The 55044-nt window shown below is 59.7% G+C and carries 57 protein-coding genes and 2 pseudogenes (2 of these 59 cut by a window edge); 38 read left to right on the forward strand and 21 right to left on the reverse strand.

The genetic code is table 11. The features are described 5' to 3' along the window. From edd to ACM6IQ_RS00800, 11 genes are all read left to right on the forward strand, one after another. A protein-coding gene (gene edd, locus ACM6IQ_RS00750; RefSeq protein ID WP_017340438.1) for a phosphogluconate dehydratase crosses the window boundary here: on the forward strand, nt 1–1044 show its 3' portion. 783 nt of this gene lie to the left of the window's left edge; the window shows 1044 of its 1827 coding nt (coding positions 784–1827); the start codon falls outside the window, past its left edge; it ends in the stop codon at nt 1042–1044. After that, complete coding sequence (locus tag ACM6IQ_RS00755) at nt 1041–2000, forward strand: glucokinase (RefSeq protein ID WP_414877886.1); 960 nt, start codon at nt 1041–1043, stop codon at nt 1998–2000. Before edd ends, ACM6IQ_RS00755 begins: the two co-directional genes overlap by 4 nt. A gap of 213 nt (nt 2001–2213) precedes the next feature. After that, nucleotides 2214–2945 (forward strand): response regulator, encoded by a 732-nt coding sequence (locus ACM6IQ_RS00760; protein ID WP_007903365.1) that lies wholly within the window; start codon nt 2214–2216, stop codon nt 2943–2945. Next, a complete protein-coding gene (locus ACM6IQ_RS00765) occupies nt 2935–4404 on the forward strand; it encodes an ATP-binding protein (RefSeq protein WP_017340436.1) in 1470 nt (489 codons plus the stop codon). Before ACM6IQ_RS00760 ends, ACM6IQ_RS00765 begins: the two co-directional genes overlap by 11 nt. A 159-nt stretch (nt 4405–4563) precedes the next feature. Beyond that, entirely contained in the window at nt 4564–5823 is a 1260-nt protein-coding gene (locus ACM6IQ_RS00770; RefSeq protein ID WP_414877887.1) for an AGE family epimerase/isomerase, read from the forward strand. A 117-nt stretch (nt 5824–5940) separates the two neighbouring features. After that, nucleotides 5941–7242 (forward strand): ABC transporter substrate-binding protein, encoded by a 1302-nt coding sequence (locus tag ACM6IQ_RS00775; protein WP_017340434.1) that lies wholly within the window; start codon nt 5941–5943, stop codon nt 7240–7242. A 141-nt stretch (nt 7243–7383) separates the two neighbouring features. Continuing rightward, nucleotides 7384–8292, forward strand: a complete 909-nt coding sequence (locus ACM6IQ_RS00780; protein ID WP_017340433.1) for a carbohydrate ABC transporter permease — start codon at nt 7384–7386, stop codon at nt 8290–8292. Beyond that, complete coding sequence (locus tag ACM6IQ_RS00785) at nt 8285–9130, forward strand: carbohydrate ABC transporter permease (protein WP_017340432.1); 846 nt, start codon at nt 8285–8287, stop codon at nt 9128–9130. Before ACM6IQ_RS00780 ends, ACM6IQ_RS00785 begins: the two co-directional genes overlap by 8 nt. A gap of 2 nt (nt 9131–9132) precedes the next feature. Beyond that, a complete protein-coding gene (locus ACM6IQ_RS00790; protein WP_017340431.1) occupies nt 9133–10293 on the forward strand; it encodes an ABC transporter ATP-binding protein in 1161 nt (386 codons plus the stop codon). A gap of 219 nt (nt 10294–10512) precedes the next feature. Beyond that, nucleotides 10513–11859, forward strand: a complete 1347-nt coding sequence (locus ACM6IQ_RS00795; protein WP_414877888.1) for a carbohydrate porin — start codon at nt 10513–10515, stop codon at nt 11857–11859. A 114-nt stretch (nt 11860–11973) separates the two neighbouring features. Next, nucleotides 11974–12828, forward strand: coding sequence for a D-hexose-6-phosphate mutarotase (locus ACM6IQ_RS00800; RefSeq protein WP_017340429.1), 855 nt, complete (start codon nt 11974–11976; stop codon nt 12826–12828). A gap of 153 nt (nt 12829–12981) precedes the next feature. Here ACM6IQ_RS00800 and ACM6IQ_RS00805 read toward each other — a convergent pair whose 3' ends face one another. Then, nucleotides 12982–13842: a MurR/RpiR family transcriptional regulator gene (locus tag ACM6IQ_RS00805; protein ID WP_172825977.1), complete on the reverse strand. Its 861-nt coding sequence runs from the start codon at nt 13840–13842 to the stop codon at nt 12982–12984. 226 nt (nt 13843–14068) lie between these two features. Between ACM6IQ_RS00805 and zwf the strand changes: the two genes are divergently transcribed. From zwf to ACM6IQ_RS00825, 4 genes are all read left to right on the forward strand, one after another. Beyond that, a complete protein-coding gene (gene zwf / locus ACM6IQ_RS00810) occupies nt 14069–15538 on the forward strand; it encodes a glucose-6-phosphate dehydrogenase (RefSeq protein WP_017340427.1) in 1470 nt (489 codons plus the stop codon). Continuing rightward, a complete protein-coding gene (pgl, locus tag ACM6IQ_RS00815) occupies nt 15525–16238 on the forward strand; it encodes a 6-phosphogluconolactonase (RefSeq protein WP_017340426.1) in 714 nt (237 codons plus the stop codon). Before zwf ends, pgl begins: the two co-directional genes overlap by 14 nt. A 17-nt stretch (nt 16239–16255) precedes the next feature. After that, a complete protein-coding gene (locus ACM6IQ_RS00820) occupies nt 16256–16921 on the forward strand; it encodes a bifunctional 4-hydroxy-2-oxoglutarate aldolase/2-dehydro-3-deoxy-phosphogluconate aldolase (RefSeq protein WP_017340425.1) in 666 nt (221 codons plus the stop codon). Nucleotides 16922–17116: 195 nt separating this feature from the next. Further along, entirely contained in the window at nt 17117–17842 is a 726-nt protein-coding gene (locus ACM6IQ_RS00825) for an intradiol ring-cleavage dioxygenase (protein WP_017340424.1), read from the forward strand. A gap of 2 nt (nt 17843–17844) precedes the next feature. On the opposite strand, the gene ACM6IQ_RS00830 is transcribed toward ACM6IQ_RS00825, so the two are convergent. Further along, complete coding sequence (locus tag ACM6IQ_RS00830) at nt 17845–19026, reverse strand: aminotransferase class V-fold PLP-dependent enzyme (protein ID WP_017340423.1); 1182 nt, start codon at nt 19024–19026, stop codon at nt 17845–17847. Nucleotides 19027–19035: 9 nt separating this feature from the next. Beyond that, nucleotides 19036–19272 (reverse strand): DUF3820 family protein, encoded by a 237-nt coding sequence (locus ACM6IQ_RS00835; protein ID WP_017340422.1) that lies wholly within the window; start codon nt 19270–19272, stop codon nt 19036–19038. A gap of 203 nt (nt 19273–19475) precedes the next feature. Here ACM6IQ_RS00835 and ACM6IQ_RS00840 point away from each other — a divergent pair, with 203 nt between their 5' ends. From ACM6IQ_RS00840 to ACM6IQ_RS00855, 4 genes are all read left to right on the forward strand, one after another. Next, nucleotides 19476–19943, forward strand: a complete 468-nt coding sequence (locus tag ACM6IQ_RS00840) for a ferritin-like domain-containing protein (RefSeq protein WP_414877889.1) — start codon at nt 19476–19478, stop codon at nt 19941–19943. A 156-nt stretch (nt 19944–20099) separates the two neighbouring features. Then, on the forward strand, nt 20100–22088 hold the full coding sequence (locus ACM6IQ_RS00845; protein ID WP_414877890.1) for an FUSC family protein: 1989 nt from the start codon (nt 20100–20102) through the stop codon (nt 22086–22088). Continuing rightward, nucleotides 22075–22281: a DUF1656 domain-containing protein gene (locus tag ACM6IQ_RS00850; RefSeq protein WP_017340419.1), complete on the forward strand. Its 207-nt coding sequence runs from the start codon at nt 22075–22077 to the stop codon at nt 22279–22281. The genes ACM6IQ_RS00845 and ACM6IQ_RS00850 overlap by 14 nt, the downstream gene beginning before the upstream one ends. A gap of 10 nt (nt 22282–22291) precedes the next feature. Further along, a complete protein-coding gene (locus ACM6IQ_RS00855) occupies nt 22292–23155 on the forward strand; it encodes an HlyD family secretion protein (protein WP_017340418.1) in 864 nt (287 codons plus the stop codon). A gap of 153 nt (nt 23156–23308) precedes the next feature. Here ACM6IQ_RS00855 and ACM6IQ_RS00860 read toward each other — a convergent pair whose 3' ends face one another. Both ACM6IQ_RS00860 and ACM6IQ_RS00865 read right to left on the reverse strand, forming a co-directional pair. Then, the gene (locus ACM6IQ_RS00860; protein ID WP_008151121.1) at nt 23309–23779 is read right to left on the reverse strand and encodes a MaoC family dehydratase; all 471 of its coding nucleotides are present in this window, start codon (nt 23777–23779) and stop codon (nt 23309–23311) included. Between the two features lie 40 nt (nt 23780–23819). Then, a complete protein-coding gene (locus ACM6IQ_RS00865) occupies nt 23820–24764 on the reverse strand; it encodes a lysophospholipase (RefSeq protein ID WP_414877891.1) in 945 nt (314 codons plus the stop codon). A 227-nt stretch (nt 24765–24991) separates the two neighbouring features. Between ACM6IQ_RS00865 and fadD2 the strand changes: the two genes are divergently transcribed. Next, complete coding sequence (gene fadD2, locus ACM6IQ_RS00870) at nt 24992–26680, forward strand: long-chain-fatty-acid--CoA ligase FadD2 (RefSeq protein WP_414877892.1); 1689 nt, start codon at nt 24992–24994, stop codon at nt 26678–26680. 359 nt (nt 26681–27039) lie between these two features. Next, complete coding sequence (fadD1, locus tag ACM6IQ_RS00875) at nt 27040–28740, forward strand: long-chain-fatty-acid--CoA ligase FadD1 (protein ID WP_017340415.1); 1701 nt, start codon at nt 27040–27042, stop codon at nt 28738–28740. Nucleotides 28741–28949: 209 nt separating this feature from the next. Here the strand turns inward: fadD1 and ACM6IQ_RS00880 are convergent, their stop codons facing one another. Beyond that, nucleotides 28950–29327 (reverse strand): hypothetical protein, encoded by a 378-nt coding sequence (locus ACM6IQ_RS00880; RefSeq protein WP_017340414.1) that lies wholly within the window; start codon nt 29325–29327, stop codon nt 28950–28952. 200 nt (nt 29328–29527) lie between these two features. On the opposite strand from ACM6IQ_RS00880, the gene ACM6IQ_RS00885 reads away from it, so the two are divergent. From ACM6IQ_RS00885 to def, 3 genes are all read left to right on the forward strand, one after another. Further along, on the forward strand, nt 29528–29719 hold the full coding sequence (locus ACM6IQ_RS00885) for a CsbD family protein (RefSeq protein ID WP_017340413.1): 192 nt from the start codon (nt 29528–29530) through the stop codon (nt 29717–29719). Between the two features lie 171 nt (nt 29720–29890). Then, a complete protein-coding gene (locus tag ACM6IQ_RS00890) occupies nt 29891–30847 on the forward strand; it encodes a YihY/virulence factor BrkB family protein (RefSeq protein ID WP_414877893.1) in 957 nt (318 codons plus the stop codon). Continuing rightward, entirely contained in the window at nt 30844–31383 is a 540-nt protein-coding gene (gene def / locus ACM6IQ_RS00895) for a peptide deformylase (RefSeq protein WP_017340411.1), read from the forward strand. The genes ACM6IQ_RS00890 and def overlap by 4 nt, the downstream gene beginning before the upstream one ends. Nucleotides 31384–31418: 35 nt before the next feature. Here def and ACM6IQ_RS00900 read toward each other — a convergent pair whose 3' ends face one another. Both ACM6IQ_RS00900 and gstA read right to left on the reverse strand, forming a co-directional pair. After that, a complete protein-coding gene (locus ACM6IQ_RS00900; protein ID WP_414877894.1) occupies nt 31419–31835 on the reverse strand; it encodes a GNAT family N-acetyltransferase in 417 nt (138 codons plus the stop codon). 359 nt (nt 31836–32194) lie between these two features. Continuing rightward, nucleotides 32195–32797, reverse strand: coding sequence for a glutathione transferase GstA (gene gstA / locus ACM6IQ_RS00905; protein WP_414877895.1), 603 nt, complete (start codon nt 32795–32797; stop codon nt 32195–32197). A 99-nt stretch (nt 32798–32896) separates the two neighbouring features. Here gstA and ACM6IQ_RS00910 point away from each other — a divergent pair, with 99 nt between their 5' ends. The 4 genes and pseudogenes from ACM6IQ_RS00910 to ACM6IQ_RS00925 all read left to right on the forward strand — a co-directional run. Beyond that, the gene (locus ACM6IQ_RS00910; protein WP_017340408.1) at nt 32897–33769 is read left to right on the forward strand and encodes a LysR family transcriptional regulator; all 873 of its coding nucleotides are present in this window, start codon (nt 32897–32899) and stop codon (nt 33767–33769) included. Between the two features lie 118 nt (nt 33770–33887). Then, a complete protein-coding gene (locus ACM6IQ_RS00915) occupies nt 33888–34538 on the forward strand; it encodes a peptidase inhibitor family I36 protein (protein ID WP_017340407.1) in 651 nt (216 codons plus the stop codon). A 405-nt stretch (nt 34539–34943) separates the two neighbouring features. Further along, a pseudogene (locus ACM6IQ_RS00920) lies at nt 34944–35720 on the forward strand (PAS domain-containing protein); the annotation flags it as partial. A gap of 114 nt (nt 35721–35834) precedes the next feature. Further along, nucleotides 35835–36263 (forward strand): annotated as a pseudogene (locus ACM6IQ_RS00925) (methyl-accepting chemotaxis protein); the annotation flags it as partial. A 231-nt stretch (nt 36264–36494) separates the two neighbouring features. On the opposite strand, the gene ACM6IQ_RS00930 reads toward ACM6IQ_RS00925, so the two are convergent. The 5 genes from ACM6IQ_RS00930 to ACM6IQ_RS00950 all read right to left on the reverse strand — a co-directional run bounded on the left by ACM6IQ_RS00930 (nt 36495) and on the right by ACM6IQ_RS00950 (nt 39888). After that, the gene (locus tag ACM6IQ_RS00930; protein ID WP_017340405.1) at nt 36495–37043 is read right to left on the reverse strand and encodes a hypothetical protein; all 549 of its coding nucleotides are present in this window, start codon (nt 37041–37043) and stop codon (nt 36495–36497) included. A gap of 178 nt (nt 37044–37221) precedes the next feature. Beyond that, the gene (locus ACM6IQ_RS00935; RefSeq protein WP_414877896.1) at nt 37222–37854 is read right to left on the reverse strand and encodes a glutathione S-transferase family protein; all 633 of its coding nucleotides are present in this window, start codon (nt 37852–37854) and stop codon (nt 37222–37224) included. Between the two features lie 169 nt (nt 37855–38023). After that, nucleotides 38024–38512, reverse strand: a complete 489-nt coding sequence (locus ACM6IQ_RS00940) for a hypothetical protein (protein WP_017340403.1) — start codon at nt 38510–38512, stop codon at nt 38024–38026. Between the two features lie 120 nt (nt 38513–38632). Then, nucleotides 38633–39664 carry a LacI family DNA-binding transcriptional regulator gene (locus ACM6IQ_RS00945; RefSeq protein ID WP_414877897.1) on the reverse strand — a complete coding sequence of 344 codons (1032 nt, stop codon included), beginning with the start codon at nt 39662–39664 and terminating at the stop codon, nt 38633–38635. Continuing rightward, nucleotides 39661–39888, reverse strand: coding sequence for a hypothetical protein (locus ACM6IQ_RS00950; protein WP_139273093.1), 228 nt, complete (start codon nt 39886–39888; stop codon nt 39661–39663). The genes ACM6IQ_RS00945 and ACM6IQ_RS00950 overlap by 4 nt, the downstream gene beginning before the upstream one ends. On the opposite strand from ACM6IQ_RS00950, the gene ACM6IQ_RS00955 reads away from it, so the two are divergent. Together ACM6IQ_RS00955 and ACM6IQ_RS00960 are read left to right on the forward strand one after the other, a co-directional pair. Then, complete coding sequence (locus tag ACM6IQ_RS00955) at nt 39880–40413, forward strand: gluconokinase (RefSeq protein ID WP_017340401.1); 534 nt, start codon at nt 39880–39882, stop codon at nt 40411–40413. The genes ACM6IQ_RS00950 and ACM6IQ_RS00955 overlap by 9 nt on opposite strands. Nucleotides 40414–40494: 81 nt before the next feature. Next, the gene (locus tag ACM6IQ_RS00960) at nt 40495–41847 is read left to right on the forward strand and encodes a GntP family permease (RefSeq protein ID WP_017340400.1); all 1353 of its coding nucleotides are present in this window, start codon (nt 40495–40497) and stop codon (nt 41845–41847) included. Nucleotides 41848–41973: 126 nt separating this feature from the next. Here ACM6IQ_RS00960 and alaC read toward each other — a convergent pair whose 3' ends face one another. Continuing rightward, nucleotides 41974–43185 carry an alanine transaminase gene (gene alaC, locus ACM6IQ_RS00965; protein WP_017340399.1) on the reverse strand — a complete coding sequence of 404 codons (1212 nt, stop codon included), beginning with the start codon at nt 43183–43185 and terminating at the stop codon, nt 41974–41976. A gap of 139 nt (nt 43186–43324) precedes the next feature. Here alaC and ACM6IQ_RS00970 point away from each other — a divergent pair, with 139 nt between their 5' ends. The 3 genes from ACM6IQ_RS00970 (at nt 43325) to ACM6IQ_RS00980 (ending at nt 45126) form a co-directional block, all read left to right on the forward strand. Further along, on the forward strand, nt 43325–43987 hold the full coding sequence (locus ACM6IQ_RS00970) for a LysE family translocator (RefSeq protein ID WP_414877898.1): 663 nt from the start codon (nt 43325–43327) through the stop codon (nt 43985–43987). A 67-nt stretch (nt 43988–44054) separates the two neighbouring features. Further along, nucleotides 44055–44540, forward strand: a complete 486-nt coding sequence (locus tag ACM6IQ_RS00975) for a GyrI-like domain-containing protein (protein WP_414877899.1) — start codon at nt 44055–44057, stop codon at nt 44538–44540. Nucleotides 44541–44637: 97 nt separating this feature from the next. Beyond that, nucleotides 44638–45126, forward strand: coding sequence for a GNAT family N-acetyltransferase (locus ACM6IQ_RS00980; RefSeq protein ID WP_017340396.1), 489 nt, complete (start codon nt 44638–44640; stop codon nt 45124–45126). A gap of 42 nt (nt 45127–45168) precedes the next feature. Here ACM6IQ_RS00980 and ACM6IQ_RS00985 read toward each other — a convergent pair whose 3' ends face one another. Beyond that, the gene (locus tag ACM6IQ_RS00985; RefSeq protein WP_414877900.1) at nt 45169–45774 is read right to left on the reverse strand and encodes a pyridoxamine 5'-phosphate oxidase family protein; all 606 of its coding nucleotides are present in this window, start codon (nt 45772–45774) and stop codon (nt 45169–45171) included. 7 nt (nt 45775–45781) lie between these two features. Continuing rightward, a complete protein-coding gene (locus ACM6IQ_RS00990) occupies nt 45782–46267 on the reverse strand; it encodes a GNAT family N-acetyltransferase (protein ID WP_017340394.1) in 486 nt (161 codons plus the stop codon). Between the two features lie 141 nt (nt 46268–46408). On the opposite strand from ACM6IQ_RS00990, the gene ACM6IQ_RS00995 reads away from it, so the two are divergent. From ACM6IQ_RS00995 to ACM6IQ_RS01005, 3 genes are all read left to right on the forward strand, one after another. Continuing rightward, the gene (locus ACM6IQ_RS00995; protein WP_414877901.1) at nt 46409–46834 is read left to right on the forward strand and encodes a YybH family protein; all 426 of its coding nucleotides are present in this window, start codon (nt 46409–46411) and stop codon (nt 46832–46834) included. 66 nt (nt 46835–46900) lie between these two features. After that, nucleotides 46901–47245 (forward strand): YciI family protein, encoded by a 345-nt coding sequence (locus ACM6IQ_RS01000; RefSeq protein ID WP_017340392.1) that lies wholly within the window; start codon nt 46901–46903, stop codon nt 47243–47245. Between the two features lie 48 nt (nt 47246–47293). Then, nucleotides 47294–48529 (forward strand): RNA polymerase sigma factor, encoded by a 1236-nt coding sequence (locus ACM6IQ_RS01005; RefSeq protein WP_414877902.1) that lies wholly within the window; start codon nt 47294–47296, stop codon nt 48527–48529. A 48-nt stretch (nt 48530–48577) separates the two neighbouring features. Here ACM6IQ_RS01005 and ACM6IQ_RS01010 read toward each other — a convergent pair whose 3' ends face one another. Next, nucleotides 48578–49432 carry a LysR family transcriptional regulator gene (locus tag ACM6IQ_RS01010; protein WP_017340390.1) on the reverse strand — a complete coding sequence of 285 codons (855 nt, stop codon included), beginning with the start codon at nt 49430–49432 and terminating at the stop codon, nt 48578–48580. Between the two features lie 89 nt (nt 49433–49521). Here ACM6IQ_RS01010 and ACM6IQ_RS01015 point away from each other — a divergent pair, with 89 nt between their 5' ends. Then, nucleotides 49522–49959: a multidrug/biocide efflux PACE transporter gene (locus tag ACM6IQ_RS01015; protein WP_414877903.1), complete on the forward strand. Its 438-nt coding sequence runs from the start codon at nt 49522–49524 to the stop codon at nt 49957–49959. A 42-nt stretch (nt 49960–50001) separates the two neighbouring features. Here ACM6IQ_RS01015 and ACM6IQ_RS01020 read toward each other — a convergent pair whose 3' ends face one another. Further along, entirely contained in the window at nt 50002–50760 is a 759-nt protein-coding gene (locus ACM6IQ_RS01020; RefSeq protein ID WP_414877904.1) for an SDR family NAD(P)-dependent oxidoreductase, read from the reverse strand. Between the two features lie 121 nt (nt 50761–50881). On the opposite strand from ACM6IQ_RS01020, the gene ACM6IQ_RS01025 reads away from it, so the two are divergent. Beyond that, complete coding sequence (locus ACM6IQ_RS01025) at nt 50882–51778, forward strand: LysR family transcriptional regulator (RefSeq protein WP_414877905.1); 897 nt, start codon at nt 50882–50884, stop codon at nt 51776–51778. 31 nt (nt 51779–51809) lie between these two features. On the opposite strand, the gene ACM6IQ_RS01030 is transcribed toward ACM6IQ_RS01025, so the two are convergent. The 3 genes from ACM6IQ_RS01030 to ACM6IQ_RS01040 form a co-directional block, all read right to left on the reverse strand. Beyond that, nucleotides 51810–52532, reverse strand: coding sequence for a TylF/MycF/NovP-related O-methyltransferase (locus ACM6IQ_RS01030; protein WP_046031989.1), 723 nt, complete (start codon nt 52530–52532; stop codon nt 51810–51812). Then, nucleotides 52529–53395, reverse strand: a complete 867-nt coding sequence (locus tag ACM6IQ_RS01035; RefSeq protein ID WP_414877906.1) for a hypothetical protein — start codon at nt 53393–53395, stop codon at nt 52529–52531. Before ACM6IQ_RS01035 ends, ACM6IQ_RS01030 begins: the two co-directional genes overlap by 4 nt. Before the next feature lie 174 nt (nt 53396–53569). Beyond that, nucleotides 53570–55044: the 3' portion of an inorganic phosphate transporter gene (locus ACM6IQ_RS01040; RefSeq protein ID WP_414877907.1), read on the reverse strand. The gene runs 139 nt beyond the window's last position; only the last 1475 of its 1614 coding nucleotides appear in the window; the start codon falls outside the window, past its right edge; its stop codon occupies nt 53570–53572.

The following is a 55044-nucleotide window of genomic DNA, read 5'->3' on the forward strand; positions in this document are numbered from 1 at the left end:
GCGCATCAAGTGACGCGCCTGACCAAGCAGAATGGCAACTTCATGCCGATCGGCGAAATCGTCGATGAGCGTTCACTGGTCAACTCCATCGTGGCACTGAACGCCACTGGCGGTTCGACCAACCACACCTTGCACATGCCGGCCATCGCCATGGCCGCCGGTATTCAATTGACCTGGCAGGACATGGCCGACCTCTCCGAAGTCGTGCCGACCCTGAGCCACGTCTACCCGAATGGCAAAGCCGACATCAACCACTTCCAGGCCGCGGGCGGCATGTCGTTCCTGATCCGCGAGCTGCTGGACGCCGGTCTGCTCCACGAAAACGTCAACACGGTCCTGGGCCATGGCCTGAGCCGCTACACCCAGGAACCGTTCCTCGATAACGGTGAGTTGGTCTGGCGCGAAGGCGTGACCGAAAGCCTCGACGAAACCATCCTGCGTCCAGTCGCTCGAGCGTTCTCGCCTGAGGGCGGTTTGCGGGTGATGGAAGGCAACCTCGGTCGCGGCGTGATGAAAGTCTCGGCGGTGGCACTGGAAAACCAGATCGTCGAAGCACCGGCAATGGTGTTCCAGGATCAGCAGGACCTGGCCGATGCGTTCAAGGCCGGTTTGCTGGAGAAAGATTTTGTCGCGGTGATGCGCTTCCAGGGCCCGCGCTCCAACGGCATGCCGGAACTGCACAAGATGACGCCGTTCCTTGGCGTGCTGCAGGATCGCGGCTTCAAAGTCGCGCTGGTCACCGACGGGCGCATGTCCGGTGCGTCGGGGAAAATCCCGGCGGCGATACACGTCAGCCCTGAAGCTCATGTGGGCGGTGCTTTGGCGCGGGTGCAAGAGGGCGATATCATTCGCGTCGATGGCGTCAAAGGCACCCTGGAGCTTAAGGTGGACGCCGACGAATTCGCGGCGCGCGAACCTGCCAAGGGCCTGTTGGGCAACAACATTGGCAGCGGTCGTGAGCTGTTTGGTTTCATGCGCATGGCCTTCAGCTCCGCAGAGCAGGGCGCCAGCGCCTTTACTTCTGCCCTGGAGACGCTTAATTGAAACTGGCTTTGGTCGGTGACATCGGTGGGACCAACGCACGATTCGCGTTGTGGAAAAACCAGCAACTGGAATCGGTCCAGGTGCTGGCGACGGCCGATCACGCCAGCCCGGAAGAGGCGATTGCGATCTACCTGGGCGGGCTCGGTCTGGCGCCGGGTTCGATCGGTTCGGTGTGCCTGTCGGTGGCGGGACCGGTGAGCGGTGATGAATTCAAGTTCACCAACAATCACTGGCGCCTCAGCCGCAAGGCGTTTTGCCAGACCTTGCAGGTCGATCGACTGCTGCTGGTCAATGACTTCTCGGCGATGGCGCTGGGCATGACCCGTTTGCAACCGGGCGAATTCCGCGTGGTGTGCGAAGGCACGCCGGAACCGTTGCGGCCGGCGGTGGTGATTGGTCCCGGCACGGGCCTGGGCGTTGGCACCTTGCTCGACCTGGGCGAGGGCCGCTTTGCTGCGTTACCGGGCGAGGGGGGGCACGTCGATTTGCCGTTGAGCAGCCTGCGTGAAACGCAATTGTGGCAGCACATCTTCAATGAGATTGGGCATGTCAGCGCTGAAACGGCGTTGAGCGGCGGCGGCTTGCCGCGCGTCTATCGGGCGATTTGTGCGGTGGACGGGCACACGCCTGTGCTCGAAACGCCGGAAGCGATTACCGCTGCCGGTCTGGCGGGTGATCCGATTGCGCTGGAAGTGCTGGAGCAGTTCTGCTGCTGGCTCGGTCGAGTGGCCGGCAACAACGTACTGACCACGGGTGCACGAGGCGGTGTTTACATCGTTGGTGGGGTGATTCCACGGTTTGCCGATTTTTTCATTGAAAGTGGTTTTGCCCGGTGCTTTGCTGACAAAGGCTGCATGAGCCATTACTTCAAGGGGATTCCGGTGTGGCTGGTGACAGCGCCGTATTCCGGGCTGGTGGGCGCGGGTGTGGCGCTGGAACAATCCAGCCTCGCCTGAAAAAAATAACGTGTGGCAAGGGAGCTCGCTCCCGCAGGGGTGCGCAGCAGCCGCAAAACCTGACACCAGGAGTCGTCAGTCAGGCTGTAATCATCAGGTTTGGGAGCGCTTCGCGCTCCAGCGGGAGCAAGCTCCCTCGCCACAAATGCTTACTCGTTTTCAAATCTTCATCAGGCATAATCCGCCCAATTCCAATAACAAGGACGCCGCCCCGTGAGCTCAGTCAACAAGTCGATTTTGTTGGTCGATGACGATCAAGAGATACGCGAGTTGCTGGACACCTACCTGACCCGCGCGGGTTTTCAGGTGCGCACCACGCCCGACGGCGCCGGTTTCCGCCAGGCGCTGAACGAGGCGCCGAGCGATCTGGTGATCCTCGACGTGATGCTGCCCGACGAAGACGGCTTCAGCCTCTGCCGCTGGATCCGCCAGCACCCGCGGCAGGCGCAGGTGCCAATCATCATGCTCACCGCCAGCTCCGACGAAGCCGACCGCGTCATCGGCCTGGAACTGGGCGCCGACGACTACCTCGGCAAGCCCTTCAGCCCCCGTGAATTGCAGGCGCGCATCAAAGCCTTGTTACGTCGTGCGCAGTTCGGTCAGGAGCGTTCCGGCAGTGAAGTACTGGCGTTCGATGACTGGCGGCTGGACATGGTCAGCCATCGGCTGTTCCACATCGATGGCGAGGAAGTGATTCTGTCCGGCGCCGATTTCGCCCTGCTGAAACTGTTCCTCGATCACCCCCAGGAAATCCTCGACCGCGACACCATCGGCAACGCCACCCGTGGCCGCGACCTGATGCCGTTGGACCGGATCGTCGACATGGCGGTCAGCCGTTTGCGCCAGCGCCTGCGCGATACCGAAAAACCGCCGCGGCTGATCCGCACGGTGCGTGGTAGCGGCTACCAACTGGCAGCCAATGTGGTTGCCAGCAATGGTCACTGAGTTTTTCCGCAAGCTTGCGGCCAAGGTGCCCGTGCCACGTTCGCTGCTCGGGCGGATGTTGTTGCTGACGTTGCTGGCGGTGCTGTTCGCCCAGGCGTTGTCGAGTGTGATCTGGGTTTCGCAACTGCGCGCTACGCAGCTCGAAGGCCTGGTCACCAGCGCCCGCAGCCTCGCCCATTCGATGACCGCCAGTGTCAGTTATTTCCGCTCGTTGCCGGTTGCCTTCAGGCCGCTGGTGCTAGACCAGTTACGCAGCATGGGCGGCACCCGTTTTGTCGTGACCCTCAACGACAAACCCTTGGGCATGGATGTGCTGCCGGTCACCCCGCGCAAAGAAGCGGTGCTCAAGGCGGTGGATCAGGTGTTGCGCGATTCCCTCGGCCACGACACGGATATCTCGGTGACCTTCGTCAGCCCCGAGGATCTGCGGATCTTCAATAGCGGCCTGAAACTCGATGAGCTGCCGCGTTCCTGGGCGCATTACGCACTGACCCTGGAGCCAGTGAACCCGCCGGTGCTGGTCACGCAAATCCAGATGGCGCCGGGGGAATGGCTGTACATCGCTTCGCTGCTGCCCGAGCCGTACACCAGCCTTGAGGAGCAAGGTCTGCCAGCGCAACAAGTCTGGTTCATCGTCCTCACGAGCGGTTTCTTGCTGTTGTTCATCGGCCTGCTGGTGCATTGGCAAAGTCGTCCGCTCAAACGCCTGGCGCGGGCAGCGCGAGACATGTCCCTCGGTGCCGAGGTCGAACCGGTGCCCGAGGGCGGCGGCAGTGAAGTGGTTGAAGTGGGCCGCGCTTTCAATGCCATGCGCGAGCGCATCAGTCGTTACTTGACTGAACGCAGCCAGTTGTTCAGCGCAATCTCACATGATTTGCGCACACCGATTACCCGCTTGCGGCTAAGGGTTGAATTGCTTGAAGACGAAAAGCTGCAAGCCAAGTTCGGGCGCGATCTGGATGAGCTGGAACTGCTGGTCAAAGGCGCGTTGCAATGCGTGAAAGACACCGACATCCACGAAAACATCGAACCGGTAGACCTCAACCATGTGCTCGATTGCCTGGTGGAGCCGTACCTGGCGCCCAACGGCAATGGTCGCGTGACCCAGCAGGGGCGGGCACTGGCGGCGTATCCGGGCAAGCCGCTGGCGCTCAAGCGTTGTATCGGCAACCTGATCGACAATGCCCTGAAGTACGGACAGAACGCGCACTTGCATATCGATGACGACGAGAACGCATTTGTCCTGCATGTCGATGACGAAGGTCCGGGTGTGCCGGAGCAGCGTCTGGAGCAGGTGTTCGAGCCGCACTTTCGCCTGGCCGGGCAGCAGCAGGGTTATGGGTTGGGGTTGGGGATTGCGCGCAACATTGCCCATAGCCATGGTGGGGAAGTCAGCCTGCAGAATTTGCGTGAAGGTGGATTGCGGGTGACCTTGCAGTTGCCGCGCTCAGTCGATTGACACCGACCCTGTGGCGAGGGAGCTTGCTCCCTCGCCACAGGTGATCACTCGCTGCAGTGAATGTCACCACCCGGTGACATAACTCGCCCCCTTCGTTACAAGCCCGTCCCCGCCCGTTGTTTAGACTGCCCGCAGTCATAACAACAAAAAAGGCACCCCATGGACACCTTCCAACCCGCCTTCAGCAGTTGGCTGAACGCACCGGCCCATCAGCAATGGCTCGCTACCGAAGGCCTGCGCCTGCTGGCGTTTGCCAAGGCCTCGAAGCTCCCCGAAGGCTTCGGCAATCTCGATGAAAAAGGCCGCCTCCCGGCCAACGCCCACGCCGAAACCATGAACACCGCGCGCATGACCCACAGCTTTGCCATGGCGCATATCCAGGGCCTGCCGGGTTTCGCCGAGCTGGTGGATCACGGCGTCCAGGCACTCAGCGGCCCGTTGAAGGATGCCGAACACGGTGGCTGGTTCGCCGCCCCTGAACACCGCGACGGCAACACGGGCAAAGCGGCTTACCTGCACGCGTTCGTCGCCCTCGCTGCCAGTTCTGCGGTAGTCGCGCAACGCCCCGGCGCGCAAGCCTTGCTCGATGACGCGATCAACATCATCGACACGCATTTCTGGAGCGAGAAGGAGGGCGCGATGCGTGAATCCTTCAACCGCGACTGGAGTGAAGAAGAACGCTACCGCGGTGCCAACAGCAACATGCACGCCACCGAAGCCTTCCTCGCACTGGCCGATGTCACTGAAGACAACCGCTGGTTGTGCCGCGCGCAACGGATCGTCGAGCGCGTGATCCATGGTCACGCCGCCGCCAACGATTACCTGGTGGTCGAGCATTTCGACCACGACTGGCAGCCGCTGCGCGAGTACAACCATGACAACCCGGCCGACGGTTTTCGTCCTTACGGCACCACGCCGGGCCACGGTTTCGAATGGGCGCGGCTATTGCTGCACCTCGAAGCGGCGCGGGTGCAGGCGGGGATGCTGACGCCGGGCTGGCTCGCCACCGACGCGCAAAAACTCTTCGAACACAACTGCCGTCACGGCTGGGAAATCGATGGTCTGCCGGGGATTGTCTACACCCTCGACTGGGACAACCGCGCAGTGGTTCGCCATCGCCTGCACTGGACCCATTGCGAAGCCAGCGCCGCCGCCAGCGCGTTGCTCAAACGCACGGGCGAGGCGCACTACGAAACCTGGTACCGACTGTTCTGGGACTTTTGTGACAGTCATTTCATCGATCGATGCGATGGCAGTTGGCACCATGAACTCGATCCGCAGAACCGTCCGAGTGCGGATATATGGGCCGGTAAACCCGATCTCTATCACGCCTGGCAAGCCGTGCTGATTCCGCGCCTGCCACTGGCGCCGAGCATGGCCAGTGCCTTGGCGAGGTTGTCCCAGAGCGGTTCTATGTAACCATGCGGTGACATTCACGCGTCCCTTCGTTACCTGCGAGGGGATGACTCCTGTTTAAAATCCTATGCAGCGCAAGCACCAGACTTGCATGCATAACAACAAGAAAGGTAATTCTAGATGAATGCGATTTCTCGCCTCGCTACTGTCATTTCTCTTGCCTCATTGCTTCCAATCTCTGCATTCCCCCTCAGTGCACTTGCCGCCGATTCCAAGGGTTCGGTAGAAGTCGTTCACTGGTGGACCTCCGGCGGCGAAAAGGCTGCGGTCGATGTGCTCAAGGCCCAAGTCGAAAAAGACGGCTTCACCTGGAAGGACGGCGCTGTTGCCGGTGGTGGCGGTGCGACGGCCATGACCGTGCTCAAAAGCCGCGCCGTTGCCGGTAACCCGCCGGGCGTAGCGCAGATCAAAGGTCCGGACATCCAGGAATGGGCGTCCACCGGCTTGCTCGATACCGACGTCTTGAAAGACACCGCTAAATCCGAGAAGTGGGACAGCCTGCTCGACAAGAAAGTCTCCGATACCGTGAAATACGAGGGTGACTACGTGGCCGTGCCGGTGAACATTCACCGGGTCAACTGGCTGTGGATCAACCCGGAAGTCTTCAAGAAAGCCGGGATCGAAAAAGCCCCGACCACCCTTGAAGAGTTCTACGCCGCTGGCGACAAACTCAAGAAAGCGGGCTTCATCGCCCTTGCCCACGGCGGCCAGCCTTGGCAGGACAGCACCGTGTTCGAAGCGGTGGTGCTTTCGGTCATGGGCGTCGACGGCTACAAGAAAGCCCTGGTGGACCTGGACAACGCTGCGCTGACCGGCCCTGACATGGTCAAGGCGCTGACCGAGCTGAAGAAAGTCGCGACCTACATGGACGTCGATGGCAAAGGCCAGGACTGGAACCTGGAAGCGGCCAAGGTCATCAACGGCAAGGCCGGCATGCAGATCATGGGTGACTGGGCCAAGAGCGAGTGGACAGCGGCCAAGAAAGTCGCCGGCAAGGACTACGAGTGCGTAGCTTTCCCGGGCACCGAAAAAGCGTTCACCTACAACATCGACTCCCTGGCCGTGTTCAAGCAGAAAGACCAGGGTACTGCTGCCGCTCAGCAGGACATTGCGAAAATCGTGCTGGGTGAAAACTTCCAGAAAGTCTTCAGCATCAACAAGGGCTCGATCCCGGTTCGAAACGACATGCTGAGCGACATGGGCAAGTACGGTTTCGACGCCTGCGCCCAGACCGCGGCCAAGGACTTCCTGGCAGACGCCAAGTCCGGCGGCCTGCAGCCGAGCATGGCGCACAACATGGCGACCACGCTGGCGGTACAGGGTGCGTTCTTTGATGTCGTGACCAACTTCATCAACGACCCGAAAGCCGATCCGGCCACGGCCGCCAAGCAACTGGGCACGGCCATCAAGGCTGCCAAGTAATGCTTGGCCTGTAGGCGCGAGCCTGCTCGCGATAGCGGAGTGTCAGGTACTCAATGTGCGACTGACACAGCGCAATCGCCAGCAGGCTGGCTCCCACAGGGAATGCGCTTGTAATCCTTTCTCTACATACTGGATTTTCCCATGAGTTCTGTTGCTGTGTTCAGCAAGGCCTCGCCGTTCGATGCATTGCAGCGCTGGCTCCCCAAACTGGTGCTGGCGCCCAGCATGTTCATCGTTCTTGTGGGCTTTTATGGCTACATCCTGTGGACGTTCGTGCTGTCGTTCACCAGTTCGACCTTTCTGCCGACTTACAAGTGGGCGGGTCTGGCGCAGTACCAGCGGCTGTTCGACAACGACCGTTGGTGGGTGGCGAGCAAGAACCTCGCGGTGTTCGGCGGCATGTTCATCGGCATCACCCTGGTGATCGGTGTGCTGCTGGCGGTGTTTCTTGACCAGCGTATTCGCCGCGAAGGCTTCATTCGCACCATCTACCTGTACCCGATGGCGCTCTCGATGATCGTCACCGGCACGGCCTGGAAGTGGCTGCTCAACCCGGGCATGGGCCTGGACAAATTGTTGCGTGACTGGGGCTGGGAAGGCTTTCGCCTGGACTGGCTGATCGATCCCGATCGCGTGGTGTATTGCCTGGTGATCGCTGCGGTATGGCAAGCCTCGGGCTTCATCATGGCGATGTTCCTCGCCGGCCTGCGTGGGGTTGATCAATCGATCATCCGTGCCGCCCAGATCGATGGTGCGAGCATGCCGCGCATCTACCTCAAAGTGGTGTTGCCGAGCCTGCGTCCGGTGTTCTTCAGCGCCGTGATGATCCTCGCTCACATCGCGATCAAGAGTTTCGACCTGGTGGCGGCGATGACGGCCGGTGGCCCGGGTTACTCCTCCGACCTGCCTGCGATGTTCATGTACTCCTTCACGTTCAGTCGCGGCCAGATGGGCATGGGCTCGGCCAGTGCGATTCTGATGCTCGGTGCGATTCTCGCAATCATCGTGCCTTACCTGTACTCCGAGCTGAGGACCAAGCGTCATGACTAGTTTCGCTGCCAAACCTTCCATCAGCCTGAGTCGCATCGCGATCTACGGCGTGCTGATCCTGGCGGTATTGCTTTACCTGATACCGCTGGTGGTCATGCTGTTGACCAGTTTCAAGACACCGGAAGACATCAACACCGGCAACCTGCTGAGCTGGCCGACCGTGGTCAGCGGCATTGGCTGGGTCAAGGCCTGGGGCACCGTCGACGGGTATTTCTGGAACTCGATCAAGATCACCGTCCCGGCGGTGCTGATCTCCACCGCCATCGGCGCGCTGAACGGCTATGTGCTGTCGATGTGGCGCTTTCGCGGTTCGCAGTTGTTCTTCGGCCTGCTGCTGTTCGGTTGCTTCCTGCCGTTCCAGACCGTCCTGCTGCCGGCCTCGTTCACGCTCGGCAAAATGGGCCTGGCCAGCACCACCACGGGCCTGGTGTTCGTGCACGTGGTCTACGGGCTGGCGTTCACCACGCTGTTTTTCCGCAACTACTACGTCAGCGTTCCCGATGCGCTGGTGAAGGCCGCACGGCTGGATGGCGCGGGTTTCTTCACCATCTTCCGGCTGATCATCCTGCCGATGTCCACCCCGATCATCATGGTCTGCCTGATCTGGCAGTTCACCCAGATCTGGAACGACTTCCTGTTCGGCGTGGTGTTCTCCAGCGGTGATTCGCAACCGATCACGGTGGCGCTGAACAACTTGGTCAACACCAGTACCGGGGCCAAGGAATACAACGTTGATATGGCGGCGGCGATGATCGCCGGGCTGCCGACCCTGCTGGTCTATGTGGTCGCAGGCAAGTATTTCGTGCGCGGTCTCACGGCCGGCGCAGTCAAGGGGTAATCATGGCAACGCTCGAACTTCGCAACGTAAACAAGACTTATGGCCCCGGCCTGCCGGACACCCTCAAGAACATCGAACTGTCGATCAAGGACGGTGAGTTCCTGATCCTGGTCGGTCCTTCGGGCTGCGGCAAATCGACCCTGATGAATTGCATCGCCGGCCTTGAAACCATCACCGGCGGCGCGATCATGATCGGTGATCAGGACGTCAGCGGCATGAGCCCCAAAGACCGTGACATCGCCATGGTGTTCCAGTCCTACGCGCTGTACCCGACCATGAGCGTTCGCGAGAACATCGCCTTCGGCTTGAAAATCCGCAAAATGCCTGCCGCCGACATCGAAGCGGAAGTGGCGCGGGTCGCCAAGCTGTTGCAGATCGAACACTTGCTCAATCGCAAGCCGGGCCAGCTCTCCGGTGGCCAGCAACAGCGCGTGGCGATGGGCCGTGCGTTGGCGCGGCGGCCGAAGATTTACCTGTTCGACGAACCGCTGTCCAACCTCGACGCCAAGCTGCGCGTCGAAATGCGCACCGAAATGAAACTGATGCACCAGCGCCTGAAAACCACCACGGTCTACGTGACCCACGACCAGATCGAAGCGATGACGCTGGGCGATAAAGTGGCGGTGATGAAGGACGGGATCATCCAGCAGTTCGGCACGCCGAAAGACATCTACAACAACCCGGCCAACCTGTTCGTGGCGAGCTTCATCGGTTCGCCGCCGATGAACTTCATCCCCCTGCGTTTGCAGCGCAAGGACGGTCGTCTGGTGGCGCTGCTCGACAGCGGTCAGGCGCGTTGCGAATTGCCATTGGGCATGCAGGACGCAGGGCTCGAAGACCGCGAAGTGATCCTCGGCATGCGTCCGGAACAGATCGTGCTGGCGGGTAGCGAGCCGAACGGTTTGCCGACCATTCGCGCCGAAGTCCAGGTCACCGAACCGACCGGTCCCGACACACTGGTTTTCGTCAATCTCAACGACACCAAAGTCTGCTGCCGCCTGGCGCCGGACGTTGCACCGGCCGTGGGCGAGACCCTGACCCTGCAATTCGATCCATCGAAAGTGCTGCTGTTCGATGCCAAGACCGGGGAGCGCCTGGGGGTGGCCGGTCTGCCAAAGACCGAAGTGCACAGCGCCAACGTGACTCAATTCAAAGGCCGCTGAAGATCAAATGTGGGAATGGGGTTGTGTGGGAGCTGGCCTGCCAGCGATGGCATCAAATCGGTTCGACATTAAACCGAGTCGTTTGCATCGCCGGCAGGCCAGCTCCTACAAAAGCCCGGTCTCACAGGGGCATATGCGGTGAGCGGCCTGTCGCTCTTCGCAACTGATGTAACCGCGTTAGATAAAAACAGTTAATAACAATAAAACGAGGATGTAGGGATGAAGAAGAACAAAAACGCTCAGCTTATCTGCCAGTTGTCGGCGATTGCGGCAATGATGCTGGCTGGCAGTGTGCACGCGGCTGACGCGTTCAGCGCCGATTCCGAATGGATGACCGGCGATTGGGGTGGTGAGCGGACCAAGCTGATCGAGCAGGGCATCGACATCAAGATGGACTACGTCGGTGAAGTGGGCAGCAACCTCCACGGCGGCTACAACAACGACAAGACGGCGCGTTACGCCGACCAGTTCGGCCTGGGCGTGGCGCTCGACCTGCAAAAGCTGTGGGGCTGGGATAACACCCAGGCGAAGATCCAGCTGACCAACCGTAATGGTGAAAACATCTCCAATGACCGTGTTGGCGACCCGCGTGCCGGCACCTTGAGTTCCTCCCAGGAAGTCTACGGTCGCGGCCATATGGTTCGTTTGACCCAGTTGTGGATCAAGCACCAGTTCCTCGACGGCAAACTGGACGTCAAGGCCGGTTACTTCGGCGAAGGCGAAGACTTCAACACCTTCCCTTGCGAGTTCCAGAACCTGGCATTCTGCGGTTCCCAGGTGGGTAACTGGGCGACCAACATCTGGTACAACTGGCCCGTCAGCCAGGCCGCAATCCGCGTAAAGTACAACATCTCGCCCGAGTTCTATGCGCAGATCGGCGCGTACAACCAGAACCCGTCGCAACTGGAACACGGCAACGGCTTCAAGCTTAGCGGCAGTGGTACCAAGGGCACCGTGTTGCCGGTCGAACTGGTCTGGTTGCCTAACCCGAACAACCTGCCGGGCGAATACCGTGTCGGTTACTACAAAAGCACGGCCAGCGCCGATGACGTTCGTGAAGACGACAACGGCAATGATGCGGCCACCAGCGGCAACGCTTACCGCAGCCACAGCAGCAAGTCCGGCTACTGGTTCGTGGCGCAGCAACAGCTGACCGACCACAACGGTGACAAAAGCCGTGGTCTGACCGTATCGGCCAACGCCACGTTCCACGACAAGGACACCAACGTCGTCGACAACTATCAGTCGTTGATGTTTGTGTACAAGGGCCCGTTCGATGCACGTCCGAAAGATGACGTCGGTATCGGTTTCGCCCGTATCCATGTCAACGATGACGTGAAGAAAAACGCCGAGCTGGTCAACGCCGACAATGGTGTCACCCAGTACGAAGATCCGCGGTTTGCGCCACTGCGTGACACTGAATACAACTACGAGATCAACTACGGCTTCCACGTTACCAACTGGCTGACCGTGCGTCCCAACCTGCAATACATCACTCACCCGGGCGGTGTGGATGAAGTCGACAACGCGCTGGTGGCCGGCCTGAAAATTCAGTCGGTGTTCTAACGCTGTTGCGATAAGCTCCTCTCTATGTGCGCATTTTTGCGGACAGCCCAGGCTGTCCGCTTTTTTTTGGGGGCGGCGCACCCCGGTGACAGATGATTTTCAGGACAGTGGCACATGCATGAGCATCCGCTACAACGCTTCTTCAAATCCTTGCGTGAACGTCCGATGTTTGCGTGGGAGCGCTATCAGATGCGCGATGTGCTGGTGATCGATCATCCGCTGTGTCAGGCGGTGTTCAGTCGGCAGGGCGCGCAATTGCTGCACTTCCAGCCCAAAGGGCAGAAACCGTGGCTCTGGTGCGCGGCGAAGTGGCCCCACGTGGGTGCGATTCGTGGCGGCGTGCCGGTGTGTTGGCCATGGTACGGACGGCATCCGAGTGAAAACGCATGGCCATCCCATGGCTGGGCGCGGTTGCTCGACTGGAAACTGCTCGACAGCAGCCATGACGACGACGGCGTGCACCTGCACTGGCAACTGCAGTTGTGTGACTGGCAAGTAGACCTGCATGCCCACCTTGGCGAACGCATGGCGTTGCGCCTGAGTACCGAGCATCAGGACAGCCTGCCGTGCCAATTGAGTCAGGCGTTGCATGCTTACTGGCGTATTGGCGATGTTGGCGAGATAGCGCTGTCTGGGCTCGACGGTGCGCAAGGTTATGACCAGTTGAACCGCCAGGCTTGCCAGCAGGAAGGCGAGTTGCGGGTGGAGGGTGGCTGTCAACGCGTGTTCCAGCATGACGGCGAATTGCAGCTCAGGGATCACGCCTGGCAGCGGGAATTGTGCATTGATACCGGGGAGGATGCGGACACGGTGGTCTGGCATCCCGGTTCGCGTCCGCTATTGGGCGTAAGTTGGAACGAGATTTCCGAGTTTGTCTGTGTGGAGGCGGCGAGCGGTGGGACCGATAGCCTGAGCCTGGCGCCGGGGCAGAAGGCTCATTTGAGTTTGCAGGCGCGGGTGGGAGTTTAGTTCAGGTGCGGCAGTGTCTGGACTACCGCCATCGCGAGCAGGCTCGCTCCCACAGGGGATTGGTTTTGAACACAAATGCTGTGTTCACCGAAGATCCAATGTGGGAGCGAGCCTGCTCGCGATGAGGCCGAACCGGTCAGTAGAGATTTCGGATCAGTTGAACTCATCCCCCACCGGATACCTGCTCGCATTCAAACTCTCTTTGATCTTGCGCAAATGCGGCTGGAAATCCACCCCGCGACGCAACGTCATGCCGGTGGCGAGCACATCCAGCACCGTCAACTGAATGATCCGCGATGTCATCGGCATATAAATGTCGGTGTCTTCCGGCAGCGGGATGTTCAGGCTCAGCGTACTGGCCTTGGCCAACGGCGAACCTTCGGCTGTCAGCCCAAGCACCGAAGCGCCGTTTTCCCGGGCGATACGCGCCACTTCCACCAGCTCGCGAGTACGGCCGGTGTAGGAAATGATCACGAACAACTCGCCGGTGTGGGCCACCGACGCAATCATGCGCTGCATCAGCACATCCGCATGGGCGGTGACGGCGAGGTTGAAGCGGAAGAATTTGTGCTGCGCGTCCAGCGCCACCGGGGCTGATGCGCCGAGGCCGAAGAAGTGGATCTGCCGGGCCTGAATCAACAGGTCGACAGCGCGGCTTATCAGATTCGGGTCCAGGGCCTGCAAGGCACTGTCCAGCGACGCGATGGCGCTGCCGAAAATCTTCTTGGTATAGGCTTCCGGATTATCGTCGGCCTCGACCGCACGGCTGACATACGCCGCGCCGCTGGCCAGGCTCTGGGCCAGCTGAAGTTTGAGTTCCGGGTAGCCGCTGACGCCGAACGAACGGCAGAAGCGGTTCACCGTCGGCTCGCTGACCTTGGAGGCCTGGGCGAGGGCGGCGATGCTGAACCGGGTGGCCTGCTCTGGGTTGAGCAGGATCACTTCGGCGACTTTGCGTTCGGCCTTGTTCAGGTCTTCAAGGCGATTCTGGATCTGTTCCAGCAGATTTCGCACGCGGTCCATATGATTTCCTAGGTTCTGCAATGCAAATAAGGGCTCGGCTATGCAAATTGGGCCTTTGATGCGACCCCAAGCGGTGGCCTATCCTACTGATGGCTCCGACCGACCACCACTCGGAATCTGTATTTTGCGAAAATGTTGTGGTTATTACTACATTTTTGCTTGAGCGATGCCTTGAAAAAAGGTATTTGTAGCTTAACTTGATAAAAGAACAAACATCATGCCTTCGATTACGGTTGAACCGTGCACCTTTGCCTTGTTCGGCGCGCTTGGCGATCTGGCCTTGCGCAAGCTGTTTCCTGCCCTCTATCAACTCGATGGCGCAGGCCTGTTGCACGAGGACACGCGCATCATCGCGCTGGCCCGTGAGCCGGGCAGCGAGCAGGAGCATCTGGCGTTCATCGCTTCCGAGCTGCGCCGCTACGTCGGCGCCAAAGAGCTGGACGAAGCGGTGGTCGAACGTTTTCTGGCCCGCCTGACCTATCTGCACGTCGATTTCCTCAAGTCCGAAGACTATGTGGCCCTGGCCGAAATGGCCGGCAGCGCCCAGCGAGTGATCGCCTACTTCGCCACGCCGGCCGCTGTTTACGGCGCGATCTGCGAAAACCTGGCGAAGGTCGGTCTGGCCGAGAACACCCGTGTGGTGCTGGAAAAACCCATCGGTTCCGATCTGGAATCCTCGCGCAAGGTCAACGACGCCGTGGCGCAGTTCTTTCCGGAGAACCGCACCTACCGCATCGACCACTACCTGGGCAAAGAGACCGTTCAAAACCTCATCGCCCTGCGTTTTGCCAACAGCCTGTTCGAAACCCAGTGGAACCAGAATTACATCTCCCACGTGGAAATCACCGTGGCTGAAAAGGTCGGGATCGAAGGCCGCTGGGGCTACTTCGACAAGGCCGGTCAGCTGCGGGACATGATCCAGAATCACCTGTTGCAACTGCTTTGCCTGATCGCCATGGACCCTCCGGCCGACCTGTCCGCCGACAGCATCCGCGACGAGAAAGTCAAAGTGCTCAAGGCGCTGGCGCCCATCAGCCCGGAAGGCCTGACCACCCAAGTGGTGCGCGGCCAGTACATCGCCGGTTACAGCGAAGGCAAACCGGTTCCCGGCTACCTGGAAGAGCCGAATTCCAACACCCAGAGCGACACCGAAACTTTCGTCGCCCTGCGTGCCGACATCCGCAACTGGCGTTGGGCTGGGGTGCCGTTTTACCTGCGCACCGGCAAGCGCATGCCGCAGAAACTGTCGCAGATCGTCATCCACTTCAAGGAACCGTCGCACTACATCTTCGCCCCCGAGCAGCGCCTGCAAATCAGCAACAAACTGATTATCCGCCTGCAACCGGACGAAGGCATTTCCTTGCGTGTGATGACCAAAGAACAAGGCCTGGACAAGGGCATGCAGCTGCGCAGCGGTCCGTTGCAGCTGAATTTTTCCGACACCTGGCGCAGCGCACGGATTCCCGATGCCTACGAGCGGTTGTTGCTGGAAGTGATGCGCGGCAATCAGAACCTGTTTGTCCGTAAAGATGAAATCGAAGCCGCGTGGAAGTGGTGTGACCAGTTGATCGCCGGGTGGAAGAAATCCGGTGATGCGCCCAAGCCGTACGCGGCCGGGTCCTGGGGACCGATGAGCTCCATTGCTCTGATCACGCGGGACGGGAGGTCGTGGTATGGCGATATCTAATTTGAAACTGCCTCAGGGCGTCAGCGCCCATGAGTTCAAGAGCCCGGTGTTGCTGGCCGATGGTTTGGCGCTGAAGGTGGCCAAGCAACTGAGTGACGCTATCGACGCTCGCGGGACCGCGACGCTGGTGGTGTCCGGTGGACGCAGCCCGGTGGCGTTTTTCCAGAACCTGGCGAAACAGAAACTGGATTGGTCCAAGGTCGTCGTGACCCTGGCTGATGAGCGTTGGGTGCCGGTGGAACACGCCGACAGCAACGCCGGTCTGCTCAAGCGCTACCTGTTGCAAGGTCTGGCGGCCAAGGCTCAGTTCCTGAGTCTGTACAGCGCCAGCGCCAACCTTGAACAAGCGGCCGAGCAAGCCGACCGTTTGCTCGCCGAGTTGCCTGCCATCGACGTGCTGGTACTGGGCATGGGCGACGACGGCCACACCGCGTCGTTGTTCCCGAACAGTCCGAACCTGGCCGACGCCTTGAAAGTCGACGGCACACGTCGTTGCTACCCGATGCTGGCGCCGACCGTGCCGCATCAGCGCCTGACCATGAGTCGCGCGCTGCTGGCTTCGGCCAAACACACCGTTCTATCGATTTCCGGTCAGTCCAAGCTGACCACCCTGAGTGCCGCATTGGCCGGTGACGATGTCGCCGCCATGCCGATTCGCGCGTTTCTGCAACCTACGTTAGAGATTTACTGGTGCCCATGAGCCAAGGAACAGCCGCTATGACAACCCCATCCCCGACCGTTTCCATGGCGGACAAAGTTGCCCTGATCGACAGCCTCTGCGCCAAGGCGCGGATCCTGCCGGTAATCACCATTGCTCGCGAACAGGACGTGCTGCCGCTGGCCGACGCCCTCGCGGCTGGTGGCCTGACAGCCCTGGAAGTGACCTTGCGTTCGCAGTTCGGCCTCAAGGCCATCCAGATCCTGCGCGAGCAGCGTCCGGAACTGGTGACCGGCGCCGGCACCGTGCTCGATCGCCACATGCTGGCCGCCGCAGAAGCCGCCGGGTCGCAGTTCATCGTCACGCCGGGCATCACCCGTGACTTGCTCGAAGCCAGCGTCGACAGCCCGATCCCGCTGTTGCCGGGCATCAGCAATGCCTCGGGCATCATGGAAGGCTACGGTCTGGGCTATCGCCGCTTCAAACTGTTCCCGGCGGAAGTCAGCGGCGGCGTCGCGGCGATCAAAGCCCTGGGCGGCCCGTTCGGCGAAGTGAAATTCTGCCCGACCGGCGGCGTCAGCCCGGCCAACATCAAGAGCTACATGGCGTTGAAAAACGTGATGTGCGTGGGCGGTAGCTGGATGCTTGATCCGGAGTGGATCAAGAACGGTGACTGGGCCCGCATTCAGGAATGCACCGCCGAGGCCTTGGCGCTGCTGGACTGATCTGCTTTTACCTGACACTTCGTTGTGTGTTCTACGGCTTTAACGGTGCGCTTGGTCGGTGCACCGTTTTTTTTTGCCCAATGAAAACCACTGAACCTGTGGCATTCGAGACAGGACATCACGCGATACATAGTTACCGCATCTCGCCGCTCATCCGGCGTTAACCTGCGTTCATCTTATGGAAGAGAGAGCGTCATGGACGACAACACCTCAGTGACATCCGCACAACCGGCTTGCCTGCTGTCACCCGAACAGATCGCCGGCCCGTATTTTCGAAACCCTAAACTGATCAGGCGAAACATCAGCGAAGGCATGGACGGCGTTCCTCTGGTGCTGAAACTGACGATCGTCGATGCGATGACCTGCCAGCCGGTCACCGGCGCCATCGTCGATATCTGGCATTGCAATGCGCGTGGTGCGTATTCGGGCTGGAGCAGGATCGACCCGGACAAGGAAGTCGACAACGGCGATATCGGCGCGATCCCGCGTACCGATGACGATACCTACCTGCGCGGCGGGCAGTTCACGGATCAGAAAGGCATCGTGCGCTTTACCACGATCTATCCGGGTTTCTATGCCGGACGCGCGTTGCACATCCACGTCGCAGTCCGAGTCACCGCAGGCAACAACTATCTCGAAGAACGGCATGTCGCCTGGGTCGGCCAGCTGTACTTCCCTGAAGCGGCTTCGCGTTCGGTGCTCAACACCCGGCAATACAGTGGCCGAAGCGTCGCGCCACTGACCAACGATCAGGATGTTCTCTATGAAACCATGGGCGGCGAAGCCTCGACCCTGACCGTTCACACCCTCAGTCGAGACTCGAAAGAAGACGGGTTTTTCGGCCAAATGACCATTGGCATCGACACGTTCGCGGCGTCATCGCAGATCAAACCGGAGGACTTCGACAAATACACGGTCTGACGTCAGCGCAGTTCGTGCAGTGCCTGGGTCAACACGTCCATATGCGCAGCGGTGGTGGTCAGCCCCGGTGTGATGCGGATGCACGGGCCACTCGCTGCACCGCTGCGCGTCACGGTGAACAGGTTGTAGTCCTTGAGCAGCCGCTCGGCCATTGCCTGCTGATCGGCGTGCCGGGTAAAGCGCATCGCCGTGATGCCGCAATACAGTCGAGGGTCGTCCGGGGTCATGACGTCGATGCCCGCCAGATCGCGTACCGCATTGACCCAGCGGTTGCGCAGGTAATTGAGCCGTGCACCCTTGGCGGCCGAACCGCCCATGGCCCGATGCTCCTCGAACACCAGCGGCAGGGTCAGCAACGCCGGGATGTTGGGGGTGCTGTATGGCGTGCGGGCGCGAACGTCAGTGACCGGGAAATGCATCTCGCCCATGTCCGGGTCGATGTCGGCCAGGCGCTCGGGAGCGATATACATGAAGCCCAGGGTCAGCGGCGCACCGATCCACTTGTGCAGGTTGAAACCGGCGAATGCGACGCCCAGGTCATCGAGTTTGAATTCGATCTGGCCCAGTGCATGAGCGCCATCGAGGATCACGTCGATCCCGTGTTCCCTGGCGGCAGCGACAATCGCCTTCACCGGCATCACCAGCCCGGTGCGGTGAGTGACGTGGGTCAGCGCCATCAGCTTGAGCTTCGGATAACGCGCGAATGCATCGCGATAAGTGGCCAGCAAACTGTCGAAACTGGCGGGGTGCGCGTGATCGATCTCGATGACTTCAACACCGCGATGCCGCGCGAGCCAGCGCATGGCGCCTTTGACCGTGTCGTACTCCAGATCGCAGATCAGCACCTGATCGCCCGGCTGCAGTCGGTTGTAATTGCGGATCAGCGATTGCAGACCGTCCGACGCGTTGCGGGTGAGGGCAACGGATTCTGCGGCCACGCCAATCAGGTCGGCGAGCTGGGCCAGGATCGCAAGGTTTTCGTCCCGTTCGAAGCGCTGGCGTACATGGACCGAGTTGCTGCGGTTGATGAGTTCGATGTTGCGTTGGTATTCCTCAATCACCGTGCGCGACATGCGTCCGAAATAGCCGTTCTCGAGGTTTATCGGGCCGGGTTCGACGGCATAGCGGTCGGCAAAGGTCTGCCAAAACATTTCATCACGGGCGCGGCGGGTGTTATCGGGCATGGGGATGGCTCAATGGCGAGGGGCAGGTTTGCCGTGTTTGGCGCGCAGCGGTTCAAGCAACTCCGACAGGCCGTTGTGATCGATTTCCTGCATCAAGGCCAGCAGTCCGCCCAGTTCGCCATGGGGGAAACCTTCCCGGGCGAACCAGTTCAGGTATTGGCCGGGCAGGTCGGCAATGATGCGGCCCTTGTACTTGCCGAAGGGCATTTGACGGGTAATCAGCAGTTCGAGTTTTTCAGGGTTCATCAATCAGTCGTCTTGAATCGGTCAGGCTGGAAAATACAGGCATTCTGCATGCAGGCCAATTGACAGATCATGCAAATAACGCGGATACAGATTTCTGGGTAAAATTTAAGTTATTGAAATGTAAGCAATAAATTATCAATTCAAAGCTGGCATGCAGGGTGCAATAGCTATTGCATCTTTCATCAACCCGCGAGGAATTGAAAATGACCGACATGAATAAAGAAGCGATCTCTGTACTCAATGACCTGATTGAAACCTGCAAAGACGGTCAGGAAGGGTTCAAGACTTGCGCTGAAGACATCAAGCACCCAGAACTGAAAACGCTGTTCATCCAGCGCTCCGCCGACTGCGCTACGGCCGCTTCGGAGCTGCAAGCGGCTGTGCGTTCGATGGGTGGCGATCCGGAAACTTCCACCAGCGTCAGCGGTGATCTGCACCGTCGCTGGGTCGACGTGAAAGCCATGTTCACCGGCAAGGATGAAGAAGCTGTGCTGAACGAAGCCGAACGCGGTGAAGACCATGCGCTGAAGGCTTACAAAGAAGCCATCGAAAAAATCAACAAGCACAACCTGGTGGGCATTCGTGATCTGGTTGAACGTCAGTACCACGGCGTGCAACGCAATCACGATCAGGTGAAAGCCCTGCGTAACCAGGCTCGCGCACGCTCGTAAGCGCGCAAAGCCTGTCAGAAACGCCAGCCAGTCTGGCGTTTTTTTGTGCCCGGCTTTTAGCGCTGGACGATAGATAGATAGCCAGCTAATAATTTGATTTCAAGTCACTTCGGTGAACCCGACTATCGTTAAATCGTCCTTTGAAGAGTGCTTTACGTGCCTATCACTTTGCAGGCTTTGTTTGCGCCCGACCGCCGTGCCCTGCAGTTCGCGATCAAGACCCTGCTCGGCGGCGGCCTCGCGTTGTGGCTGGCATTGCGCTGGGGGCTGGAGCAACCGGCCTGGGCGTTGATGACGGCGTTCATCGTCGCCCAGCCGCTGTCCGGGATGGTGGTGCAGAAGGGCTTGGCGCGGCTGTTGGGGACGCTGATCGGAACGATCATGTCGGTGGTGTTCATGAGCCTGTTCGCACAGACGCCGTGGTTGTTTCTTCTGGCATTGGCGTTGTGGCTCGGGCTGTGTACGGCGAGTTCGACCTTGCTGCGCAGTGCCTGGTCCTATTCGTTCGTGCTGGCCGGTTACACGGTCGCAATCATCGCCTTGCCCGCCATTACTCACCCGCTGACGGTGTTCGATCAAGCGGTGGCGCGCTGCACGGAAATCTGTCTGGGCATTCTCTGCGCCACCGCCGCCAGTGCCTTGCTGTGGCCAATGCGGGTTGAACGGCAACTGGCGGATCAGGCGCGAGCCGCGTGGCAGAGTGGCATGAATGCCGCGCGCGCGACGTTGGCCGGCGACGGTCAGGCGCGCAAGGGCCTGCTGGAAATCCTCGGTCGAATTGTTGCGGTGGATGCCCAGCGCGAGCACGCCTGGTTCGAAGGCGGACTCGGCCGGCAACGTGCGCGGGCCATCAGCGGACTGAGCCAGAAACTGTTGATGCTGCTGCGCATCGCCCGTTCAGTACGGCGTCAGTGGAAGCAGTTGGAACCGCAGGAAGCCGTACAGTTGGAGCCATGGATGACCGAGGTTCAGGAAGCGCTCGCCAGCCCGGATACAGCGACGTTGCAAGCCTTGCGACCGCGTTTGCTCGATGCCTCCCATGATCCACGGATCAGCTCTGCGCAGAGTTATTGCCTGGTCCGTTTCACATTGTTGATGGATACCGCGATGGCGGCCAACGCGGCGTTGAAGGCGGTGGAGGAGGGCAAGGAAACCGTGGAACCGCCGCGCACCCTGACGCCGCACCGCGACCTGTCATTGGCGCTGGTCTTCGGGGCGCGCAGTGCCTTGGCGTTTCTGGTGGTGTCGTGTTTCTGGCTGGCGACGGCCTGGCCCGCCGCCTCGGGCGCATTGGTGCTGACCTGCGTGGTGTGCAGCCTGTTCGCCAGTCGCGAGAACGGCGCGCAGATCGGCATGAGTTTCATGCGCGGGATTTTTCTGGCGATCCCGGCGGCGTTTATTGTCGGGCAGATTCTGCTGCCGCAATGGAGTGGTTTTGCGTTGCTTTGCATGGGCATGGGCGTGCCGTTGTTTCTGGGCGCGCTGGGCATGGCCAAGCCGCAGATCGGCGCCACGGCCACTTCGTTTTGCCTGCATTTCATCGTGCTGGTGTCACCGCTCAACGCGATGAAGTTCGACGTCGCGACGTTCTTCAACAGCGCTCAAGCCATGGTGGTCGGCGTCGGCGCGGCAGTGTTGGCGTTTCACTTGCTGATTCTGCGCAACCCGGCCTGGCACGGGCGACGTCTGCTGGCAGCAACCCTCGACGATCTCGTGCGCTTGACCCGGCGCAATTTGCCTGGCGCTGAAAGCTGGTTCGGCGGGCGCATGGCCGACCGTTTGCTGCAACTGGCGCGGCACTATCCGGAGTTGCCGGAGCCGGCGCGCAGTCGCTGGGATGACGGCTTGCTCGGTCTGGACATCGGCGACGAACTGCTGCATTTGCGCTTGAGCCTGGCCGTGGCGCAGGTGCCGGTCAGTGCGCCGCAGCGCCGCTATCTCGAGGCACTGGAAAAAGTCCTCGAACAGGGCCCGAGCGGTCGTTATGCCGATGCCCTGGAACAGCCCAGCGAAACATTCTTGAACACCTTGTACGCGTTGCCGCCCAGCGATGCCGTGAAACTGGCACAGGGCGCGGTGCTGCAATTGCAGAACAGCTGGCGCGCGTGGTGCCGTCAACAGGAGCAAAGCCATGGGCTTGCGTGAATGGTCGGTGGGGGGCGTGCTGCTTAGCCCGTTTCTGATTTATGTGCTGCTGGCGCTGCTCGTCACCGGGGCCTTGCGCCTGCTGTTGCGCCTGACCCCGGCCGGCCGCTGGATCTGGCACGAAGCGTTATTCGATTGCGCCTTGTACGTCTGTGTATTGACCCTGATCACCGTCGTCCTCGGACCTTTATAAGGAGTTGAACATGCGTACATCCGTACGTGTCGCGGTTACCCTGTGCCTGGTGGCGGTGGCGATTTTTGCCGGTTTTCATTTGTGGCAGTACTACATGCTCACGCCGTGGACCCGGGATGCGCGGATTCGCGCCGATGTGGTGGTGATCGCTCCGGATGTGTCAGGCTGGGTGCGTGAGCTCAAGGCCTTCGACAACCAGTCGGTGAAGGCGGGCGACCTGTTGCTGAGCATCGACCGCGACCGGTTCGAAGCCGCGCTGGAGAAGGCGCAAGCGGTGGTGCAAACCCGTCAGCAGCAACTCAATCTGCGTGAGCGCGAAGCCAGTCGCCGTGCTGCCCTCGGCCCGCAAGCGATCAGTGCCGAGCTGCGCGAGAACGCGCAAATCAACGCCGGCATCGCCCGTGGTGAACTGCGCGAAGCCCAGGCCGAAGCCAAGGTCGCTGAACTCAACCTCGCCCGAAGCGAGGTCCACGCGCCGCGCAGCGGCCACATCACCAACTTGCGTCTGGCCCAAGGCAATTACGTGAATGCCGGGCAAGCGGTGATGGCGCTGATCGACGATTCAACGTTCTATGTGCAGGCGTACTTCGAAGAAACCAAACTGCCGAGGATTCGCGTTGGCGATCCGGTCAAGGTCTGGTTGATGAGTGCGGGCGAGGCGCTGCAAGGGCATGTGGAAAGCGTCAGCCGCGGGATTACCGATCGCAACACCACGCCGGATGGGCAGTTGCTGGCGGAAGTGGAGCCGACGTTCAACTGGGTGAGACTGGCGCAGCGGATTCCGGTGCGGATCAAACTGGACAAAGTGCCCGAGGGGATCAATTTGAGTTCGGGGATGACGGCGAGTGTGCAGGTGCAGGAAGGCGACCGGTAGCAGTCCCTGTGACGAGGGCGCTTGCTCCCGCTGGGGTGCGAAGCACCCCCAAAATCAGGCACCGCGTTTAATCTGGTGAACCGAGGTGACGTTTATTGCGACTGCTTCGCAGCCGAGCAGGAGCAAGCTCCCTCGCCACAGGGGAGCGGTGAATCAGCCGATGCTGATCGCCGGCAACGTTGGCAACGTCACGGTTTGCTGTTTGCGCGGTGCCAGAATTTCCGCTTCGCCATCCACTACCAACTCATCACGCTGGTTGAACACCCGCGTCGCAATGCGCACACGAAACTTCGGCAGTTTCTCCAGGATCTCCAGGCGCACCGTCAGCGTGTCGCCAATTTTCACCGGCTTCTGAAAGCTCATCTGCTGACCGATATAAATGGTGCCCGGCCCAGGCAACTCGCAGGCAACGGCGGCGCTGATCAGTGCACCGCTGAACATGCCGTGAGCGATACGCTCCTTGAACATGGTGCCAGCGGCGAATTCAGCGTCCAGGTGCACCGGGTTGTGATCACCGGACATCGCGGCGAACAGTTGAATGTCGCGCTCTTCGACCGTCTTGCTGTAGCTGGCGGTCTGCCCGACTTCAAGGGCTTCGTAAGGGGTGTTGGTAACCTGGGTCATCGGTTTCAATTCCTGTGACAAATAAAAAAACCACAAAACACTATTCGGATCGGGGTGGGCGGCGGTGGCTCAGGGCGTGCGCGATCCAGCTCAGCACATCGGCTGTCACTTCATCGCGATTGCTCTCGTTGAACAGTTCGTGCCGTGCCTGCGGGTAAATCTTCAGTTGCAGGCTCTGGCTGCCAGCGGCACGCAGTGCATCGGCCAGATCTTTCAGACGCTTGCCCTCACTCACCGGATCACATTCACCGCCAATCACCAGCAGCGGCAGGCCCGGATCGATCTGGGCGAGATTGGACGCTTTGCTGATTTGCTGCAAGCCGCCGAGCAAATCGATCCAGAACTGATTGGTGCAGCGAAAGCCGCAGAGCGGGTCGTTGGCGTATTTGTCGACTTCGGCCGGGTCGCGGCTGAGCCAGTCGAACGCGGTGCGCACCGGTTTGAACTTCTTGTTGAACGAGCCGAACGACAGCCATTCGATCAGCGCGCTGCGCCCCTTCGGCCCCTGGCGCAAGCGTTCGAGGCGGGCGATTTGCCGGGCGGCGCGATAAAGCGCCACCGGTTGAAAGTTCGAACCACTGAGCACCGCCCCATACAGGCTGGCGCTGTGATGCAGCAGATAGGCCTGGGCGATGTAACTGCCCATGCTGTGGCCGAGCAGCACGATCGGCACGCCGGGATGTTGCTGGCCGATGTGCTGATTGAGGCTGGCCAGGTCACCGACGACCTTGCACCAGCCATCGTCATCGGCGAAATGTCCGAGTGTCCCGTTTTCGGCAGTTTTGCCATGTCCACGCAAGTCAGGTGCGTAAACGCCATAGCCCTGTTCACAGCATTTTTCCGCCAGACGGGCATAGCGAGCACTGTGTTCGGCCATGCCGTGGGCCACCAGGATCACCGCTTTCAATGGTGCGTCGGGCAGCCACTGGTTGACGAAGAGGCGGCTGCGGTCACTCGCGGTCAACCAGAAGGTGTCGTGGATCATGGCGATTCCTTTGCATGGGCTCGGTGCATTGTATAGCGCATCCTTCACCGGGCGTCTGATCAGGCCACGCCACGGCACCAAGATTCACACGATCAATGACGGACGTTGGCATATTTGCCTGATTCGTCATAGCTGCTAGTGTCCGTGAAGCTCCGCTTTTTGCTTTTTGTTTTTCTGACAGTGCAGAGAGTGGCCCCGGATCGGTTCAGGTAAAGAGGACAAGAACAATGCAACCTGATTTCTGGAATGACAAACGCCCGGCCGGCGTACCCCTGGACATTGATCAAGGGGCTTACAAGTCGGTGATCGAGGTGTTCGAGCGTTCCTGCAAAAAATTTGCGGACCGCCCGGCCTTCAGCAACATGGGCGTGACCCTGACCTACGCCGAACTGGAACGCTACAGCGCCGCGTTCGCCGGTTACCTGCAAGCCCACACCGACCTGGTGCCGGGGGATCGCATCGCGGTGCAGATGCCCAACGTCCTGCACTACCCGATTGCCGTGTTCGGTGCGTTGCGCGCCGGGCTGATCGTGGTCAACACCAACCCGCTGTACACCGCACGGGAAATGCGTCACCAATTCAAGGATTCCGGTGCCCGGGCGCTGGTCTACCTGAACATGTTCGGGCAGAAGGTCCAGGAAGTGCTGGCCGACACCGACATCCAGTACCTGATCGAAGCGAAGATGGGCGACATGATGCCCTCCGCCAAAGGCTGGCTGGTCAACACCCTGGTGAGCAAGGTCAAGAAAATGGTCCCCGACTATTCCTTGCCGCAGGCCGTTTCCTTCAAGAGCGCGTTGCGCATGGGCCGGGGCCTGGGCATCAAGCCGCTGGACGCCGGTCTCAGCGATATCGCCGTGCTGCAATACACCGGCGGCACCACCGGCCTGGCCAAGGGCGCGATGCTGACCCACGGCAACCTGGTGGCGAACATGCAGCAGGCGCGGGCGTGCCTGGGGCAGTTCGGCAATGATGGCCAGCCGCTGCTGCGCGAAGGCCAGGAAGTGATGATCGCGCCGCTGCCGCTGTATCACATCTATGCCTTCACCGCGAATTGCATGTGCATGATGGTGACCGGCAACCATAACGTGCTGATCACCAATCCACGGGACATCAAGGGCTTCATCAAGGAACTGAAGAACTGGCGGTTTTCGGCATTGCTGGGGCTCAACACGCTGTTCGTTGCGTTGATGGACCATCCGGATTTCAAGACCCTGGATTTCTCCAGCCTGAAACTGACCAACTCCGGCGGCACTGCGCTGGTCAAGGCCACCGCGGAGCGCTGGGAGCTACTGACCGGGTGCCGCATCACCGAAGGCTATGGCCTGACCGAAACCTCGCCGGTGGCGTGCACCAACCCGTACGGCGACAAATCGCGGATCGGCACGGTCGGCCTGCCGGTGCCGGGCACTACGCTGAAAGTCATCAACGATGAAGGCGTCGAGCAGCCAATGGGCGAGCGCGGCGAACTGTGCATCAAGGGCCCGCAGATCATGAAGGGCTACTGGCAGAAACCCGAGGCCACTGCCGAAGTGCTGGATGCCGAAGGCTGGTTCAAGTCCGGCGACATCGCCGTGATCGATCCGGACGGTTTTGTGCGCATCGTCGATCGCAAGAAAGACATGATCATCGTCTCGGGTTTCAACGTGTACCCGAACGAGATCGAAGACGTGGTGATGGCTCACCCGAAAGTCGCCAACTGCGCGGTCATTGGTGTGCCGGACGAACGTTCGGGCGAAGCGGTGAAGTTGTTTGTGGTGGCGCGAGAGTCGGGGGTCAGCCTTGAAGAGCTGAAGGCCTACTGCAAGGAAAACTTCACGGCGTACAAAGTCCCCAAGCACATTGTGTTGCGTGAGTCGTTGCCGATGACGCCGGTGGGCAAGATTCTGCGGCGGGAGTTGCGGGATATCGCCTGATCGGTCATAGATCCGGGCGGTCCCAAAAGATCGCAGCCTTCGGCAGCGCCTGCAGGGAATCGTATTCCTCCGTAGGCGCTGCCGAAGGCTGCGATCTTTTGCTTTTATGGCCCGGTTTTAAAGGCTTTCAGGGATTTATAGAATTATTGCTCTAAAATGACCGCTTGTTATTCTCGAGTCACAAAAGTGACTGTAGAGGCCGCTTTTGGCTCTAGTCGGCCCTTTGCAAAGCTGCTACTCTCGGCGCGCTTTGGGACCTCTCGGCGGCTTTAACAGCCAGACTCACCCATAATCAAACACCAATAATAACCGCATCAAAATGCGGTATTTGAATTCGCGTTGCTGAGGAGTGGGCTTCCATGATCGAAGACTTCTGGAAGGATAAGTACCCTGCCGGGATTGCTGCCGACATCAATCCGGACGAGTATCCGAATATTCAGGCAGTGCTGAAACAGTCCTGCCAACGCTTCGCCGACAAACCGGCATTCAGCAACCTGGGCAAGACAATTACCTACGGTGAACTGTACGAATTGTCCGGCGCCTTTGCCGCTTACCTGCAACAGCATACCGACTTGCAACCGGGCGATCGAATCGCCGTGCAGCTGCCCAACGTCTTGCAGTACCCGGTCGCTGTGTTCGGTGCCATTCGCGCCGGGCTGATCGTGGTCAATACCAACCCGCTGTACACCGCGCGGGAAATGGAACACCAGTTCAACGACTCCGGCGCCAAAGCCCTGGTGTGCCTGGCCAACATGGCGCACCTGGCCGAGACCGTCGTGCCGAAAACCGGCGTCAAGCATGTCATCGTCACCGAAGTGGCGGACCTGTTGCCGCCGCTCAAGCGCCTGCTGATCAATAGCGTCATCAAGTACGTGAAGAAGATGGTCCCGGGGTATCACTTGCCCAAGGCCGTCAAGTTCAACGACGTGTTGAGCAAGGGCCATGGCCAGCCAGTGGCTGAAGCCAACCCGGCCAGCAGTGACGTGGCGGTGCTGCAATACACCGGCGGCACCACTGGCGTGGCGAAGGGCGCCATGCTGACCCATCGCAACCTCGTCGCCAACATGCTGCAGTGCAAGGCGCTGATGGGTTCCAACCTCAACGAAGGCTGCGAGATCCTGATCACGCCGCTGCCGCTGTACCACATCTACGCGTTCACCTTTCATTGCATGGCGATGATGCTGATCGGCAACCACAACATCCTGATCAGCAACCCGCGCGACCTGCCGGCGATGGTCAAGGAACTGTCGAAGTGGAAGTTCAGCGGTTTCGTCGGCCTGAATACGCTGTTCGTTGCCCTGTGCAACAACGAAGGTTTCCGCAAACTGGATTTCTCGGCGCTGAAAGTCACCCTGTCCGGCGGCATGGCCCTGCAACTGGCGGCGGCCGAGCGCTGGAAAGCGGTCACCGGCTGCGCCATCTGCGAAGGTTACGGCATGACCGAAACCAGCCCGGTGGCGACGGTGAACCCGATCCAGAACATCCAGATCGGCACCATCGGTATTCCGGTTCCGTCGACCCTGTGCAAAATCATCGACGATGCCGGCGTTGAACAGCCGATGGGCGAAATCGGCGAGTTGTGTGTGAAAGGTCCGCAGGTGATGAAAGGCTACTGGCAGCGCCAGGAAGCCACCGATGAAATCCTCGACAGCGAAGGCTGGTTGAAGACTGGTGACATCGCGCTGATCCAGCCGGATGGCTACATGCGCATCGTCGATCGCAAGAAAGACATGATTCTGGTGTCCGGTTTCAACGTGTACCCGAATGAGCTCGAAGACGTGCTCGCGACCCTGCCGGGCGTACTGCAATGCGCAGCCATCGGCGTGCCGGACGAGAAGTCGGGCGAAGCGATCAAGATTTTCATCGTCGCCAAACCGGGCGTGACGCTGACCAAGGAGCAGGTGATGGAGCATATGCGCGCCAACGTCACCGGCTACAAGGTGCCGAAAGCGGTGGAGTTCCGCGATGCGTTGCCGACCACCAACGTTGGCAAGATCCTGCGGCGGGAATTGCGTGATGAAGAGCTGAAGAAGATCAACGCGAAGAAAGCCACCGCGTAATCCAGCAAAAAGCCCCGCAGATGCGGGGCTTTTTGTTTATAGCGATAGGGGCGGGCTTCTGTGGCGAGGGAGCTTGCTCCCGCTCGGCTGCGCAGCAGCCGCGATCACTGCGATGGAGATACATCAGGAGTATCGCGGCGCCTGATTTGGGGCCGCTTCGCAGCCCAGCGGGAGCAAGCTCCCTCGCCACAGTTTGTCTGCGATCGGTGTTACAGGCGGAACGGCGCGAAATTGACGTGGGTGCCCGCCGGGCGCATGTCCTGCAAGTACGAATCCTTGTCCGCACTCAGTTCCAGGCTTAACGCTGCCTTGCGCTTGCCCTGGTTACGCACGACCAGCCCTTCGAGCTTCTCGCGCAGGAACACCGTCGGCACTTTCAGGTGCAGCAGTTCATCGGTGTCCGGTGTGTGCATCAGCAGGTGGATCCATTCGTACTGACCAACGGCCAGGCGTGCCACCGGGATGTCGAACCACCAGATGTTGCGGTTACGGTTCAATTCGGTGAAATGGCAGTTGTTGACGCCAAGCACAGCACCGCCGAGTTCCTGGTTTCTGCGGGCAATGGCCTGCTTTTTATCGAGTTTCATAACATTCCTACGGGATTGGATCTTCAGCGCCACGGCCTGAATACGTTGCGCATTCTCGGGGGTTGCTCGGCAAACATAAAGCCCAACCTGCACGGAACGATGAAATGTCGCCGGGAAAATAAATGAAACTCCGCGCAAACGGCTCCGGTCAATTCTTGTGTAACGACTTTTCTCGTTCAATTGTTCACAGGAGAAACACCATGAGCAGCACTGGCGATAAAGTAAAAGGCATGGCCAACGAAGCCGCCGGCAACGTCAAGCAAGGCGTCGGCAAGGCCACCGGTAACGACAAAATGCGCGCCGAAGGCGTGGTGCAGGAAAGGAAAGGCGAAGCTCAGCAAGCAGTGGGCAAAGCCAAGGACGCGATCAAAAAAGGCATCGACAAGGCTTGATTCGGCCTTGGATGAATATCAGAGGCGGCCATCCACGGATGGCCGTTTTTGTGTCAGCCTGAACTTGCACACTGAAATTGTTTCAAAGTCGCCAAGTAGGCTACTTTGATGTAGAAAACGGCCCCTGAGTCGCCACGACTTCAACCCAATCTGCGGCGAAAGGAGACGCTAATGTTTTTCCCACACATGAAAGGCCTGCGCCTGCACCGTGTCATGGTGCGCACGGTGACCGAGTTCGTCGACGACGAGATGTCGACCTATGCCTCGGCACTGGCCTATCAAATGCTGTTTTCGCTGTTTCCCTTCATCCTGTTCCTGATCGCCCTGATCGGTTTCCTGCACCTGCCGGACTTCTTCTCCTGGCTGCGTCTGCAATCGGAACTGGTCCTGCCGCCCCAGGCGCTGGAACAGGTGAACCCGGTGATCGACCAGCTCCAGCAATCCAAGGGTGGCCTGCTGTCGGTCGGTATCGTCATCGCGCTGTATACGGCTTCGGCCGGCGTGCGCCTGATGATGAGCGCGATGAACGCCGCCTACGATGTGGTGGAGGGCCGTCCTGCGTGGAAGCGTTTTCCGCTGTCGATTATCTACACCATCGGCATTGCCGGCATGTTGCTGGTCGCCGCCGCGTTAATGGTGCTCGGGCCGCAGGTGATGGGCTGGATTGCTGCGCAGGTCGGGCTGGAAGACTTCATTGTCACGGTCTGGACGATTGCTCGCTGGCCAGTCATCGTTGTCCTGATGATGATTGCGGTGGCGTTGATCTATTACGTCATGCCCGACGTCAAGCAAGAGTTTCGTTTCATCACCCCCGGCTCGGTGCTGGCGGTGGCGGTGTGGATCGTCGCTTCCCTGGGGTTCGCGTTCTACGTCAAGACTTTCGCCGACTACAACGCCATGTATGGCAGTATCGGCGCGATCATCGTGCTGTTGCTGTACTTCTATATTTCCGCGGCGGTGCTGTTGCTCGGTGCGGAGATGAATGCGGTGATCGAACACATGTCGAACGAAGGCAAGGGCCCTGGCGAAAAGGTCCCCGGCGAGCTCGACCCTGCACATAAACACCACGTTTCGGGACTGGGTCGGGATCACTCGATCAAGCCGAACACTGACGAAGTCATCAAATGATCCGTGAAATCCTGAAAATGGGCGACGAGCGCCTGCTGCGTGTCGCTCCTCCGGTCCCCGCCGAAATGTTCGACAGCCCGGAGCTGTGGCAACTGATCGACGACATGTTCCAGACCATGGAAAGCGTCGGTGGCGTTGGCCTGGCGGCGCCGCAGATCGGGGTCGACCTGCAGCTGGTGATCTTCGGTTTCGAGCACAGCGAACGCTACCCGGATGCCGAAGCGGTGCCGCAGACCATTCTGATCAATCCGCTGATCACGCCGTTGAGCCCGGTGATGGAAGAGGGCTTCGAAGGCTGCCTGTCGGTGCCTGGCCTGCGTGGCGCGGTAAATCGTTATCAGCAGATTCGCTACGAAGGTTTCGACCCGAAGGGCGAGCCGGTCGTGCGCATTGCCGAAGGCTTTCATGCCCGTGTGGTGCAGCACGAATGCGATCACCTGATCGGCCGGTTATATCCGTCGCGGATTACCGACTTCAGCAAGTTCGGGTTCACCGAAGTCATGTTCCCGGATCTCGATCCCAACGCCGACGATTGATTTCACCGCCGCTCCCACATTAGATCTCCATGCCTCTACCTGACCGGTTCCAGCCCCATCGCAATCATCGGCTTGCTGCGCGCATAGCGGCTCAAGCGTTCGACCATGGCGTAAGGCATGGCCGGATCGAAGGTAAAACCGCGTCGTTCATAAAATCCGCGCAAATCCGGATGGCAGAACAGCCACACCGGTTGTTCGAGACCTTTCACCGCTTCGGCGATCAGCGCCGCCGCAATTCCTTGTTCGCGGCAGGCCGGATCGACGAACAAACCGGTCAGCCAATGCCCGCCCGAGACCGGACGCAAACACAGCGCGCCAATGATCTCGTCGCGCCTGGCGACCCACAATCGAGCGTCGCGCACCGCTTTCATCGACGATTGGTGGGCACGATAAAACTTGTTCATCAGCGGCCATAACGGCTCGGCGAGCAAGGTGTACTGGGTGTCGGGCATGGAGGTGATCTGTCGGTGCGCAAAGCGGGCGATTATAAAAGAACGCGCGCCCGGCGATAGGTGTATACCTGATCTCACATCCCGTATGAGTGGAGTACGTATCATGGCCAAAGGCATGGATTCAAAAAAAGCGGCAAAGAAAAAACCGGCGAAAACCGCCGATGAAAAGCGCGCAGACAAGAAGGCCAAGAAGGTGGATGTGTTCGGTCATTGATTCCTGTGAACCTGTGGCGAGGGCGCTTGCTCCCGCTGGACTGCGCAGCAGTCCCTTTTTTGGGGCCACTTCGTGACCCAACGGGAGCAAGCGCCCTCGCCACACGCATTTATGGAAGCGGGCAAGCCCGCGATGGCCTCAAGGCTTACGCGGATTCTGCGGCCAACGCCGCTTTCACCGCCGACCGCTGATCAATTCTGGCTTGAAACGCCGCCAACGCCGGCCACTCATCCAAATCAATCGCAAACAACGGCGCCCACCGCAACACCGTAAACAAATACGCATCGGCAATGCTGAACCCACCCGCCAGCAAATAATCCTGACGCTCCAGCGTCTGGCACACCACCGCAAACCGCTTGTACAACTTCTCCTTGATCTGCGCCTTCACCTGCTCCGGGAACTGCGCATTGAACAACCAACCCAGCGCGCCATGAATCTCCGTCGAAACAAAGTTCAACCACTCCTGCAACCGCACCCGCTCGAACGTCCCATGGGCTGGCGCCAGGTTCGCCTCGGGGCACAGGTCTGCCAGGTACTGCAGGATCGCCGGGCCTTCGGTCAGCACTTCACCGTTGTCCAGTTGCAGCGCCGCGACGTAACCCTTTGGGTTGATGACGAGGAAGTCCGCTCCGCTCGCGGTCTGTTTGGTGCGGATATCGACGCGAATCAATGCGAAGGGCAGGTCCAGCTCGCGCAGCACAATGTGTGGTGCGAGCGAGCAAGCGTGTGGGGCGTAATACAACTGCATCGGCAGGCCTCTGGTTCGGGGTTATCGCCAGTGTCATAGTGCGCGGCGCCTTCGGTAAAATTAATTCTTAAGAAAACTGCCATAAGGAAAGCTACTGCCATGATGAATCTGATGCACTGGCGAATGGTGGTGGCCGTGGCAGACACAGGCAACATCACCCGCGCAGCCGAGCGCGTCGGCATGACCCAGTCCGGCGCCAGCCAGGCGCTGGCGTTGATCGAGGAAACCCTCGGCGTTCAACTGTTCAGCCGGGAAAACCGCCAGACCCTGCCAACCGCCATTGGTCTGCCGGTCATCGAGCAGGCGCGCACCATGCTCGGCGCCCTGGAAACCATCCGCAGTACCGTCGATGCCGCGAAAGGCATCGAGCGCGGGACGATTCGCCTGGCGAGTTTCCCCATGGTGCTGGCGACGTTCCTGCCGCCGCTGCTGCGCCAGTTCAATCGGCTGTATCCCGGTATTCAGGTGACTGCCCTGGAAGTCAGCGACGATGAAGTGGAAACACTGCTCGGCGCCGGTCTGGTGGACGTGGGGGTGGTGTTGAACCCGGCACCGGAGCGCAATGCCGGCCGTTTGGGGCGCGATGCCTGGGTGGCGGTTCTGCCGGGCGGCCATCCTTTGGCGCGGCGCTCGGTTGAAGAGGGTGTCGCCCTCGCCGAGTTGGCGGAGCAACCCTTTGTGCTGGCCACGGGCGGCTGTTCGACCAATGCCCGCAGCCTGGCCATCGAGGCCGGTTTGCAGTTGCATGACGTCCGGGTCGAGGTTCGCGAGTGGAGCAGTGCGTTTACCCTGGTGCGGGAGAACATCGGTGTGACCCTGGTGCCGGAAATGACCCTGCCGAGCCAGCTCCAGGGCCTGCGTGTGGTGCCGCTGAAACCGCGAATCGATCGCGAGTTCGCCTTGGTGATCGCGGCGAACAAGCCACCCTCGGCAGCGGTGCAGGCGCTAATGGGGATGCTCTCCGAGCAATAATTCATCCGCACCGATTGTCTTGACTGTCAGTTATGACAGTAGACGGCCGCGTGTAATGTTTGGATTCTGCGCTTCAGGTCGCCGGGGTTTTCTCGGCGCTTAACGTGTGGGGTTCAATATGAACATCAAGTGGCTGGGAGTTTGCGCAGCACTGTGTGCCTGTGTCGGTTTGGCATTTTTTTTCTATGCGAAACCGGATGCTGAGGAGCTTGGCAAATATGCATTGTTCAATCCCGAGATGACGGCCGAACAGAAGGCAGATGTTCAACAGCAGATTGATCAACAGCTCAGGAGAAAAACGGGAGGACAACAAGTCAGCTCCACTCAGGTGGCTTACGAAAAAGGAGCCGTTGTGATGACGTTTCCGGTTTCAGGCGCTGAACAAAAAGATACCAACTGCGCCTATGGTTATTTTTGCGTCTGGACGGCTTGGGACTTTGGCGGCACCAAATTAGCACTGCAGAGTACGCCTTCGAATAGTCCGGTAAACCTTTCCGACTACAACATGAGCCGGCAAGTATCTTCCTGGAAGTACAACAATCAGCGGTACTCAGTGATCGTTTACGGTGTGGAAGGACCTGGCGGGCAGGGGAAGGTCATGACATGTACCCTCAAGGATTTCCATTATGAGAATGAGTGCTGTCCGTTGGGCATTCCCGAAAAAACAGAACCTGTCGGTGGGTGGATAGAGATTTATTCCGAGTCCCGCCTTATCCCGAAAAACGACACGATGATCAGTGTGGTTTTTCGCCCGATGTTTAGCAAATAGACTCGAAGCTGAACCGATTTTGTCCTCAATACTGGCCGACTAGTGGCCTTGCAAGCCGATTGCGCCTGACTATGCTCATTCCAAACCATGAAGGTCGCGATATGAAGGCCGTCATGCACTCCTCAAGAGTGCGCAACCCAAGGCACCGACGCGAGCAACAGGGAGCTTTCGACAAAGGGAATTACTTTTGAAAACATCAGGGCTGGCCCGGTCCCGGGCTATCAAGAGACGGATGTCTTGATAAGAGCGTTGCCACATGGACTCTCCGATTCAACATCATCGATCGCCTGACCGTTCCTCCTGTGGAGGAATGTGTGCGCCTGTGCCATGGAACGTTGTGGTGGATACGTTGAAAGACTGAAGAACTTTCATCAATCAAAGGACCGCACTTAGGGTGATACGACCATGTTTAACCGACATCACAAAGCTGACCTGCAGGAAATCGAGCGCTACAGCTGTGCACTGAGCGAGGCCAACGCCAGGCTGGCCGCCGTCAGCCGTTCGATGGCGATGATTGAGTTCACCCCTGAAGGCATCGTCCTTGATGCCAACGAAAACTTTTGCGCCGCCATGGGTTACAGCGTCGAGGAAGTGCGTGGCAAACATCACCGGATCTTTTGCGAAGAAGCGTTTTACCGAAGCGAAGACTACGCCAGATTGTGGCGTGACCTGGCCCGTGGCGAACCGGTCAGCGGCACTTTCCTGCGCTTGAACAAGAAGGGAAAGGAGATCTGGCTGGAAGCCAGTTACATGCCGGTTTTCGGTCCCGACCGCCAGGTAAAAAGTGTGATCAAAGTGGCGACGGACGTCTCCGCCAGGATTTCCAAAGAACACGAAAACGAAAGCAGGCTCGCGGCGATCGGTCGTTCCATGGCGGTGATCGAATTCACTCCCGAAGGCCATGTGATTACCGCCAATGAGAACTTCCTGAAGACCACCCATTACTCGCTCAACGAAGTCGTCGGTCAGCATCACAGCCTGTTCTGCCACCGCGCCGAAGCCGAATCCCAGGCCTACAAAGCGTTCTGGGCCTCATTGAATCGCGGCGAATATCACTCGCACCGTTTTGAACGCAAAGATAAACACGGCCATACCATTTTCCTTGAAGCGTCCTACAACCCGTTGTTCGACACCAAGGGCCGGCTGTACAAAGTGGTCAAGTTTGCCAGCGACATCACGAATCAGGTGACCACCCTGCAAACCGCTGCCGAATCGGCCCACAGCACCTCGGTCCAGAACGACGCCTGCGCGCAGAAAGGGTCGCAGGTGGTGCAGCAAACGGTGCAGATCATCCAGGACATTTCCAAAAACTTGAACGAGGCGGCGTTGAGCATCGACGCGGTCAGCAAGCAGTCCGACATCATCGGCACCATCGTCCAGACCATTCGCGGCATTGCCGATCAGACCAACCTGCTGGCGCTTAACGCGGCGATTGAAGCGGCCCGGGCCGGGGAGCACGGGCGTGGGTTCGCCGTCGTCGCCGATGAGGTTCGCAGCCTCGCCGCACGCACCAGTCAGGCGACGCTGGAGATCGTCGACGTGGTGCGCAAGAACCACGACTTGTCATTGAGCGCGGTGTCGAGCATGCAGTCGAGTCTGAGCCGGACCGGTCTTGGGGTGGAATTGGCGAACGAGGCGGGGGAGGTGATTCTGGAGATTCAACAGGGGTCGCGGCATGTCGTGGATGCGATCAGCCAGTTCAACTCGACCTTGCAGATAAGTTGATGGCGGCAAACTGACAAGGGGCCGGTAGAGGGCACTCAAGAAAGTCTTCAGGCAAGCAAGAAATCTGTGGCGAGGGAGCTTGCTCCCGCTGGGCTGCGTAGCGGCCCCAAAAATCTGACAACCATTACCGATTTTGTGAGTGTTACGCACTCAAGCGGGAGCGAGCTCCCTCGCCACAAAGGTATGCATGACCCAAGAGCGCGCTCAAGTGAACAGCATTACCCGGTGTTGTTAAAGCGACGCGAGAAACTTGTCCACCACTTGCGGGCTGCCTTTCTCGCTCCCACCGTTTTCTTTCTCGGCCTGCGCCAGTTTTACCTTGTCCTGCATGCGTTCGGCCATTTCTTTAGCGACCGCCTGTTGTTGTTCCGGCGACATTTGTGACACTTCTTCTTTAGTCAGGCCCATCTCTTCCAGAATGGCGTCTTGCATGCGCTCTTCCGGGGTTTTGCTCATGTATTCCTTGAATGCGTCTGTGGCCGTACCGCCACTGAATTTGCCTTGCGCATCGGTCGGAAGCGGCGCGTTAGTCAATTGCAGTCCCACGCGTGTTTTCGCGAACGCTTCATCAACGTTGTCGCTGATTTTGCTCGCCTCACTGACTTGCCGGGTGGCGTTTTGGGTGGCGGAATTCTGCACCTGCGCGGAGAGCGGCTGAACGTTGCCTTGTCGTTGCAGCATCACACTCTGAAGACCGGCAGCGGCTTCGGCGGTCGGATCTTCGCCGGGCTTCTTGAGGATTGGCGTCATTAGCGACTGTTTGTTTGCACTGACCAACATGATGAGTAGACCTTGTAGGTGTTTGTGGTGCAGTGCCTTCAGCAAATACTATGCCTGCATTAAAAATTACATGTTTTTCAGTCGGTTAGGTTCTATTTGGCCGGCGAATGGCGCGAATCTCGCGGTTAACCTTTGCCGCCCGGCGGCAGTCGTCGACCGCCGAGAAGCCGGCATGGTTTCAAGGCAGGCCGTTGCATCCATGTTTCAGGAATCCGGGGCGCTGCGCCAACCGTTGGAAATACTCGTCGATGGCAGGAAAATCTGGACGGTCCATCGGGGTCATCAGCCAGCGGTTGACCGACAGCCCGATGACAATGTCGGCCAGTGAGAACCGGGGGCCGGCAACATAAGCTTTGGTGGCCGCGAGCTGATGTTCGAGGATGCTCATCTTCTGGTTCCAGCCGCGTAAGCCAGTGGCAATCCGGTGCGCGTCCTGGAACTCCGGGTCTTTGCGTACCAGCGCTGTAAACGCGTAGCTCCAGGACGAGTTGAGATCAGTGGCCTGCCAATCCATCCATTGCTCCACCCGGGCGCGCGCCGCGGGTTCGTGCGGCAGCAATTCAGCGTGTGAATGTTTGCCGGCCAGGTAACGGCAGATGGTGTTGGACTCCCACAGCACGCCAGCATCGTCGATGATCACCGGTACCTGTGCATTCGGGTTGAGTCGGACAAACTCGGGACTGTGGGTCGACGCATAGCCGCTGCCCCAGTCTTCTCGCTCGTAGGAAAGGTCCAGCTCGTCGCAGGTCCACAGGACTTTTCTGACGTTGATGGACGACGCTTTACCGAGGATCTTCAGTGCATGTTCCATGGAGCTACTCCGTTAGCGATTCGACGCTTCGGGACTCTAACAGTATGCCCGCCCTGGCAGGCGGTAATCGGGACAGGGAGCACCCACAAGATTAGTTGAAAACCTGCGGCATGGATGATGCGCGGCTTGATGGTGCAGATACCGACCGTTGAAAAAAGGGTCGTGAGACCTAATCGAGCGGTATCAGATCAGTCCAGACCGGAGTCGAGCAGGCACTGGGCATGTGCTGATTGAGGATGGGTTGCCTGAGGATCCAGCCTTGAAGCTGTTGATCGATGAATACAGGGGTGGGCTCGATGCACTCGCCCTTGGGGGCCACCTTGACTTGATCCACTGAAACAAACAGCGGGCCTGGCAGATCGAAAACGGTCTGGGAGCGCACTTCCAGTCCCGTATCCTTACTGGAAAAACACACATTTTTACGCCCGGTGAGGTCGGTGGTCATGACGTAAGCCTCTTCAAGACTGGCATGCCCAACACCCATTACGACGGCAGGCCCCTGACCTTGCGGGTGGGCGGCGAGACAGCGTTTGATCGCCGGCATGAAACGTGGGTCGTTCAGGAAACGAGTCCAGTCATCTGGCTCAGAGGCCTGCACCTGTAACGCTTGTCCAAGCGAGACGGCGAGCAGGAGGGCCATGATGATTATCTTGCGCATATACGTGTCCGCCGGGATGGAGTGGGCGGATTTTGCACGAGGCCCTCATGGGGTGGAGGGTAAAGGTGTAACTGATCGTTCCCGTTCAGCCCGCAGAGCGTGGCAACGATCAGTCCTGAACTACGTACTTTCGCGCACTTTCAACTCAAACCCCATGTCCTGCACCGGTTTCGCCACCGTGTTGCCCGCCATCAAGGTCAGCATCTGTTCGGCGGCACGTCGGCCGATGGCCTCGCGCGGGGTGTTGATGCTGCTCAGGCGCGGGACCATGTGGGCCGACATCGGCAGGTCGTTGAAACCGAGGATTGCCACTTGTTCGGGGATTTTGATCCCGCAGCGCATCGCTTCCAGCAGCGCGCCCTGCGCCAGGTCATCGTTGCCGAAGAAGATTGCATCGACATCCGGATGACTGGCGATCAGTTGCAGGAACAGTTCGCCACCCAGACCTACAGAGGAGGCGCGGGGGGTCAGCACTTCCAGGTCCGGGTCATACCGACCGGCCTTCTGCAGGGCTTTGCGGAACCCTTCGCCGCGCAGCAATGTGCGCTGATCCAGTTGCGCGCCGATGTAGGCCAGGCGTTTGCGACCGCGTGACAGCAAATGCTCGGCCGCCGTTTCGCCGGCGGCGAGCTGCGAGAAACCTACGCAATTCAGGCCCGCCGCACTGTCCAGTTCCATCATGTACACGCAGGGAATGTTGCTCGCCTCAATCATCCGTCGCGAACTTTCGGTGCGATCAAACCCGGTCAGCAGCAAACCACGCGGCTGATACGCCATGTAATTGCGCAGCAGGTTTTCTTCTTCATCGCGCGAGTAATGGAAGTTGCCGATCAGCACTTCGAAGCCCTTCGGTCGCAAAACCTGATGAATGGCTTCCAGCGTGTCGATGAACAGCAAGTTGGACAGCGACGGCACCAGCACCACGACGGAATGGCTCTGGGCCGAGGCTAACGCGCGGGCGGCGGGGTTGACCACGTAGTTGAGCTCAAGCGCCGCTTTCTGGACTTTTTCCACCAGGTCGGTGGCCACCGTGCTCACGCCACGCAAGGCGCGAGACGCGGTAATCGGGCTGACGCCGGCCAGTCGGGCGACTTCATTCAGAGTAGGACGGCCAGTGGTTCGCGTATTTTTATCGTTTTTAGGGGAGGTCATCGGGCGGCTTGCCAAACAAAATTCAAGGCACTAAGGTAGCGCTGTCCCGAAGCAGCTGCAAATGCGTAAGCGAGTTTTGCCTGAACCTCGCTTTTCGGCGTCGGGAACGAACACGCTGCAACCCACAAAAATGACAAGAAGGCGTCGGCAACTTCTGCTTTTGAACGAGTGTCATAGCTTTCAAAGGTAGCGCTGTCTGCGCGCTGAGGTGTTACATGAATCATCCCATCACCGCCCTGGTCATCATGGGCGTTGCCGGTTGCGGCAAGACCTGCGTCAGCGAAGCCTTGTGCGAGCTCAGCGGCGCCACGGCCATTGAAGGCGACACTTTTCACCCTGCCGCCAATATCGAAAAGATGAGCGCAGGCATTCCCCTGAACGACGACGACCGTGCCGGCTGGCTCGACAGCCTGTGCGACGAACTGCGCCGCGTCGACGCCACGGGCGCTCGCCCGGTGCTGACCTGCTCGGCCCTCAAACACATTTACCGCGAACGTCTGCGCAGCGCCTTGCCGGGCCTGGGCTTCGTGTTCCTTGAACTCACGCCTGAAGTGGCGGCCGATCGTGTCTCCCATCGGCCAGGGCACTTCATGCCGTCGACGTTGATCGACAGCCAGTTCGCCACCCTTGAGTCCCCTGTTGGCGAACCGCTGACCCTGGCCCTCGATGCGTCGACCCACAGCGTCGACCAATTGGCGAAACAGGCGCATGCCTGGTGGCTGGAACACGGCTTGAAACGCGCCGGTTGATTTTGCTCGAAGAGATAGCGCTGTCCTTATGGCTTTCGAATTACCCGCTTCAATAACAACAACAACCAGGAGACACCCCTAATGTTTGGCATGTCCCACGAGACGTTCCTGCTGCTCGATGCAGTGGTCACGGTGATCGGGCTTATCGTCCTGATCACCAAGTTCAAGTTCCACCCGTTTATTGCCCTGATCATTGCCGCAGCCTTTCTCGGGCTGACCTCCGGCATGCCGATCGGCACCATCATCAAAGCGTTCCAGGACGGCTTCGGTGGGGTGCTCGGTTTCGTTGGGATCATCCTTGCGCTGGGCACCATGCTTGGCAAAATGATGGCCGAGTCGGGCGGGGCGGATCAGATTGCCCAGACGCTGATTCGCGCGTTCGGCAAGGACAAGGTGCAGTGGGCGATGATGTTCGCCGCGTTCCTGGTCGGCATTCCGCTGTTCTTCGAGATCGGCTTCGTGCTGCTGATCCCGCTGGTGTTCATCGTGGCCCGGCGTACCGGCGTGTCGATCATCAAGATCGGTATCCCGCTGCTGGCCGGCCTGTCCGCCGTGCACGGTCTGGTGCCCCCGCACCCGGGTCCGTTGCTGGCCATCGGCGTGTTCGGTGCCGACATCGGTAAAACCATTCTCTACGGCCTGATCGTTGCGCTGCCGACGGCCATCATCGCCGGCCCGATCTACGGCACCTTCATTGCCAAGTACATTCCCGGTCATCCCAATCAGGAACTGGTGGATCAACTGGCGCGCGAGAACGATTCTGCCGATCTGCCGAGCTTCTCCATCACCTTGATCACCGTGCTGTCGCCGGTGTTCCTGATGCTGCTCAAGACCTTTGCCGATGTGGTGCTGCCGGACGGCAACTTTTTCCGCACCTTCATGGACCTGATCGGTCACCCGATCTCGGCACTGCTGCTGGCGTTGCTGCTGTCGCTGTACACCTTCGGCTACAAGCAGGGCATTGGTTCCAACCAGATGCTCAAATGGCTGGACGCGAGCCTCGCGCCAACCGCCGCAATCATCCTGATCATCGGTGCCGGTGGTGGCTTCAAGCAGATGCTGGTGACCAGCGGCGTGGGTAATGTCATCGGCAACATGGCGGTGGCTGCGGAAATCTCGCCGATCCTTCTGGCATGGCTGGTGGCGGCGGTGATCCGTATCGCGACCGGTTCGGCGACCGTGGCGACCATTACTGGCGCCGGCATCGTGGTGCCGGTGGTGGGGATGATTCCGGGTGTGAACCGTGAGTTGCTGGTGCTGGCCACCGGTGCCGGTTCGTTGATCCTGTCTCACGTCAACGACGCCGGTTTCTGGCTGGTGAAGCAATACTTCAACATGACCGTGGCGGAGACCTTCAAGACCTGGACGGCGATGGAAACCATCCTGTCTGTGGTGGCCCTGGGCTTTATCCTGCTGCTGTCGTTGTTCGTTTAAGCACACCGCAAAACCAAATGTGGGAGCGAGCCTGCTCGCGATGAGGGCTTAACATTCAGCGAAGATGTTGAATGTAAGTCCGCTATCGCGAGCAGGCTCGCTCCCACAGTGTTATGTGTCCAGGCCTCAGGATTTGCTGACCAGCCCATCCGCCCTGAACATTGCGCGAATCCCGCGCACGGCCTGGCGAATCCGGTCCTGGTTTTCGATCAGCGCGAAGCGCACATGATCATCCCCATACTCACCAAACCCGACACCCGGCGAGACGCAGACCTTGGCCTCGGCGAGCATTTTCTTGGCGAACTCCAAAGAGCCAAGGTGCGCGTAGGCTTCGGGAATCTTCGCCCAGACATACATCGATGCCTTCGGATTCTCGACCATCCAGCCCAGCTCGTGCAGGCCTTTGACCAACACGTTGCGCCGCTGCCGATACTGCTCGGCGATGTCTTTCACGCACTGCTGATCGCCTTCCAGCGCCGCAATGGCCGCGACTTGCAGCGGGGTGAACGTGCCGTAGTCGTGGTAACTCTTGATCCGCGCCAGGGCGTTGACCAGTTCCGGGTTGCCGACCATGAAGCCGATGCGCCAGCCCGCCATGTTGTAGCTCTTGGACAGGGTGAAAAACTCCACCGCGATGTCCTTGGCGCCCGGCACTTGCATGATCGACGGAGCTTTCCAGCCGTCGTAGACGATGTCGGCATAGGCCAGGTCATGCACCACCAGCACGTCGTACTGTTTGGCGAGGGCGATCACCCGTTCGAAGAAATCCAGCTCAACGCACTGTGCGGTCGGGTTGGACGGGAAGCCGAGGATCATCATTTTCGGTTTCGGAATCGAGCCGCGAATCGCCCGCTCCAGTTCGGCGAAGAAGTCCACGCCCGGAATCAATGGCACCGAACGCACCTGGGCGCCGGCAATCACCGCGCCGTAGATGTGAATCGGGTAGCTCGGGTTCGGCACCAGCACCGTGTCGCCCTGATCGAGGGTGGCCAGCATCAAATGCGCCAGGCCTTCCTTGGAGCCGATGGTCACTATGGCTTCGGTTTCCGGGTCGATGTCGACCTCGTAGCGATCCTTGTACCAGTTGGAAATCGCCCGGCGCAGACGCGGAATGCCCTTGGACGTCGAGTAACCGTGGGTGTCTTCGCGTTGGGCGACGGTGACGAGTTTTTCGACAATGTGCGGCGGCGTCGGACCGTCGGGGTTGCCCATGCTGAAATCGATGATGTCTTCGCCACGACGACGGGCGGCCATCTTCAGCTCGGCAGTGATGTTGAAAACGTAAGGGGGGAGTCGATCTATGCGCGCAAAGCGGCGCGGCGAACCTGGGTTAGCCATTGTTGCCTCGGATAACGTGAGCGCCCGGAACCGTCCGAGCGACGCTGGTCACTGCGGTGACCTGTTGCGGAAGATAAGGGGTGGCATGGCACACTGTCCAGCCAGTGTGTAAACAAATTTTTCCGAAGGATAACGGTTGATGGAATTTAGCAGCGGCTTCTTGCTGAGCCTTTCTTTGTGCCTGGACATCGGCGTGGCCAATATCGCGATGATCACCCTGGCCATGCAGCGCGGCTATTTTCAAGGCTTTGCGCTGGGGTTGGGGACCTGCGTCGGCGACCTGATTTACGCGGTGCTGGCACTGGCTGGCATGACTGTTTTGCTGCAATACGAAACCGTGCGCTGGGTGCTGTGGATCGGCGGTTCGGTGTTGCTGGTGTACTTCGCGGCGAAGATGATCTATTCGGCGATTCACCACGAAGCGGTATTGGCACAGACCGCTGAAGTCGGTCACAACTCGCACCGTAAAGAGTTTTTCCGCGGGATCTTTCTCGCCATGTCGTCACCCAGCGCCATTCTCTGGTTCGCCGCGGTGGGTGGCACGCTGATTGCGCGGTCCGGCGGTGGCGGGGCACTCAGCTCGGCACTCTTTCTCGGCGGTTTTCTCTGCGCGGGATTGCTGTGGTCCGCCGGCCTGTGTTTCGCCGCGAGCCATGGCGGCAAGTTGCTCGGCGACAAGCTGCTGCGTTACTCCTACATGGCATCGGCAGCGATCTTCTGCTATTTCGCCGTGTACGTGATTCTATCGGGCTACAACGAGTTTGTAGGCGTGGCTGCTGTCGAGGCGTTGCACAGCCTCTGACTGGGCTAATCGGGTTTGGCTTCTATACTCCCAGCCGAACCCACTTTTTTGATCCAGGAGTCGAGTCATGGATGAACAACCAGACGTAAAACCGGCCGAGCCACGTTTTGAACACGGGCATTTTCTGCTCATTGCGGGGCTTGGTGGACGATTTACCCAACAGACCACGCAAGGCATTCCCGAACTCTGGGAGAAATTCGTTCCCGAGATTGGCAAGATTCCCGGTCAAAAAAGCGAAGTGACCTACGGCATCTGCTGCAATCCGGATGGCAAGGGCGGCTTCGAATACATCGCGGGCGTCGAGATCGAAAAACTCGACGACCTGCCCGAAAAGTACCGCTGGGTCGAGGTTCAACCCCAGCATTACGCGGTGTTCGAGCACAAAGGCTCGCTGGACCAGTTGCCCGAGACGTTTCAGTACATCTGGAAAACCTGGTTGCCGCAGTCCGGTAAAGAGGCCGCGGACGCCCCGGAATTCGAACGCTACAGCGAAGACTTCAACCCGAAGCTCAAAACCGGCAAGCTGGAAATCTGGCTGCCGCTCAAGGCGTAACGTCGGTATCGAGAGGCGGATCCGCGATTCGCCTCTCGATGTCGTGCCGACGCTGATTTATGATCCCCAGCCTTTCCCCCGCTGATTCCGAGCTGCCATGAACACCGTCATCCGCCACGTCACCCCCGCTGACCTGGACCGCTGCTACGCCATCGAAACCGTTGCCTACGAAGGCGACGAAGCCGCCACCCGGGAGAAAATCGCCACCCGCATCGCCACTTGGCCTGAAGGTTTTATCGTCGCCGAAGTGGACGGTGTTGTAGCCGGTTTCATCAACTCCGGGGCGGCGTTTCAGGTCGAGATGTCGGACGAAGCGTTCAAGGAACTGATCGGCCACGACCCGGCCGGCCCGCACGTGGTGATCATGTCGGTGGTGGTGCACCCGGATTATCAGGGGCAGGGTCTGGCGAAACGCTTGATGGGCGAGTTCATCGAGCGGATGCGTGCGTTGGGCAAGGCCAGCATCAACCTGATGTGCAAGGAGCGGCATATTCCGCTGTATGCCGGGTTTGGCTTCGCCTATATCAAGCCTTCCGCGTCGGATCATGGCGGGATGGCTTGGCATGAGATGGTGCTGACGTTGTAACCAGATTCCATCGAACACCGAAGATCGAGTGTGGGAGCAATATCAGTAGAGACTATCCCGCACCCGCGCCGGCGCTTCCCGGTCATACGTCTCGGCATCAAACGCCCCATCATTCAAGCGCTTGTGAAACGCCCCCGCCGTCGGCAGCGCCGAGCGATCCAGGTGCTTCTCGGGGTTCCACAAATCCGACCGCACGATCGCTTTCGAGCAGTGAAAAAACGCCGCCTCCACCGTCACCAGCATCACCGTGCGCGCCGGTTTGCCGTTGACCGCGAAGCTTTCCAGTAGCCCCGGTTCATTGCTGATCTGCGCTGTGCCGTTGACCCGCAACGTCTCGCCGATCCCCGGAATGATGAACAGCAGCGACACCCGTGAATCGAGCACCACATTGCGCAGTGTGTCGATGCGGTTGTTGCCCGGGCGGTCCGGTATCGCCAGGGTGCGCTCATCGATGATTCGCACGAAACCCGGCGTGTCACCGCGCGGCGAGCCGTCCAGGCCGTCGGGGCCGACCGAGCTGATGATCACCAGTGGCGAGGCGCGGACCATCGCTTGATAGTCCTCGTTCAGAAAGGGGATTTGCTTGCGCATGGCGCGGTCGTGGGGTTGGCCGTAGATCGCTTCCAGTGCTTCGATACTGTCGAGCATAACCACCTCAGAAAATCAGTCCCATGCGCCGTTCGTAACCGATCCGGCCCTTGTAGGCTTCGCCGCTGTCGACCCAGCCGAAACTGGCGTACAGCGCGATGGCGGCCTCGTTGTCCGCATCCACTGACAACTCCAGCGCCCTGATTTCAGGAAATGCCTGGCGCGCCACGTCGGGCAGGGCTTGCAGGCAGGCCTTGCCATACCCTTTGCCTTGATGACGCTGGCCGACTTGCAGTGCATGCAGCGTGGCGCTGTGTTCATCGGCCCAGGCAGGCAGCACCGGCGGACGTTTGAGCAGCAGGAAGGCAACCGGAATGTCATCGGCCAACAGGGCAAATCCTTTGACGCCGGGGCCGGGTTTGGACAACAAGGTGTGCAGCGCACCATGAATGTCGCCGGAGAATCTGATTTGTTCTTTGCGAACTTCGATGGCCTCGACCTGCTGGCGCTGGCGCGCGTTCAGGGTTTCGTAAGGCACGAGTCGGGTTGTCACTGGAGTGTCCTTTTTCCATCAGAAATGAGCCTCGGATTCTAGCGAGTTTGCGCCCATGGATTATTTTTATTTCGACTGTCGATTCGGCATTTCGCCGAACGACTAAGGGTGTCTTCACAACAAAAAACACGGAGAACCACCATGAACGCAACTCACGAAATCGAGACTCTGATCGACACCTATCGCCAGGCGGTCATCGCCAAGGATGTCGAGAAAATCATGGCGTTGTATGGCGATGACATCGTCTCCTACGACGCGGTCAAGGCCCTGCAGTTTCGCGGCAAGGCTGCCTACCGCAAGCATTGGCTGGAATGCATGGAAATGTGCCAGGGCGCGCATAAGTTCGACTTCGATCAGATGAACGTTGTGGCGGACGAGCACATCGCCTTCGCCCATTGGCTGGCCCATTGCGGCGGCACCAACGACAAGGGCGAAACCCAGGCCTGCTGGATGCGCGTGACCGCCTGCTATCGTCGCGAGGCCGGCCAATGGCGCATCGTCCACGAACACTGGTCGGCCCCGTTCGACATGACGAGCGGCACTGCGTTGTTCAACCTTGAACCCTGATCGTCGGGAATCAGCGCCAAAACATCAAACTGCAGCCATAGTTGATCAGTTCGATCGGAGAGCCCCATGAAGTACTTATGCCTGGTCTACAGCAACGAACAGGAATTGCACTCACTGCCCGAAAGCCCCAAGGACGCCGAGTGCATGGCCTATGCCGAATCGATCCAGGGCAGCGGCCGCATGCTCGCCGCCGAAGCGCTGGAGTCGGTGCAGACCGCCACCACCGTGCGCATGCGCAACGGCAAAATGTCGATCACCGATGGCCCGTTCGCCGAAACCAAGGAGCAGTTGGCCGGCTTCTACCTGATCGACGCCAAAGACCTCAATGAAGCCCTTCAGGTTGCCGGCAACATTCCGGCGGCTCGGGTCGGGTGTGTCGAGGTACGGCCGGTTCGAGAGTTGAATCCTTAACGGTCACAGGCAAGGAGATTCCATGGTGACGCAAGGCATGCAGGACTGATGCCCGGGGTGTCGGTCAAGGCTCGGGTCGAGCAGGTTTACCGCGAAGAGTCGCGGCGGATCCTGGCGACCCTGATCCGTCTGCTTGGCGATTTCGACCTCGCCGAAGAGGCCTTGCATGAGGCGTTCTTTATCGCGGTCGAGCGCTGGCAGCGTGACGGTGTGCCGGACAATCCACGGGCGTGGCTGGTTTCCACCGGGCGTTTCAAGGCCATCGATGTGTTGCGTCGCCGCGCGCGGTTTGCCGCGTCCCGGCCAATGCTGATCGCTCAACTGGAGGCGCTGGAGCAGGCCGACTGGAGTGACGACGACGTGGAAGACGATCGCTTGCGCCTGATCTTCACCTGCTGTCACCCGGCACTCGCGGCGGATGCTCAAGTGCCGCTGACATTGCGCGAAGTCTGCGACCTGACCACCGAAGAAATCGCCCGGGCGTTTCTTTCCGCACCGGCCACCATTGCCCAGCGCATCGTGCGGGCCAAAGCGAAAATCCGCGACGCGAAAATTCCCTACCAAGTGCCGACCCTGGCGGAATTGCCCGAGCGACTCGACAGCGTGCTGCGGGTGATTTACCTGGTGTTCAACGAAGGCTACTCGGCGTCCGTCGGCACCGAGCTCATCCGTGAAGACCTCACCCGCGAGGCGATCCGCCTCGGGCGTTTGCTGATGGAACTGCTGCCCGAACCCGAGGTGATGGGCCTGCTGGCGCTGATGCTGTTGCATGAATCACGGCGTCCGGCGCGGACTTCATCGAGTGGCGAGCTGATCCTGCTGGATGAGCAGGACCGTTCGCTGTGGGACGCCGGGTTGATTGCCGAAGGCTGCGCGCTGATCGAGCGGGCGCTGAGTACCCGGCGATTCGGTCCTTACTGTTTGCAAGCGGCCATCGCGGCGGTGCATGCCGAAGCGCCGACGGCGGGGGAGACCGATTGGCTGCAAATTGTGGGGTTGTATGACGTGCTGTTGGCGGCCGTGCCTTCGCCGGTGATCGAATTGAACCGTGCGGCCGCCATCTCCAGAAGGGATGGACCGTTGGCGGGGTTGACGCTGATTGAAGGGATTCTGGGGCGCGGGGATTTGCTGGATTACCACTTGGCACATTCGGCGCGGGCCGAGTTTTGTCGGCAGTTGGGACGGGTGGAGGAGGCACGGGCGGCGTATGAGCGGGCGCTGGAATTGACGCAGCAGGTGCCGGAGCGGCGGTTTATCGAGGCCCGGCTCAAGGCTTTGAAATAAAGTGCCCGCCCCGTCGCGGGCAAGCCCGCGATAAGGTCCGCAGGACCGTCATTCCAGCATCTTGCCCAACAACCAGCTCCCCGCCGGCCCCGGCGGATGCAGCCGCGACCACAGCGCATCGACGAACAGCGGTTTCGGCCATCCGCGCACGTTCAACTCCTGCAACGTCCCGGCGCCAAACCGTCCCACCAGCCACCGCGGCAACGGCGCCCAACCGAATCCGCCCTGGGCCATTTCCAGCAGCATCAAATAACTCGGTGCCGACCAGACGCGCCCCTTGGCGCGGCTTTCATACGGATTGACGATCGTCGCCAGACGCAACTCCCGGTGCTGTTGCAAGATGTCCTGATCGATGACAGCCAGCGTTGCCAACGGATGCTCGCGGGACACGAACAGGGCGATTTCGGTGCGCTCTGCCACCGTCGAGCTGACCAGATCCGGTGGGTAACTTTCCTGTTGCTCGGCGAACGCCACATGCGCCCGTCCGCTTTGTACCAGCGCCACCAGGTCATCGCATTCGGCGATCAGGCATTCGAGTTCCAGGTCCGGGTATCGCTGCTCGAACGCACTCAGCGCCGCTTCGAAACGGTCGGACTGATAGGTGTCGGAAATCGCCACGGTCAGCTTCGGCTCAACCCCTTGAGCCAACTGGCTGGCGGTCATTTCCAGACGGCTGGTGGCCGCCAGAATCTCCTCGGCCCGCTGCAACATCACATGCCCGGCCGGTGTCAGGGTCGGCTTGCGGCTACTGCGGTCGAACAGGATCAGATCCAGATCAATCTCCAGGCTCGCCACTGCGGCGCTGATGGTCGACTGACTGCGCCCGAGCTTGCGCGCCGCGGCGGAAAACGAGCCTTGGGTCGCCGCTTGCACAAACGCCTGCAACACTTCCTGGGACGCCATGAACTATCGCCTTGATCGATGGTTATTGGTTATGAAGTATCGGTGCGGGAGTGGATCATGACAACTACAGTCACTCAGGGGCTCTGCTCATGAACATGCAAAAATCCATCACCGAACGTATTTTCCAGGCCATCGGCTTCGAGCTGTTGGCCATCGTGATCTGCACCCCGTTGCTGGCGTGGATCATGGACAAACCGATGCTCGACATGGGCGTCGTCACCGTCGTGATCGCGGCGCTGGCACTGGCGTGGAACGTGCTGTTCAACGGGATATTTGATCGTGTGCTGCAGCGTTTCGACATCGTGCACAACGCTTGGACGCGAGTCGTCCATGCGCTGTTGTTTGAAGGGGGGCTGGTGGCGGTTGGCGTGCCGCTGATTGCCTGGTGGCTCAATGTCAGCCTGTGGCAGGCGTTCCTGCTGGATATTGGTGTGTTGCTGTTTTTCCTGCCTTACACCTACGTTTACCACTGGGCGTATGACGTGGTGCGCGAGCGATGGGTAATGCGCACTTCTTGCCAAGGATGATCGTTAAGCGGGCTGATAGTCAGCCCGCTTAACGCGTGCTGTTTACAAAAACATCCCGCCCGACGCCTCGACGCGCTGGCCGTTGATCCACTGGCTGCCCGGTGCCAGCAGCAGCGCAATCGCGGCGCCGATATCGTCCGGCAGACCGACACGACCCAGCGCGGTATTGTCGGCGATCATCTGGTTCACCTGCGCATTGTCGCGCACGGTCCCGCCGCCGAAATCGGTTTCGATCGCGCCAGGCGCCAAGGTATTTACCGAGATGCCCCGCGCACCGAGCTCCTTCGCCTGATAACGCGTCAGCACTTCCATCGCGCCTTTCATCGCCGCGTAAGTGCCGTAACCCGGCAGGCTGAAGCGGGTCAGTCCGCTGGACACGTTGAGGATGCGGCCACCATCCGTCATCAACGGCAGCAACTTCTGAGTCAGGAAAAACGGCCCTTTCAAATGGATGTTCATCAGCAAGTCGAACTGCTCGACGGTGGTGTCGACTAAGTTCGCATACACCCCGATGCCGGCGTTGTTGAGCAAAAAGTCGAAGTGCTGGCGATCGAAACGGCTGCGCAATACCTCGGCGACCTGCGTGGCGAAATATGCGAAGCGCTCGCTCTGGCCCACGTCCAGTTGCAACATGGCGGCGCGACCACCGAGGCTTTCGATTTCTGCGACCAGTGCCTGCGCCTCATCGGCTTTGCTGTTATAGGTGCCGATGACGTCGACACCCTGGGCGGCCAGATGCAGCGCTGCGTTTTTGCCAAGGCCGCGGCTGGCGCCGGTGATCAGTGCGATTTTGCGATTCATGGGGCTTCCTCAAGGGTGGTGAGTAACGGTGTGAAGGAAGTTTATTTATCCGCCATAGGGTGATAAACAGGCTGAAACTGGAATCACTGATCGGTTAATCCGGACAATCGAAGGTCGAACCATGAACAAACTGGAACTGCTGCGCACCTTCGTTCGCGTCAGCGAGGTGTCGAGTTTTACCCTGGCCGGCGAAAGCCTGGGCTTGCCCCGTTCCACCGTGTCGGAACATGTTCAGGCGCTCGAAGCGCTGCTGGGAACGCGGTTGCTGCAACGAACCACGCGCAGGGTTCAGGCGACGCAGGACGGCCTGGTGTTGTACGAACGCAGCAAGGATTTGCTGTCGTACATGGACGAAATCGAAGGGCTGTTTCGCCAGGATGCGGCGTCGCTCACCGGGCGGATTCGCTTCGACATGCCCAACTTCCTGGCGCGCCAGGTGGTGTTGCCGCGGTTGCCGGAATTCATCGCGCTGCACCCTAATCTGGAACTGGAAATCAGCACCACCGATCGCCGGGTTGATGTGCAAAGGGAGGGTTTTGACTGCGTCGTGCGGGTTGGCGTACAACCGGATCAATCGGTGGTCGCGCGTCATGTGTGTGATTTTGCGATGGTCAATTGCGCCAGTCCCGCTTATCTGCAGCGTTATGGCATTCCCGAAACACTCGAAGACCTGGCGCAGCATCGGCTGGTCCATTACGTCGGCGTACTGGGTTCGCGTTCGGAGGGGTTTCTGTATGAGGTCGATGGCAAGCTGCATCGATTACCGATGGCGGGCAGCGTCACGGTGAACAGCACCGACGCTTATGAAGCGGCGTGCGTGGGGGGATTCGGGTTGATTCAGGCACCGCTGAAGGGCATGCAGTCGCGCTTGCTCAGCGGTGAACTGGTGGCGGTGTTACCGCAGTTGAACGCGCCGTCGATGGAGGTGTCGCTCCTCTATGCCCCGCAACGGCGTTTGCCGTTGCGGGTCAGCGTGTTCATGGACTGGCTGGCAAACGTCATTCAGTCAACAACCTGAAAAACAACCCGCGCTCCCACAGTGTTATGCGTCAGACGTGGAAATAGCCTACGCAGCTATCAAACGGCAGACGCTTGAGTTCGATCTTGTTCAGGTCGAGCACTTCACGAAGGGCCTTGGTTTCGCCCGGGAAGTTGCGGTAAGCGACTTCGTCCAGCACCACGATGGCGCCTTTTGGCATGTACGGCAGGAAGGTTTCCAGCGCGACTTTGGTCGATTCGTACAGGTCGGTGTCGAGAATCAGCATGGCCACGACCAGGTCAGGGCGGGTCTTGACCCACTCCGGCACGGTCTTGACGATGTCGCCCTTGACCAACTCGCAACGCGGGATGCGGTTGACCGGGCGCAGCAGGTCGTTGGCGTCGATCATGTCCTGGATCAGCGACTGGTCAGTGTCGGAGAACATGGTCTCGTTGACGTCGGCCGGGTCTTCTTTCTTGTCGATGCTCTGGAAGCCTTCGAAGGTATCGAAGCCGACGATCGAACGGTTGATCGCGTACGGTTCGAGAATCATCGACAAATGCATGTACAGCATCAGCGAGTTGCCTTTGTACACGCCGCACTCGATGATCGCGCCCGGTACTTCAGCGACTTTCTTGAACAGTTCCATACGCGACAGGGCAGCGGTCACGCCGATGCGGTTGGCGAAGACGAACGGTGCGTCGGCCACGTACTCGGCATCGACCCGTTTCAGAACGTTGGCACGGGTTTCGTTGTACTGGGCCTCGGCGGGCGTGATGCGACGCTTGGTCATGCTTCGATTCCTTGGAAATTAGAAAAGTCGTGGGCGTGGAAATAGTCTTTGAAGCCTGCGCCAACATCAGGGCAGGCGCTGTCGACGTTGATCGCGCCACGCTTGTGTTTGAGGTCGTCGAGGTGCATCAGGCGGAAATCCACGCTGAAGCGGGTTTGTTCGGTGTGGTTGGCGACCGTACCGTGCAGGTGCGAGCCGGAGAAAATCAGCATCTCGCCGGTGTTGCCGGCAATGCGCACTTCAGACGCCGTGTTGATCGCCTCCAGTGGCACCGGGTGCACCCGGACCTCCTCCTTGAGGTTGTCCTTGGCCTTGTGCCGCTGGTTGTTGATCCAGTCGTTGAGGCTCCATTCGCTGGAGGTGTTCTTCACCGGCACGTCGAAGTAGCCAGCGTTGATCATCATGGTCTGGTCGGGGCGGATGGTGTGCACCGGCATCCAGGTGTTGATCTGGCAATCGACGCTGCCGTACCAGGTATCGCGATGCGGTTTGTAGGCATAGCTGACACCGGCGTGCAGATAGTCATAATTCGGCACCACGCGAATGCGCGGCACGTCGAAAATGTACTCACGCGGGTCGACGCCGATCTCGTCGATGAACGACAGGATCAATTCCTTGACGCGCAGGCTGTTAGTGAACTGGCCCTTGAGGCGCGTCACCCGAACCACGAATTCTTCCACCGGCATCAGCGTGTGCAGCGCCTGGTGATGGGTCTCGCCGTCGAAGGCTGCAGTGATGCTTTCCTGGGCGAACGCACATAGCTCTTTGGCAGCGCGCAGCTGAGTGTTCAGGAAGATGTCGCCGGCATAGATGGCTTCTTTGAAGTCAGCTTTGTGTTGAAGCTGATTGATGTACAGATTCACGATCCCACTCCTGAATGCATCGAGTCTCTTAAGAGTCGGCCACACGTTAGCAAACTGAAGTGCAATTCGGCGGGTGGTGGGTCAATAAAAACGCAATCCCCTGAATTTGCGACGAAAAGCATTCTCCAGGCAAAAAAATCCCCTGCAGGAACGAGCTTGCTCCTGCAAGGGGGGCTAGAAGATTCGGGTGAACAACCAATACAAACTGCCCGACAAAAGAATCGCCGCCGGCAAGGTCAACACCCAGGCCATCAGCAGGTTGCGAATGGTCTTCATCTGCAAGCCACCGCCGTTGGCGACCATGGTCCCGGCCACCCCCGAGGACAACACGTGGGTGGTCGACACCGGCAACCCGAACATGTCCGCCGCGCCGATGGTCAGCATGGCCACGGTTTCCGCCGAGGCACCTTGGGCGTAAGTCAGGTGGCTCTTGCCGATCTTCTCGCCCACCGTCACCACGATGCGCTTCCAGCCGACCATGGTGCCCAGGCCCAGCGCGATCGCCACCGCGATCTTCACCCACAGCGGAATGAACCGTGTGGCATTGTCGATCTGCTGCTTGAACAACTGCAGCTTGCCGGTGGTGTCGGCGTCGAAGTTACCGACCTTGTTTTTTTCCATCAGGCGAATGGTTTCGCTGGTCAGGTACATGTCGTTACGCACGTTGCCCATGGCCTCGGCCGGGACTTTCGACAGCGAACCGTAACCCTTCACTTCGTTGCCGATGTTGCCGGCCAGCGTCGCGAGGGCGGGGATCAGTTGCGGCGTAGCTTCCTTGGTACGCATGTAATCGGAGAGCACCGGACGCGGATCGGCGGGTGCGGGCAGCGAGGTGTGCTTCATCAGGGCTTGTTGGGTAACCTCGGCCACGGCGGCGAATTGCAGCGCCTGATCCGCCGGCATGGTGCGGTTCAGCGCATACGCCATCGGCAGGGTGCCCACCAGGATCAGCATGATCAGGCCCATGCCTTTCTGGCCATCGTTGGAACCGTGGGCGAAGGACACGCCGGTGCAGGTCAGGATCAACAGGCCGCGAATCCACCACGGTGGCGGGGTATTGCCTTTGGGCTCCTTGTACAGCGCGCGATTCTTGACGAAGGCGCGCAGGGCCAGCAGCAGCAACGCGGCGGCGGCGAAGCCGACCAGGGGCGAGAGCAGCAACGCATAACCGACTTTGGTCGCTTGCGCCCAATCCACGCCGCTGGTGCCGTCGCGCCCGTGCATCAAGGCATTGGCGACGCCGACACCGATGATCGAACCGATCAGCGTGTGCGACGACGACGCCGGCAAGCCCAGCCACCAGGTGCCGAGGTTCCACAGAATCGCCGCGATCAACAGGGCGAAAATCATCGCGAAACCGGCGGACGACCCGACTTGCAGAATCAACTCCACCGGCAGCAACGCGATGATACCGAACGCCACCGCGCCGCTCGACAGCAGCACGCCGAGGAAGTTGAACAACCCGGACCAGACCACCGCAACGTTCGGCGGCAAGGAGTTGGTGTAAATCACCGTGGCCACCGCGTTGGCGGTGTCGTGGAAACCGTTGACGAACTCGAACCCCAGCGCGATCAGCAACGCCACGCCCAGCAGCAGAAACGGCGTCCAGGTGGTGACCACCGTGCCGAGTTCGTTCATGTCGTGCATCA

Origin of the sequence: Pseudomonas sp. IT-P100 (assembly GCF_949767185.1) — a bacterium.
In the GTDB taxonomy this organism is placed as follows: domain Bacteria; phylum Pseudomonadota; class Gammaproteobacteria; order Pseudomonadales; family Pseudomonadaceae; genus Aquipseudomonas; species Aquipseudomonas fluorescens_B.

Coding starts and splice junctions, on each gene's coding strand:
- ACM6IQ_RS01025 (WP_414877905.1), top strand. CDS start 50,882: ATGAACAAACTGGAACTGCTGCGCACCTTCGTTCGCGTCAGCGAGGTG.
- ACM6IQ_RS00890 (WP_414877893.1), top strand. CDS start 29,891: ATGTTTTTCCCACACATGAAAGGCCTGCGCCTGCACCGTGTCATGGTG.
- ACM6IQ_RS01020 (WP_414877904.1), bottom strand. CDS start 50,760: ATGAATCGCAAAATCGCACTGATCACCGGCGCCAGCCGCGGCCTTGGC.
- ACM6IQ_RS00850 (WP_017340419.1), top strand. CDS start 22,075: ATGGGCTTGCGTGAATGGTCGGTGGGGGGCGTGCTGCTTAGCCCGTTT.
- ACM6IQ_RS01030 (WP_046031989.1), bottom strand. CDS start 52,532: ATGACCAAGCGTCGCATCACGCCCGCCGAGGCCCAGTACAACGAAACC.
- ACM6IQ_RS01015 (WP_414877903.1), top strand. CDS start 49,522: ATGAACATGCAAAAATCCATCACCGAACGTATTTTCCAGGCCATCGGC.
- ACM6IQ_RS00775 (WP_017340434.1), top strand. CDS start 5,941: ATGAATGCGATTTCTCGCCTCGCTACTGTCATTTCTCTTGCCTCATTG.
- ACM6IQ_RS00800 (WP_017340429.1), top strand. CDS start 11,974: ATGCATGAGCATCCGCTACAACGCTTCTTCAAATCCTTGCGTGAACGT.
- ACM6IQ_RS00860 (WP_008151121.1), bottom strand. CDS start 23,779: ATGACCCAGGTTACCAACACCCCTTACGAAGCCCTTGAAGTCGGGCAG.
- ACM6IQ_RS00910 (WP_017340408.1), top strand. CDS start 32,897: ATGATGAATCTGATGCACTGGCGAATGGTGGTGGCCGTGGCAGACACA.
- ACM6IQ_RS01000 (WP_017340392.1), top strand. CDS start 46,901: ATGAAGTACTTATGCCTGGTCTACAGCAACGAACAGGAATTGCACTCA.
- ACM6IQ_RS00820 (WP_017340425.1), top strand. CDS start 16,256: ATGACAACCCCATCCCCGACCGTTTCCATGGCGGACAAAGTTGCCCTG.
- ACM6IQ_RS00795 (WP_414877888.1), top strand. CDS start 10,513: ATGAAGAAGAACAAAAACGCTCAGCTTATCTGCCAGTTGTCGGCGATT.
- ACM6IQ_RS00790 (WP_017340431.1), top strand. CDS start 9,133: ATGGCAACGCTCGAACTTCGCAACGTAAACAAGACTTATGGCCCCGGC.
- ACM6IQ_RS00785 (WP_017340432.1), top strand. CDS start 8,285: ATGACTAGTTTCGCTGCCAAACCTTCCATCAGCCTGAGTCGCATCGCG.
- ACM6IQ_RS00780 (WP_017340433.1), top strand. CDS start 7,384: ATGAGTTCTGTTGCTGTGTTCAGCAAGGCCTCGCCGTTCGATGCATTG.
- ACM6IQ_RS00955 (WP_017340401.1), top strand. CDS start 39,880: ATGAATCATCCCATCACCGCCCTGGTCATCATGGGCGTTGCCGGTTGC.
- ACM6IQ_RS01010 (WP_017340390.1), bottom strand. CDS start 49,432: ATGGCGTCCCAGGAAGTGTTGCAGGCGTTTGTGCAAGCGGCGACCCAA.
- ACM6IQ_RS00930 (WP_017340405.1), bottom strand. CDS start 37,043: ATGTTGGTCAGTGCAAACAAACAGTCGCTAATGACGCCAATCCTCAAG.
- gstA (WP_414877895.1), bottom strand. CDS start 32,797: ATGCAGTTGTATTACGCCCCACACGCTTGCTCGCTCGCACCACACATT.
- ACM6IQ_RS00985 (WP_414877900.1), bottom strand. CDS start 45,774: ATGCTCGACAGTATCGAAGCACTGGAAGCGATCTACGGCCAACCCCAC.
- pgl (WP_017340426.1), top strand. CDS start 15,525: ATGGCGATATCTAATTTGAAACTGCCTCAGGGCGTCAGCGCCCATGAG.
- ACM6IQ_RS00960 (WP_017340400.1), top strand. CDS start 40,495: ATGTTTGGCATGTCCCACGAGACGTTCCTGCTGCTCGATGCAGTGGTC.
- def (WP_017340411.1), top strand. CDS start 30,844: ATGATCCGTGAAATCCTGAAAATGGGCGACGAGCGCCTGCTGCGTGTC.
- ACM6IQ_RS00970 (WP_414877898.1), top strand. CDS start 43,325: ATGGAATTTAGCAGCGGCTTCTTGCTGAGCCTTTCTTTGTGCCTGGAC.
- ACM6IQ_RS00995 (WP_414877901.1), top strand. CDS start 46,409: ATGAACGCAACTCACGAAATCGAGACTCTGATCGACACCTATCGCCAG.
- ACM6IQ_RS00880 (WP_017340414.1), bottom strand. CDS start 29,327: ATGAAACTCGATAAAAAGCAGGCCATTGCCCGCAGAAACCAGGAACTC.
- ACM6IQ_RS00840 (WP_414877889.1), top strand. CDS start 19,476: ATGACCGACATGAATAAAGAAGCGATCTCTGTACTCAATGACCTGATT.
- ACM6IQ_RS00865 (WP_414877891.1), bottom strand. CDS start 24,764: ATGATCCACGACACCTTCTGGTTGACCGCGAGTGACCGCAGCCGCCTC.
- ACM6IQ_RS00825 (WP_017340424.1), top strand. CDS start 17,117: ATGGACGACAACACCTCAGTGACATCCGCACAACCGGCTTGCCTGCTG.
- ACM6IQ_RS00975 (WP_414877899.1), top strand. CDS start 44,055: ATGGATGAACAACCAGACGTAAAACCGGCCGAGCCACGTTTTGAACAC.
- alaC (WP_017340399.1), bottom strand. CDS start 43,185: ATGGCTAACCCAGGTTCGCCGCGCCGCTTTGCGCGCATAGATCGACTC.
- ACM6IQ_RS00900 (WP_414877894.1), bottom strand. CDS start 31,835: ATGCCCGACACCCAGTACACCTTGCTCGCCGAGCCGTTATGGCCGCTG.
- ACM6IQ_RS00855 (WP_017340418.1), top strand. CDS start 22,292: ATGCGTACATCCGTACGTGTCGCGGTTACCCTGTGCCTGGTGGCGGTG.
- ACM6IQ_RS00765 (WP_017340436.1), top strand. CDS start 2,935: ATGGTCACTGAGTTTTTCCGCAAGCTTGCGGCCAAGGTGCCCGTGCCA.
- ACM6IQ_RS00885 (WP_017340413.1), top strand. CDS start 29,528: ATGAGCAGCACTGGCGATAAAGTAAAAGGCATGGCCAACGAAGCCGCC.
- ACM6IQ_RS00980 (WP_017340396.1), top strand. CDS start 44,638: ATGAACACCGTCATCCGCCACGTCACCCCCGCTGACCTGGACCGCTGC.
- ACM6IQ_RS00950 (WP_139273093.1), bottom strand. CDS start 39,888: ATGATTCATGTAACACCTCAGCGCGCAGACAGCGCTACCTTTGAAAGC.
- zwf (WP_017340427.1), top strand. CDS start 14,069: ATGCCTTCGATTACGGTTGAACCGTGCACCTTTGCCTTGTTCGGCGCG.
- fadD1 (WP_017340415.1), top strand. CDS start 27,040: ATGATCGAAGACTTCTGGAAGGATAAGTACCCTGCCGGGATTGCTGCC.
- ACM6IQ_RS00945 (WP_414877897.1), bottom strand. CDS start 39,664: ATGACCTCCCCTAAAAACGATAAAAATACGCGAACCACTGGCCGTCCT.
- ACM6IQ_RS00915 (WP_017340407.1), top strand. CDS start 33,888: ATGAACATCAAGTGGCTGGGAGTTTGCGCAGCACTGTGTGCCTGTGTC.
- ACM6IQ_RS00835 (WP_017340422.1), bottom strand. CDS start 19,272: ATGAACCCTGAAAAACTCGAACTGCTGATTACCCGTCAAATGCCCTTC.
- ACM6IQ_RS00770 (WP_414877887.1), top strand. CDS start 4,564: ATGGACACCTTCCAACCCGCCTTCAGCAGTTGGCTGAACGCACCGGCC.
- ACM6IQ_RS00935 (WP_414877896.1), bottom strand. CDS start 37,854: ATGGAACATGCACTGAAGATCCTCGGTAAAGCGTCGTCCATCAACGTC.
- ACM6IQ_RS00940 (WP_017340403.1), bottom strand. CDS start 38,512: ATGCGCAAGATAATCATCATGGCCCTCCTGCTCGCCGTCTCGCTTGGA.
- ACM6IQ_RS01005 (WP_414877902.1), top strand. CDS start 47,294: ATGCCCGGGGTGTCGGTCAAGGCTCGGGTCGAGCAGGTTTACCGCGAA.
- fadD2 (WP_414877892.1), top strand. CDS start 24,992: ATGCAACCTGATTTCTGGAATGACAAACGCCCGGCCGGCGTACCCCTG.
- ACM6IQ_RS00830 (WP_017340423.1), bottom strand. CDS start 19,026: ATGCCCGATAACACCCGCCGCGCCCGTGATGAAATGTTTTGGCAGACC.